Below are 56,526 nucleotides of genomic sequence, written 5' to 3' on the forward strand. Positions count from 1 at the left end.
ATGGAACGCTGCACCAAAGCTTCCGCTGTCGGGTTTTCGGTGTGTCCACGCCCGGTTCCGCAGCGTGATGGGTGCTCAACTCCGGTGGCTGCGAAGCTTCCTGCCGGCCGCGACTAATCTCGTCGCGAGAACATCGCCCCACCCCCGTGATCCGCTGCGCCACCCCTGCATGCCGGATACACGGAGTCGACAGCTCTGGAGAAACTCGAGCATGAACCGCAAGACATTGGTGCTGCCGGCCGTGATCGGCCTGCTCGCGCCGGTGCTCGCCGCCTGCGGCGGGTCCGACAGCGGGAGCGGCGGCGGCGCGATCGTCGTCGGCACCACGGACCGGTTCACCGCCTCGAAGGACGCCCCCGCGCCCCTCGACCCGGCGTACGCCTACGACGTCGGCACCTGGAACATCCTGCGCCAGACCGTGCAGACCCTGATGATCCAGCCGCGCGGCGAGGGCGAGCCGGTACCCGAGGCCGCCGAGCGCTGCGGCTTCACCGACACCGGCAACGAGCGCTACGCCTGCACCCTGCGCGACGGTCTGAAGTTCGCGAACGGTGACCCCGTCACCGCGGACGACGTCAAGTACTCCATCGACCGCGCCCGCGCCCTCAAGGCCGACAGCGGTGTGTTCGCCCTGCTGTCCACCATCGACACCGTCGAGACGCAGGGCGACAGCGAGGTCATCTTCCACCTCAAGACAGCCGACGCGACCTTCCCGTACAAGCTGTCGACGCCGGTCGCCGGCATCCTCGACCCCGACGACTACCCGAAGAACAAGCTCCGCGACGGCTTCGACCTCAAGGGCTCCGGCCCGTACACCCTCAAGGCCGACGTCGAGAACAACGAGCTCGTCAGGGCCGAGCTCACCCGGAACCCCGACTACAAGGGGAGTCTGAAGGTGAACAACGACAAGGTCGAGATGGTCTCCTTCAAGGACGCCGACACCATGGGCGAGGCCCTTGAGGAGGGCGACATCGACCTGATGACCCGCACCATGTCGCCGGACCAGATCCGCGAGCTCTCGGGCGACTCGGACACCGACGTCGACCTCGTCGAGATGCCCGGCCTGGAGATCCGCTACCTGGGCTTCAACACCGACGCCCCGACCGTGAAGTCCAAGGCCGTGCGCCAGGCCATGGCCCAGGTCGTCAACCGCAGCGAACTGGTCTCCAAGGTCTACGGCTCCCAGGCCGAGCCGCTGTACTCGCTGGTCCCGGCCACCGTCACGGGTCACTCCAACTCGTTCTTCAACAAGTACGGCGACCCGAGCGTCACCAAGGCCCGCGCGCTGCTCAACCAGGCCCACGTCACCACCCCGGTGAAGCTGACGCTGCACTACACGACCGACCACTACGGCCCGGCCACCAAGAAGGAGTTCGAGGTCCTGCGCGACCAGCTGAACTCCAGCGGCCTGTTCGAGGTCGGCATCAAGGGCACCCCGTGGGACACGTTCCGCCCAGCCGAGAAGAAGGGCGAGTACGACGTCTACGGCATGGGCTGGTTCCCGGACTTCCCGGACGCCGACAACTTCCTCGCACCGTTCCTCGACGCGGACAACACCCTCGGCTCGCCCTACGACAACAGCCGGATCCGCAAGACCCTGATCCCGGAATCCCGCCGGGAGGCGGACCGGTTGTCCGCCTCCACCAGTTTGACGGACATTCAGGACATCGTGGCCAGTGACGTACCGGTGCTGCCGCTGTGGCAGGGCAAGCAGTACGTCGCCGCGCGCGACGACATCACGGGTACCGCATACGCCCTCAACTCCTCCTCGACGCTCCAGCTGTGGGAGCTCGGGCGGGGCGCGAGTGGCTGACCAACCCGCTGGAACCCCGGGGGCCGGCGACCGCGGCCCCGGGGAACCGTGCCCCGGAGCCGGGGACATGCTCCGGGCGTTCTCGAGAACCGACGACAAGGCACACACGTGAACATACGCAACCAGTGGCCGGTCCTGCCCATCGTGGCGGGGCTCGCCTCCGGCCTGCTGACCGGCTGTGGTACGGAGACCGGAGACTCCTCGGGGGACGGCTCCAACGTGGTGGTGGGGATGTCCGACGACGTCCTGGCCACCGACCCGGCCTCCGGCTACGACCCCGGCTCCTGGCTGTTGTTCAACAACGTCTTCCAGTCGCTGCTCAGCTTCCCCAAGGGCGCCACCGAGCCGCAGCCCGAGGCCGCCGAAAGCTGCTCCTTCAGCGACACGCAGACCACGGTCTACAAGTGCACGCTGAAGGACGGCCTCAAGTTCAGCAACGGTGACGAGCTCACCTCCGAGGACGTCAAGTTCTCCTTCGACCGCATGCTGAAGATCAACGACCCCGAGGGGCCCGCGATCATGTTCCCCACGCTGGAGAAGGTGGAGACGCCGGACGAGAAGACGGTCGTCTTCCGGCTCAACACGGCCGACGCCACCTTCCCGAGCAAGATCGCCTCCGGCGCCGGTTCCATCGTGGACCACCGCCACTACGACGCGGACGGGCTGCGCAAGGACGGCAAGGCCGTCGGCTCCGGCCCCTACCAGCTCGACTCGATCGACGACGAGCAGGCCGTCTTCTCCGTCAACGAGAACTACAAGGGCACCGCCAAGGTGAAGAACTCCGGCGTGACGCTCAAGTTCTTCGACGGCGACCAGACCGCCCTGAAGCAGGCGATCCAGAAAGAGGAAGTCGACATCGCCTACCGAGGCCTCACCGCCGGCGACATCGCCGACACGGAGAAGGCCGACGACGGCACCGGCGTCGAGGTCGTCGAGGGCAGCAGCGCCGAGGTCCAGCACCTGGTGTTCAACATGGACGACCCGGTCGCCGGAAAGCTCGGCGTCCGCAAGGCCATCGCCTACCTGCTAGACCGCGACGCCCTCATCAGGGACGTCTACCAGGGCACCGCGACCCCGCTGTACTCGATCATCCCGGCCGGTATCGCCGGCCACAACACGGCCTTCTTCGACACCTACGGCGCCCGCCCCTCCGCCTCCAAGGCCCGGGCCGCGCTGCGTGAGGACGGCATCACCGGCAAGGTGAAGCTGACCCTCTGGTCGACCCCCTCCCGCTACGGCCCCGCCACCGACCAGGAGTTGACCGCCATCGCTGGCCAGCTCAACGCGAGCGGCCTGTTCGACGCCGACGTCAAGTCCGTCCCCTTCGGCCGGTACGAGAAGGACATCGCGGCCGGCAAGTACGGCGTCTACGTGAAGGGCTGGGTGCCGGACTACCCGGACGCCGACAACTTCACGGCCCCCTTCTTCGGCAAGGGCAACGTGCTGGGCAACAACTACGACAACAGCACCATCACCGGCTCGCTCATCCCGCGCACCGCCGCCCTGACCAACCGGGCCGCCACGGACAAGGAGTTCGGGGAGCTGCAGGACATCGTCGCCGACGAACTCCCCGTCCTGCCGGTGTGGCAGGCCAAGCAGTACGCGGTCGTCCGCGACGGCGTCTACGGCCTGGAGTACTGTCTCGACGCGTCGACCGTGTTCCGCTTCTGGGAGCTGAGCAAGAACGCCTGACGCACCAGGTGCGAAAGAGGGCGCCCCCTGGAAACCGCCGAGCAGGGGGCGCCCTCTTCGTTGTGGCGTGCGAGGTGCGGACTACTGCGCGCCCGGGCGCACCAGCCCGCTCTCGTAGGCGTACACCGCGGCCTGCACGCGGTCGCGCAGGCCCAGCTTGGTGAGCACGTGCCCGACGTGTGTCTTGACGGTGGTCTCGCTGACGAACAGGTCCGCGGCGATCTCGGCGTTGGACAGCCCGCGCGCCACCAGCTTCAGCACCTCGACCTCACGGTCGGTGAGCGTGTGCAGCGTGTCCGGCACCGGCTCGTCGCCCGACGGCAGGTGCGTGGCGTACTTGTCGAGCAGCCGGCGGGTGATGCTCGGCGCGAGCATCGCCTCGCCCCCGGCCACGACCCGGATCGCCTGCACCAGTTCGTTGGCCGGGGCGTCCTTCAGCAGGAAGCCGCTGGCACCCGCGCGCAGCGCCTCCACCACGTACTCGTCGAGGTCGAAGGTGGTCAGTACCAGCACCTTCGCCGGGCCGTCCCGCCCGGGGCCGGTGATCTGCCGGGTCGCCTCCACACCGTCCATCCGCGGCATGCGGATGTCCATCAGGACCACGTCGGGCTGCAGGGCCCGCACCTGGTCGAGCGCCTGGAGGCCGTCTCCGGCCTCGCCGACGACCGCGAGATCCTGCTCGGCCTCCAGGATCATCCGGAAGCCTGTGCGCAGCAGGGGCTGGTCGTCGACCAGTAGGACGCGGATGGCCACGTAAGTCTCCTTCGCTAGTCCGGCCCCATTCTGCCCTGCGCGGGCCCGCCGGACTCAGCCGCCCTCACCGGCAGCGGCGGCGTCCGCCGGTCCGGCACCAGCGCGGGCGGTGTCAGCCGGTCCGCCACCAGCGCGGGCGGTGTCAGCCGGTCCGCCACCAGCGCGGGCCGCGGCGTCCGCCGGCCCCGCACCCGCACGCGCGGCGGCTGCCGTCTCCTGGCCCGCGGTCCTGAGCGGCAGCGGATACGGCGGGGGAGTGCCGCCGAACTCCGGGCAGTGGGCCTGGTGGTCGCACCAGCCGCACAGCTTCGTGGGACGCGGCCGCCAGTCGCCCGTCTCGGTCGCCAGCCGGATCGCCTCCCACAGCGCCAGCAGCTTGCGCTCCACCCGCTCCAGGTCGGCGAGGACCGGGTCGTACGTCAGCACCTGGCCGCTGCCGAGGTAGACCAGCTGGAGCCGGCGCGGGACCACGTTCTTCAGCCGCCAGACGACCAGGGCGTAGAACTTCATCTGGAACAGGGCGCTCTCGGAGTACTCGGGCCTGGGCGCCTTGCCGGTCTTGTAGTCGACGATCCGGACCTCGCCCGTGGGAGCCACGTCCACCCGGTCGATGATCCCGCGCAGCCGCAGCCCGGACTCCAGCTCGGCCTCGACGAACAGCTCCCGCTCGGCCGGCTCCAGCCGACTGGGGTCCTCCAGGCTGAACCAGCGCTCGACGAGCTGCTCCGCCTCACCGAGCCAGCGCGCCAGTCGCTCGCCCTCCGGGTCGTCGGCGAACAGCTCCCCGACCTCCGGCCGCGTCTCCCGCAGCCGGTCCCACTGGCCCGGGATCAGCGACTTCGCCCGGGGCGGCGTGCGCTCGGCCGCCGGGGCGTCGAAGAGGCGCTCCAGGACCGCGTGCACCAGTGTGCCCCGGGTCGCGGCCTCGCTCGGCTTCTCCGGCAGCCGGTCGATGACCCGGAAGCGGTAGAGCAGCGGGCACTGCATGAAGTCACTGGCACGCGAGGGGGACAGCGAGGCGGGCGGTATGGCGGCGGGCCCGGTCACGGTGCCGCTCAGGGTGGCCGTCTCCGCTGCCGTCGCCGCAGGCCCTGCCGGGACCGGCGGATCCACCGCCGCGGCAGGGCTGCTCTCGGGCCGCACTTCGCCCTCGGTGCTCGTCTCCATGCCCCAGACCATACGGCCCGTCACTGACATTGATGCTGATACTCAGGTTCCGGTGATCGTGGCCCGGGCGCGTTCCGTGGGGGAAGCCGGGAGGGGACGTCGACGTACGGGAAACACAGGGGTGCCGGGGCGGAACGCGTCTCGAAGGACGCATACCATCGACTCGAGACCTCCCGCCCGGCAGGCGCGGGAGACGCATCGAACGAGGGGACACCGGTGGACGAGAGCGGCGGGCGCGGGCAGCCGCGGTCCGGCAACGGCGAGTCGGCCGAACGCCACGCGGGGTCGCCGCCCCGCGCCACCGACCCGACCCCCGCCGACGAACAACCCACGGACGGGCGGCGTTTCACCCCGGAGCCGGCCGACGGCACCCCGGCGTCAGTCACCCCGCGAACAGACCCGACGGCGCAGGACGGCCCCGAGGACGGCGCGGCCCCCGACCGGGACTCGGGCGCCGACCCCTCGGCGGACCGGCGGACTCCGGTCAGTGCCCGCGAGGAGCACCCCGCCCGCACCGAGGCCGACGGCCCGGATCCGGCGCCCACGGGCGACGAGCACGCCCGTCGTGCCCACACCGACGAGCCCCCCGCGGCATCCGCCCGCAGCGACGTCGGCGCATCCCCGGCGACCCCCGCCTTTGGCGAGCATGACGGGAGCGGTTCGCCCGAGGGCGACGCGCACCCGGACCGTGCCTACGCCGGCGGTCCGCACACCGCGCCTGCCGACGTCCGGCCCGAGGGGGACCGCCTGCACAAGGCCCCGGACGCCGGCCATCCGGACCGCCACCCCGAACCCACCGCCCCCGCGCTCGGCGAGCGCCCCCTCGCGCACTCCGCCGACGGCAAGGGCCCCGCTCCCCAGCGCCCGGAGCCCCGGGGCGGGCTGCTGATGGGGCGGCCCTTCGGGGTGCCCGTATACGTCGCGCCCAGCTGGTTCCTCGTCGCCGCGCTGATCACCTGGGTGTTCGGCGGGCAGCTGGAGCGCGTGCTGCCCGAACTCGGGGTCGCCCGGTACCTGGTCTCCCTGTTCTTCGCGGTGGCCTTCTACGCCTCCGTGCTCGTCCACGAACTGGCCCACACGGTCGCCGCCCTCCGCTTCAAGCTCCCGGTCCGCCGCATCCAGCTCCAGTTCTTCGGCGGCGTCTCCGAGATCGAGAAGGAGGCCGAGACCCCGGGCCGGGAGTTCGTGCTGGCCTTCGTCGGACCGCTGCTCTCCCTCGCCCTGGCCGGCATCTTCTACGCCGCCCTGCAGACGGTGGAACCCGGCACCGTGCCGGGCGTGCTGCTGGCCGGCCTGATGATCTCCAACCTCATCGTGGCCGCGTTCAACCTCCTGCCCGGCCTGCCCCTCGACGGCGGCCGTATGCTCCGGGCCGTCGTCTGGAAGCTCACCGGCAAGCCGATGGCCGGCACCGTCGCCGCCGCCTGGGTCGGCCGCGCCCTCGCCGTCTCCGTCCTGATCGGCCTGCCCCTGCTGACCCAGTCCGGAGCCCTCGGCGCCGAGGCCGTGGACAACGTCGGTATGGAAACCGTCCTGGACGCCCTGCTCGCCGCGATCCTCGCCGCGATCATCTGGACCGGCGCCGGCAACAGCCTGCGCATGGCCCGCCTGCGCGAGCACCTCCCCGAGCTGCGCGCCCGTACGCTCACCCGCCGTGCGGTCCCCGTCGAGACCGGCACCCCGCTCTCGGAGGCCCTGCGCCGCGCCAACGCCGCCGGAGCGCGCGCCCTGGTCGTCGTCGACAACGACGGCAAACCTCTCTCCCTCGTCCGCGAGGCCGCCATCGTCGGCGTACCCGAACACCGCCGCCCCTGGGTCGCCGTCAGCGGACTCGCCCAGGACCTCACCGACGGCATGCGGGTCTCGGCGGAGCTGTCGGGCGAGGAACTCCTGGACGCCCTGCGCGCCACCCCGGCGACCGAGTACCTGGTGGTGGAGGAGACCGGCGAGATCTACGGCGTGCTGTCGGCGGCCGACGTGGAACGCGCCTTCGTCAAGGCGATGGCACGGCCCTCCTAGCAGCGCGACGGGGCGTACGTTGCCCGCCGCCGCACCAGTGGTCGGAGGCCCTCTCCGGTGCCGGTAGGCTGGTCACATGTCCGAACCGACCGGTGCCGCCCGCAGGCGCGGGCCCTTCAAGGTCGGGGACCAGGTTCAGCTGACCGACCCCAAGGGCCGCCACTACACGTTCACGCTCGAGGCCGGGAAGAACTTCCACACCCACAAGGGTTCCTTCCCGCACGACGAACTGATCGGCGCTCCCGAGGGCAGCGTTGTCCGCACCACGGGGAACGTCGCCTATCTCGCGCTGCGCCCCCTGCTCCCCGACTACGTCCTGTCCATGCCCCGCGGCGCAGCCGTGGTCTACCCCAAGGACGCGGGGCAGATCCTCGCCTTCGCCGACATCTTCCCCGGCGCGCGCGTCGTGGAGGCCGGGGTCGGCTCCGGCTCGCTCAGCAGCTTCCTGCTGCGCGCCATCGGCGACCAGGGCATGCTGCACAGCTACGAGCGCCGCGAGGACTTCGCCGAGATCGCCCGGGCGAACGTGGAGCGCTACTTCGGCGGCCCGCACCCCGCCTGGCAGCTGACCGTCGGTGACCTCCAGGACAACCTGTCCGACGCCGACGTCGACCGCGTCATCCTCGACATGCTCGCCCCCTGGGAGTGCCTGGAGGCCGTCTCCAAGGCGCTGGTCCCGGGCGGCATCCTGTGCTGCTACGTCGCGACCACCACCCAGCTCGCCCGGACTGTCGAGTCCATCCGCGAGATCGGCTGCTTCAACGAGCCGACCTCCTGGGAGACGATGATCCGCAACTGGCACATCGAGGGCCTGGCCGTCCGCCCGGACCACCGGATGATCGGCCACACCGGCTTCCTGCTCACCGCCCGCCGCCTCGCCGACGGCGTCGAGCCGCCCATGCGCCGCCGCCGCCCCGCCAAGGGCGCCTACGGCGAGGACTACGCAGGGCCCAACGCCGACGGCGGCACCGCCCGCTGAGACGGCACGTCACGCACACAACGCCCAGGCGCCGTGGCGCAGTTCCCGAAAACCACACCGGAACTCCGCTGCGGCGCCTCTTGGTTGCCGCCCGAGGTGAACCCTCGCGCAGCGCCGTTGACCTCGCAGGAAGCCCTCAGCCGCCCGCACCGCCCGCCGCAGGCGGCCCGTGCCGGGCGGCGCGGGCCTGCTGACACAGCGGCAGGCACCGTAACCCTTCTGACTTCCCCCGCACAGGACGGGCACACCCCGCCGTTCCCTCGTGGTGTGACGTGTGGCACCATCTTGGCCACCCCACCGGCACAGCCCTCAGGAGACACTCCTAGTGCAGCCTTCCGCCGTCCCGGAGCTCGCTCACACCCACACCCGCCCGATTCACTGGCTCGCCACCGCCACGGCCGTCGCCGGCGTCGTGGCCCTCTCCTCGGTCCTCCAGCCCGGCGCGGCGACGGCCGCTCAGCCGTCCGCCCCCGAGACGGCGAGCGTGCCGGTGAACCTGGCCGCGCCCGACCCGGCCGCGGTGGAGTTCCCCGTCGAGTGCGGCCCGGTGAAGGCCGTGGTGCAGAAGAAGGCCTCCGGAGACCTGGACGGCGACGGCAGCCCGGAGACGGTGGCTGTGGTCCACTGCGACTCCCCGATGGGCACCCCGCCGGACGGCGTGTACGTCCTCACCCGGGGCGGGGACGACGGCAAGCCGCGTGTGGTGGCAACGCTGCTCGACCCCAAGGACGGCACCACCGTCAGTGACTTCGCCGTACGGGACGGCGCCGTCACGGCCACGCTCCTCGGCTACTCGTCGGCCGACGTGCCGCGTTGCTGCCCCGACGAGAAGAGCGACGTGAAATGGCGTTGGCAGAACGGCTCGTTCGTCCGCTCCACGCCGGCCGGGGCCCGCAGAGTGTGAGGCTCGTGCGGCAGCCGTGTGTGAGATATCAGACAGCAGTAACGGAACGTGCGGAACTGGTCACTCCGCGTCCGGTCCGTAGACTTCAGCCCTGTCCGAAACCCGACGTACGTGGATGCACTCGCCCGGACACTCCTTCACGGAGTCGATCACGTCCGTGAGAAGCGGCAGCGGAACGGGCGTTGTCGCGCCCTTGTCCTGGAGCAACTCGTCGTCGGCGCTCTTCACATAAGCCAGACCGTCGATGTCCAGCTCGAACACCTCGGGCGCGTACTGGGCGCAGATGCCGTCGCCGGTACACAGGTCCTGGTCGATCCAGACCTCCAGCGCCCCGCTGTCGACCCCGGCCTCCTGCTGCACGCTCATCTCTCCTGCCGTTTCTCCGCCGAGCCGTGTCGGGAATCCGGCCAGCTCCGGCGGGTGTTGAACACTTCGACCCTACCTCCGGCTGGGTTCCAATCATGTTCGGTGGGTATTCCCCTGGCGTGAGGGAGAGCGCAAGGGTGAAGATCGGACACACCCCGACCGTCTTTGTGATCTAGGGGTTTCAATCGACACCCGCCCAGGTAGGGTCTGGAAGCGTCCAGCTCCCCTTGGAGGAGGTGAGGACCGTGGCAGCCCACGACGACGACATGAACCGCGGCATCCGCCCGGGACGCGGGTCCGACGACCCGGCCGGGCAGATTGCTTACCTTGAGCAGGAGATCGCCGTCCTGCGACGCAAGCTCGCCGACTCTCCGCGGCACACGAGGATTCTCGAAGAGCGGATCGTCGAGCTGCAGACCAATCTGGCCGGCGTGTCCGCGCAGAACGAGCGACTCGCCAACACGCTCCGTGAGGCCCGTGACCAGATCGTGGCCCTCAAGGAGGAAGTCGACCGGCTCGCGCAGCCGCCGGCCGGCTTCGGTGTCTTCCTGACGGCGAACGAGGACGGCACCGCTGACATCTTCACCGGCGGCCGCAAGCTCAGGGTGAACGTCAGCCCCGGCGTCGAGCTCGAGGAGCTCCGGCGCGGCCAGGAAGTGATGCTCAACGAAGCGCTCAACGTGGTCGAGGCCATGGAGTTCGAGCGCGTCGGTGACATCGTCACTCTCAAGGAGATCCTCGAGGACGGTGAGCGGGCCCTCGTGCTCGGGCACACCGACGAGGAGCGGGTGGTGCGGCTCGCCGAGCCGCTGCTGGACGTCACCATCCGCCCCGGCGACGCCCTCCTGCTCGAACCCCGCTCCGGCTACGTCTACGAGGTCGTGCCGAAGAGCGAGGTCGAGGAGCTCGTCCTCGAAGAGGTGCCCGACATCGGCTACGAGCAGATCGGCGGTCTGGGCAACCAGATCGAGATGATCCGCGACGCCGTCGAGCTCCCGTACCTCTACCCCGACCTCTTCAAGGAGCACGAGCTGCGCCCGCCGAAGGGAGTGCTCCTCTACGGACCACCCGGATGCGGTAAGACACTGATCGCCAAGGCCGTGGCGAACTCACTCGCCAAGAAGGTCGCCGAGGTGACCGGCCAGGCCCAGGGCAAGAGCTTCTTCCTCAACATCAAGGGCCCCGAGCTCCTGAACAAGTACGTCGGTGAGACGGAGCGGCAGATCCGCCTCGTCTTCCAGCGGGCCCGTGAGAAGGCCAGCGAGGGCACGCCCGTCATCGTCTTCTTCGACGAGATGGAGTCCCTCTTCCGCACCCGTGGCTCCGGTGTCAGCTCGGACGTGGAGAACACCATCGTCCCGCAGCTGCTCGCCGAGATCGACGGTGTGGAGGGCCTGCAGAACGTGGTCGTGATCGGCGCCTCCAACCGCGAGGACATGATCGACCCCGCCATCCTGCGGCCCGGCCGACTCGACGTGAAGATCAAGATCGAGCGTCCGGACGCCGAAGCGGCCAAGGACATCTTCCAGAAGTACCTCACCGAGCGCCTCCCGCTGCACAGCGACGACCTCGCCGAGCACAGCGGCTCCAAGGCCTCCACGGTCCAGAGCATGATCCAGACGGCCGTGGAACAGATGTACGCCGAGTCCGAGGAGAACCGCTTCCTGGAGGTCACCTACGCCAACGGTGACAAGGAAGTCCTGTACTTCAAGGACTTCAACTCCGGCGCCATGATCGAGAACATCGTGGGCCGCGCCAAGAAGATGGCGATCAAGGACTTCCTCGAGAAGAACCAGAAGGGTCTCCGCGTCTCCCACCTCCTCCAGGCCTGCGTGGACGAGTTCAAGGAGAACGAGGACCTGCCGAACACCACCAACCCGGACGACTGGGCCCGTATCTCCGGAAAGAAGGGCGAGCGGATCGTGTACATCCGTACGCTCATCACCGGAAAGCAGGGCGCGGACACCGGACGCTCCATCGACACGGTGGCGAACACCGGTCAGTACCTGTAAAAGGCAGGGCGGCTGCGGGTGCCCTCGGCGGGGTACCCGCAGCCGACTGTTTTTCAGGCCACGGCTGGAGCAACGCAATGACGCAAATGATCTCCCCACCAGCGCAAAGGCGTTCTAGGCTCTTCCATACCGCCGAGTCGCGCAGTGCGGGGACGGGCACCGCACACGCAACCGAGCGCCAGCGGTATCTGAGTGGCGCCCACGACCGAGGGTGCCGCCGGGCAAGGAGGGCCGCATGACCGTACGGCGAGTAATGGGCATCGAGACGGAGTACGGGATCTCCGTCCCCGGCCACCCCAACGCCAATGCCATGCTCACCTCGTCCCAGATCGTGAACGCCTACGCGGCGGCGATGCACCGGGCCCGCCGGGCCCGCTGGGACTTCGAGGAGGAGAACCCGCTGCGGGACGCGCGAGGCTTCGACCTCGCCCGCGAGGTCGCCGACTCCAGCCAGCTCACGGACGAGGACATCGGTCTGGCCAACGTCATCCTCACCAACGGAGCGCGGCTCTACGTCGACCACGCACACCCCGAGTACAGCGCCCCCGAGGTGACCAACCCGCGGGACGCCGTCCTGTGGGACAAGGCCGGCGAGCGGATCATGGCGGAGGCCGCGGAACGGGCTGCCCAGCTGCCCGGTGCCCAGCCGATCCACCTGTACAAGAACAACACCGACAACAAGGGCGCGTCCTACGGCACGCACGAGAACTACCTGATGAAGCGGGAGACCCCCTTCTCGGACATCGTGCGCCACCTCACGCCGTTCTTCGTCTCCCGTCAGGTCTTCACCGGCGCGGGCCGCGTCGGCATCGGCCAGGACGGGCACGAACACGGCTTCCAGCTCAGCCAGCGGGCCGACTACTTCGAGGTCGAGGTCGGTCTGGAGACGACGCTGAAGCGCCCGATCATCAACACCCGCGACGAGCCGCACGCGGACGCGGAGAAGTACCGCCGGCTGCACGTGATCATCGGCGACGCGAACCTGTCGGAGATCTCGACGTACCTCAAGCTGGGCACGACCGCGCTGGTGCTGTCGATGATCGAGGACGGTTTCATCGCCGTCGACCTGGCCGTCGACCAGCCCGTCCGCACCCTCCACCAGGTCTCGCACGACCCGTCGCTCAAGCGCCTGGTCACGCTCCGCAGCGGCCGCACACTCACGGCGGTCCAACTGCAGATGGAGTACTACGAGCTGGCGCGCAAGTACGTGGAGGAGCGGTTCGGGGCCGACGCGGACGAGCAGACGAAGGACGTGCTGTCCCGCTGGGAGGACACCCTCACCCGCCTGGAGCACGACCCGATGAGCCTGGCCGGGGAGCTGGACTGGGTCGCCAAGCGGGAGCTCATGGAGGGCTACCGGCGCCGGGACAGTCTGGACTGGGACGCGGCGCGGCTGCACCTGGTCGACCTCCAGTACGCCGATGTGCGGCCCGACAAGGGTCTGTACAACCGTCTGGTGGCCCGTGGGCGCATGAAGCGGCTGCTGACCGAGGCGGACGTCGAGCGGGCCCGTACGGCACCTCCGGAGGACACACGCGCGTACTTCCGCGGCCGCTGTCTGGAGCAGTACGCGGACGACGTCGCGGCGGCCTCCTGGGACTCGGTGATCTTCGACCTGCCGGGCCGGGACTCGCTGCAGCGCGTTCCAACCCTGGAACCGCTTCGCGGAACGCGTAATCACGTCAAGGAGCTCCTGGACCGCTGCCGCACCGCGGAAGACCTGGTCAGGGTCCTTTCGGGCGGGTGAGCGCGTTCAGCGGGTACTCGGGTGGGGCCCGCCGGGCAGGGTGGAAAATCCCTGGTCCGGGAATCATCGAGGTGGTCCCCGTACGTTGGAGCAACTGCGGGGCCATTGTCAGACCCGGCGAGTAGGGTCTGATCTTGACCGAGCAACTGTGTCGGGCGAACCGAGCGGGGTGAGGGATATGGCGACCAAGGACACCGGCGGCGGACAGCAGAAGGCCACCCGGTCCACCGAGGAGGTCGAGGAGCAGGCGGCGGAGACGCAGGCTTCCGAGGACCTCAAGGAGCGTCAGGAGAAGCTGAGCGACGACGTGGACTCGGTTCTGGACGAGATCGACGACGTACTCGAGGAGAATGCCGAGGACTTCGTCCGGTCCTTCGTTCAAAAGGGTGGCCAGTAAGGCGCCTGAGCCTTCATACCGAAGGTGGGTGCGTAGGTGACGGACGAGCCGAGCGCGGAGCGCTGCGCGCGGGGCAGTGTATGACGTGATGCCCTCGCGTGCGGCGCTCCGGGCGTCGGTAGCCGCCCGGGCCCCACGGCCCGCCCCATGCGCGCGGCGGGCAAGGGCGGCGTCGCTCCGGCGGAGTTGGTCCCGCCGGGCATGTGGATCACCGCCGAAGGACGGGTAGGGTCCGAGGCATACCGTGCCCCCGGTCGCAACCGGACCGGGGTTGTTCCAAGGATCGGCCCGACGTCACAGGGCGGGCTGTCGCATACGTGGAAGGAATCGCGTGGAAGCCAACACTCGTAGCACCGGGCGTCTACCAGCTGCCTTCCTGACGCCAGGGTCCTCCTCCTTCATGGACTTCCTGTCCGATCACCAGCCCGAACTGCTGCCGGGCAACAAGAAGTTGCCGCCCGTCCAGGGCGCCATCGAGGCGCCGCACGGCACGACGATCGTCGCCGCGACGTTCGCCGGCGGTGTCGTCCTCGCGGGTGACCGGCGGGCCACCATGGGCAACGTCATCGCGCAGCGGGACATCGAGAAGGTCTTCCCCGCCGACGAGTACTCGGCGGTGGGCATCGCCGGCACGGCGGGCCTGGCCGTGGAGATGGTGAAGCTGTTCCAGCTGGAGCTGGAGCACTTCGAGAAGGTCGAGGGCGCGCAGCTGTCCCTGGAGGGCAAGGCGAACCGGCTGTCGACGATGATCCGCTCGAACCTGGCGATGGCCATGCAGGGGCTGGCCGTCGTCCCGCTCTTCGCCGGGTACGACATGGACCGGGACAAGGGACGGATCTTCTCCTACGACGTCACGGGCGGGCGCTCCGAGGAACAGGGCTACGCGGCCACCGGTTCCGGGTCGATCTTCGCGCGCGGCGCCATGAAGAAGCTCTTCCGGGACGACCTGAGCGAGGCCGAGGCCACGACACTCGTGGTCCAGGCCCTCTACGACGCGGCAGACGACGACTCGGCGACCGGCGGTCCCGATGTCGCCCGCCGGATCTATCCCATCGTCACCGTGATCACCGAGGACGGCTTCCGCCGGCTCTCCGAGACCGAGTCGTCCGAGATCGCGCGCTCGGTCCTGGAACGGCGTCTGGAGCAGCCCGACGGTCCGCGGGCCGCGCTGCTGTGAGCAGCGGGCTGTCTTCATGAGGGTGGTCCAGTGAACCGACGGAATCTTCAAGAGAGGGACGGATAACCGGTGTCGACGCCGTTCTATGTCTCACCCCAGCAGGCGATGGCCGACCGGGCGGAGTACGCCCGCAAGGGCATCGCGCGCGGTCGCAGCCTGGTCGTGCTGCAGTACGCCGACGGCATCGTGTTCGTCGGTGAGAACCCGTCCCGTGCGCTGCACAAGTTCAGCGAGATCTACGACCGGATCGGCTTCGCGGCCGCCGGCAAGTACAACGAGTACGAGAACCTGCGGATCGGCGGTGTGCGCTACGCCGACCTGCGCGGTTACACCTACGACCGGGCCGATGTGACAGCCCGGGGCCTGGCGAACGTGTACGCGCAGACGCTGGGCACGATCTTCTCCAGCGCGGCGGAGAAGCCGTACGAGGTGGAGCTGGTCGTCGCGGAGGTCGGGGAGACCCCCGAGGGCGACCAGATCTACCGGTTGCCGCACGACGGTTCCATCGTGGACGAGCACGGCTCGGTCGCGGTGGGGGGCAACGCGGAGCAGATCAGCAGCTATCTGGACCAGCGTCACCAGGACGGTATGACGCTGGCCGAGGCACTGAAGCTGGCGGTGCAGGCGCTGTCCCGCGACACCAACGGCAGCGAGCGGGAGATCCCCGGGGAGCGGCTGGAAGTGGCGGTGCTGGACCGGACGCGGCCGCAGAAGCGCAAGTTCAGGCGGATCAGCGGGCGGCAGCTGTCCCGGCTCATGGGCGCGGACGGGGCGGATGGTGCGGACGCGGCGTCGGAGGACGCCGAGTAGCCGAGTGTGGTGCGGCGCGCCCCGGCCGGGATGGCGGTCGGGGCGCGTTGTCGTGCGCGTGCGCGGGTGCCTCTGGCGGTTGGGCCGGTGCGCGATGCGGGTGGTGGGTCGGGGCCGTGCTGGGCGGTGTCCGTCCTCGGAACGGCGCGATGGGGTCGGTCGCCGCCTGATTGTTCGTTGACGCGCCAACCGCTGCGGGCGGCACCACCGGCACGGCCCCTTCTCGCCGTACCAGGGTGCGGGCGTCATGGCTCCGCCCGGCCGTGGGTGACGTCCCCCTGCGTCGTCCGCCGGGTGCGGCGCGTGTCCGCTCAGCTGCGGGCAATCGTGACGCCGAGAGTTCGGGGGAGGCTGGGCGTAGCGGCACCCCGCTGCGCCGGGCCGCGCCACGTCCAGGCTCCAGCGCCGACGCAAGGCACGATCAGCCAGGCGGTGCCGTGGAGCCCCGTACCACCAGCTGTACCGGGATGTCCCCGTCCTCGGGCGTACGGCCCTCCAGAACGGCGAGCAGGGCCCGCATGCCCCGCTCGCCGAACAGCTCCGCGTCCAGGCGGACCGTCGTGAGTTCCGGGTCGATGGCCGTGGCCAGGGCCAGGTCGTCCAGGCCGGTGACCGAAAGGTCGTCCGGGATGCGCAGGCCCAGGCGGCGCGCCGCCTTGTAGGCGCCGGCGGCCAGTTTGTCGTCGTCGCAGACGATGGCGGTGGGGCGGGGGCCCGGCTTCGAGAGGGCGGCCTCTGTCGCGGCCAGCGCGCCGTCGATGGAGATGGGGGCCCGGGCCGTGCGGGCCGACGTGCCGGGGACCCCGGCCAGCCGCGCCGCCAGCTCACGGGACCGTACCTCGAACGTCCAGGACGGTACGTCCGCCGCGAGGTGGAGGAACCGGCGATGGCCGAGGGACAGCAGGTGTTCCGCGACCTGGCGGACGCCGTCGGCGATGTCCAGGTTCACCGTCGCCGCACCCAGACTTCCTCCGGGGTCGCTGTCCAGCATCACCAGGGGCAGTGCCTCGCCGCGGATGGCGGTCAGCGCGTCCGCGGCCATGGAGGACGCGATGACGCCGTCGAGCGCGGCCTGGGCGGAGGCGAAGGGGTCCCGGGCGGGGCCGATGCCCTCGGGGGAGGGGTAGAGGACCACGCCGAAGCCGTGCTCTGCGGCCACGCGGGCGGCGCCGGTGTAGACGCCGGCGAAGAACTCCGTGGTCAGCGCGGGGACCACCAGGAGGACCGTGCGGGTGCGGCCCAGGCGCAGGTTGCGGGCGGCCAGGTTCGGGCGGTAGCCCAGGTCGCGCGCGGCCTCCCGGACCCGCTCCGCCGTCGCCGCCGAGACGCGTCCGCGCCACTTGTCCCCGAGGACCATGGAGACCGCCGCCTGGGAGACGCCCGCGGCCTGGGCGACGTCCCGGCTCGTGGGGCGGGTGCTGCCTCGTGCCACCGTCGGGCCGCTCCTTCGTCTGGACTCGTGAACAGCGGCCATGGTACGTATGGAAGCCGACGTTATACGTAAAACCTAAGGGGGGACATGGCCACGGGATATCTGGAGATCCTTCGGGCGCGACACGCCGCCCGGCTGCTCGTCGGCACACTCGTGGGCCGGCTGCCCAATGCCACGGGGGCCATCGCCATCCTGCTGTTCGTGCGGGCCGAAGGCGGCTCGTACAGCCTCGCGGGGGCGCTGGCGGGCGTGTACGGCGTCGCCAACGCCGTGGGTCAGCCCGTGCTGGGCAGGATCGTGGATCTGCGCGGACAGCCGCGTGTGCAACTGCCGGCGGCCGTTCTGTCAGCGCTGGCCATGGCTCTCTTCGCCTTCTCCGGTATCGGGACGCTGCCGATCGCCTATGCCGCCGTCGCGGCCGCCGGGCTCTTCACGCCACCGCTGGAGGGCGGGCTGCGGGCGCTGTGGCCCTCCGTGCTGCGGCGGGAGGACCAGGTGCACACGGCGTACGCCATGGACGCCGTGGCCCAGGAGGTGATGTTCACCGTCGGGCCGCTGCTGGTGACGCTGTGCGTGTCCCTGTGGTCGGCCCAGGCCGCGCTGCTCGTGCTGAACGTGATCGGGGTGCTGGGGGCCCTGTCCGTGGTCGTGTCGCCGCCCTCGCGCGCGTGGCGGTCGGCGCCGCGCGAGGCGCACTGGCTCGGCGCGCTGCGCTCGGCGGGGCTGCTGGCGCTGCTGGCGGCCTTCCTGTTCATCGGGATGGCGCTCGGCTCCATCACGGTCGCCTCGGTGCCCTACGCGGACGGCCACGGCGGCGACGCCGTGTACGGCTGGCTGATGGCGGCCCTGGGGTTCGGGGCACTGGTCGGCGGCGCCGTCTACGGGGCCCGGCAGTGGGCCGGTGAGCCCGCGCGGCGACTGCGCGTGCTGGTGGCGCTCCTGGTGGTGTGTTATCTGCCGCTCATGCTCATGCCGGACGCGGTGCCCATGGTGGCCCTGGCCGCGCTCGCCGGGGTCTTCCTCGCGCCCGCCATCGCCTGCGCCTTCGTCCTGGTCGACCGGCACGCCCCGCGCGGCACGGCCACCGAGGCGTTCTCCTGGCTGGTGACCACGTTCACCGTGGGCCACTCGGCCGGAACGGCCGTCGCGGGGCCCGTCGTAGAGACGGGCGGCGCCCAGTGGGGCTTCGCCGTGCCGGCTGTCGCAGGTGGCGTGTCCCTGCTGGTTTTGACCGCCACAGGACGGGTAGTCGCAGCTCCCGGCCAGGGAGCGGTTGTTGCGGCCGGTTCGGAAAATGATCCAAACCGTGCCGTCGAACCCCGTTTCAGTTCAGGGGATCGGGCGTAATGTTCCCTCATGGACCGCCGCATTTTCGGGCTGGAGAACGAGTACGGTGTCACGTGCACGTTCAGGGGACAGCGCCGCCTGTCTCCTGACGAGGTGGCGCGGTACCTCTTCCGCCGTGTCGTGTCATGGGGCCGCAGCAGCAATGTCTTTCTGCGAAACGGCGCCCGCCTCTATCTCGACGTGGGCTCACATCCGGAATACGCGACACCGGAATGTGACAACGTGACCGAACTGGTCACCCACGACAAAGCAGGCGAGCGCATTCTCGAAGGACTCCTGGTGGACGCCGAACGACGCCTGCACGAGGAGGGAATCGCGGGCGACGTCTACCTCTTCAAGAACAACACCGACTCGGCGGGCAACTCCTACGGGTGCCACGAGAACTATCTGGTCGCCCGGCACGGGGAGTTCTCCCGTCTCGCGGACATTCTCATCCCGTTCCTGGTCACCCGGCAGCTGCTGTGCGGCGCCGGCAAGGTGCTGCAGACACCACGCGGCGCCGTGTACTGCGTCAGCCAGCGCGCCGAGCACATCTGGGAGGGCGTCTCCTCGGCGACCACCCGTTCCCGGCCGATCATCAACACGCGCGACGAGCCGCACGCGGACGCCGAGCGCTATCGCCGCCTGCACGTCATCGTGGGCGACTCCAACATGTCCGAGACGACCATGCTGCTCAAGGTCGGCGCCACCGACCTGGTGCTGCGCATGATCGAGGCGGGCACGGTGATGCGTGACCTCACCCTGGAGAACCCGATCCGGGCGATCCGCGAGGTCAGCCACGACATCACCGGCCGCCGCAAGGTCCGCCTGGCCAGCGGGCGCGAGGCCTCCGCCCTGGAGGTGCAGCGCGAGTACTACGAGAAGGCCGTGGACTTCTGCGAGCGCCGCGGCATCCGCACCGGCACCGTGGAGCAGGTCCTGGAGCTGTGGGGCCGCACGCTGGACGCGATCGAGTCCGAGGACCTCGACCGCGTCGGCACCGAGATCGACTGGGTCATGAAGTACAAGCTCCTCGAGCGGTACCGGGCCAAGCACAACATGACCATGTCGCACCCGAGGGTCGCGCAGATAGACCTCGCCTACCACGACATCCACCGCCGTCGTGGCCTGTACTACCTGCTCGAGAAGAAGGGGCAGGCGGCGCGCATCTGCAACGACTTGAAGATCTTCGAGGGCAAGTCCGTTCCGCCGCAGACCACTCGGGCCCGCCTGCGCGGCGACTTCATCCGCCGGGCCCAGGAACAGCGCCGTGACTTCACGGTGGACTGGGTGCACCTCAAGCTGAACGACCAGGCTCAGCGCACCGTGTTGTGCAAGGACCCGTTCCGTTCGGTGGACGACCGGGTGGAGAAGCTGATCGCCGGAATGTGAGGAAATGCGCCGGCGGGGAAATCGCCGGAACGCCACACGGGCGCCGTACGTTACAAGTACGGCGCCCTGCTCACGCCGTAGAGTTGCGCGCACTCCATCAACGAGATCAACCGATTACGAGGCCCCCACAGTGCGCCGACGCTCACTTCTTATCTCCGTGCCCGCAGGACTGGCCACGCTCGCCGCGTGCGGTGACGACAAGTCCGACTCGAGCAAGGCCAGCGACAGCCCCTCGCCCTCGGCGTCGGCCCCGTCCGCGGCCCCGCCGCCGAAGATCGTCGACGGTCCGCTGCCGGCGGTCACCGCGGGCACGAAGTTCGACGAGAAGCCGACGATCGCCAAGGGCACCGGAGAGCCGTCGAAGCAGCTCGCGGTGAAGACCCTGGTCGCGGGCAGCGGCAAGGCCATCGCGGAGAACGACTTCGTCGTCGCGAACTACCTGGGCCAGGTCTGGAACACCGCCAAGGTCTTCGACAACTCCTACGACCGCAAGGCCCGCCTGGCCATCCAGCTCACCCAGGGCCAGATCATCGACGGCTGGCGGTACGCACTGGCCGGCAAGAAGGCCGGCAGCCGCATCGAGATGGCCGTCCCGCCCACCTGGGGATACGGCACGCAGGGCAACCCGCAGGCGGGCATCGAGGGCACCGACACCCTGGTCTTCGTCGTCGACGTGCAGGACACGTTCAACGCCAAGAGCTCCGCCAAGGGCAAGGAGGTCCCGCAGGACGACGCGGACCTGCCCAAGGTCGGCACCAACACCGACGGCAAGGCGCCCTCCATCGAGGTGCCCAAGGCGGCCGCCCCGAAGAAGCTCGTGGCCGAGTACGTCCTGGAGGGCGACGGCGAGGAGGTCGCCGCCGAGAACAGCGTCCTGGTGCAGTACAAGGGCGTGCTGTGGGACGGCGGCAAGGAGTTCGACTCGTCGTACGCCAACAAGCAGCTGGTGTCGTTCTCCCTCCAGCAGGTCGTCAAGGGCTGGGCGCAGGGCCTGACCGGGAAGAAGGTCGGCAGCCGGGTCCTCATCGTCGTCCCGCCGGAGCTGGGCTACGGGGACAACCCGCCGCAGGGCAGTGGCATCAAGAAGGACTCCACGCTGGTCTTTTCCGTGGACATCCTCGCGAAGCTGTGACGCGTGGGGGATGTAAGACTGTGTGTGTTCGCCTTTCCGCAGACAAGCAGGAGCTAGAGACGTGAGCATCGACAAGCCCGAGATCGACTTCCCGGGCGGCGAGCCCCCGGCGGACCTCGAGATCAAGGACATCTGGGAAGGCGACGGTCCGGTCGCGCAGGCGGGCCAGACCGTCACCGTGCACTACGTCGGTGTCTCCTTCAGCACCGGCGAGGAGTTCGACGCCAGCTGGAACCGCGGCACCCCCTTCCGCTTCCCGCTGGGCGGCGGCCGGGTCATCAAGGGCTGGGACCAGGGCGTGCAGGGCATGAAGGTCGGCGGCCGCCGCCAGCTGACCGTCCCCGCCCACCTCGCCTACGGCAACCAGAGCCCGACCCCGGCGATCAAGCCCGGCGAGACGCTGATCTTCGTGGTCGACCTGCTCGGGGTCTGAGCAGGGTCCGACCGGACTCGATCACGTGGGGCCCATGCCTGTCCGGGCATGGGCCCTCCGCTTTTGCCGTGCCACCGTGTGGCGGTACGGTCATCGCTCGTAAGCACCATAGGGAGGCGAAGCGCTTCGATGGCCATTGCCAAGGCCGAGCGGCTGATGAACCTGGCGCTGTGTCTGCTCGGGACACGGCGGCCGCTCAGCAAGCGCGAACTGCGCGACTCCATCGAGGCCTACGTCGAGGCCTTCGGGCCGGGCAACGGCGCCGCCGGCTCCGATGACTCCTTCAACCGCATGTTCGAGCGCGACAAGGACGACCTGCGCGAACTCGGACTTGTCATCGAGACCGTCGAGAGCCTCGAGGGCGAGATCGGCTACCTGGCGCGCCGCGACAGCAACCGCCTGCCGCCCATCACCCTGGACGCCGAGGAGGCCGCCGCGCTGGGACTGGCCGCCAAGGTCTGGCAGCAGGCCCGGCTCGCCGGCGCGGCCAGCGGCGCCCTGCAGAAGCTGCGCGCCGCGGGACTCCCCGAGGACGTCGACCCGTACGGGGCGCACAGCGCGCTGGAGCCGCGGATCCCCGTGCACGAGGCGGCGTTCGAGCCGCTGATGCTGGCCTGCCGGGACCGTCGGCCCGTCGTCTTCGACTACCGCAAGGCGACCGCCGCCCACCCCGAGCAGCGGCATGTGGAGCCGTGGGCGCTGGAGTGCTGGCGGGGGCACTGGTACCTGGCGGGATGGGACCGCGACCGGGGCGCCGAGCGGGTCTTCCGGCTCTCCCGGATCACCGGCAAGGTCCGCTCGCGCGGCGGCCGGTACACCGCTCCCGTGCCGGACGTCGTCACCGTCCGCGAGACCGTCGCGAGCTGGGCCGGAGAGGTCGCCGACCGCTCGGCGCGGATCCGGCTGCGCTCGGGCGCGGGGTACCCCCTTCGTGCGAAGGCCACCTCGGTTCGGGAACTCGGCGACGGCTGGGACGAGTTGGAGATTCCGTACGGCCACGGGCTGGACGCCTGGCTGGTGGAGTTCGGGCCGGACGTGGTCGTCCTGGAACCCGCCGAGCTGCGGGCCGACGTGGTGGACCGGCTGCGGGCCGTGGCCAAGGGCTGAGGGGGAGCGGAGCAACAGTGGCAGGCAAACCGGTCAGGCCCGTGAACGCCATCGACCAGACCCGGCGGATGCTCTCCCTCGTGACGTACTTGAGGGAGCGCCCCGGGGCCCGGGTCGAGGACGTCGCACGCGCCTTCGGCATCACCGAGGACGAGCTGGTCTCCGACCTCGACGTGCTGCCCATGTGCGGCACCAGCTTCCGTGGCGGCGACCTCCTCGACATCGACACCGACGGCGAGCGCATCTGGTGGCACAACCCGGCCGCCCTCGCGGCGGAAGCGGCGGAGCCGCTCAGACTCGCCGCCGACGAGGCCACCGCCCTGCTCGTCGCCGCCCGGGCCGTGGCCACGCTGCCCGGACTGCGCGAGAGCGACCGGCAGGCGCTGCTGCGGGCGACGGCCAAGGTGGAGACCGCGGCCGGAGAGGCCGCCGTCTCCAGCTCACGGCTGTCGGTGACCTTCGAGTCCGAGGGCGGCGTCTTCGCGGACGTCGACCGGGCGATCGCCGAGCGCCGCCGGCTGTGGATCCGCTACTACTCGCCCGCGCGCGACGAGGTCACCGAGCGGGAGATCGACCCCATCCGCCTGGTCAGTGTCGGGCACACGTACGTGGAGGCGTGGTGCCGCCGCTCCGAGGCGCGCCGCACCTTCCGCCTCGACCGGGTCGCCGAGATCAAGATCCTCGACGAGCCGTCGGCGCCGCCCGAGATCGAGCTGCGGGACCTGTCGGAGGCGCTGGTACAGCCCGCGGCCGAGGACCCGGAGGTCGTGGTCGAGGTCGGGCCCGGCGGCCGCTGGGTCGCCGAGTACTACCCGCACGACAGTGCGGATGAGCTGGTGGACGGCGGGCTGCGTATCACTCTGCGGACCCCCGACCCGGCGTCGCTCCGGCGCCTGGCGCTGCGGCTCGGCCGGGACGGCCGGATCGTCTCCCCGCCGGAGCTCGCCGACAGTGCCCGGCAGGCTGCCCGCGAGGCGCTGGCGGCGTACGACGGGATCGAGACGGTCGCGGCGGCCGGCGGGGCGGAGGCCGCCGAGGGAGGCGGGCCGCCCGCGGTGCACGTGGTCGCGGACGGGCCGGCCGGCAGTCGCGCGTGAGCCGCGGATGCCACCGGCGTCGACGGCCCGCTACGGCCGTTCCGCGACACCGGCCGAGGCGCCCCGGAGGCGAACGACCCGAGAATGAGGAGCCAGGGCAATGAGCGAGTCGGTGACGTCCGGCGCGGTGGGCGTGACGGTGGAGTCCGCGTTCGCCGGGATGAGAAGCGTGACTCCGGTGGTGTTCCGGGCGGGCTGCCCGGACTGCCGGGAGCGTTTCGAGCTCACCGCGGGCGCCCTGCGCCTCGCCATCGGCGCCACGAGCCGCACCACGTTCTACTCCTTCACCTGCCCGGAGTGCGGCGCCTCGGTCCGCAAGCCCGCGGGGAAGCGGATCGTGGAGCTGCTCACCGGCGGCGGTGTGCGCACCCTGCGGCTGCACTCCACCGTCTAGTGGGCCGGGGCATCCGGCCCGTCGGGAAGGTCTAGGCTCGCGTCATGTTCTGGCCGATGTTCGCTGTTGCTCTGGGGTTCGTGGGTCTTGCCGTGCTGGCGGTGCTCTCCGCGCGGGTTTTCGTGGAGGCACAGCGCCTGGGCAGGCAGGTCACGGACTCGGCGCGCCGGATCAACCGGGCCGCCGAGGACCTGGAGCGGGCGGCGGAGAGCGCGGCCCGGTCCGTGGACGCCCTGTGAGCTGCCCGGCGGGCGGCTGTGAGTCGCGCTTTGGGGCACTTCGCCCTGTCACCTCAAGGGTTCGGACAGGTACGCTGCTGGTCGCGGCCCGGTTAACGAGGCACTGGCCGCGGAGGGAGTACGCACAGGGGATGCAGAGGGATTGCCTCACGTTTACCCCTGAGCGTTACGATCGCTGTCAGGACGATCGTTCGGACAGGTGTCCGACCGGTCGGACAGCACCCCACCACAGCCGCCTCGGTGAGAAGGTAAAGACTTATGTTCGGAAGGCTCGGCGCCCCCGAGATCATTCTCATCCTCGTCGTCATCATCCTGCTGTTCGGCGCGAAGAAGCTTCCGGACATGGCTCGGTCGCTCGGCAAGTCGGCCCGCATCCTCAAGAGCGAGGCCAAGGCGATGAAGGACGAGAACAAGTCCTCCACGACCCCGGCCGGCCCGCCCAACGACGACGAGCAGCCCTCGCAGCGCACCATCCAGGCCGCCCCCGGCGACGTGACCAGCTCGCGCCCGGTCAACGAGCCGACGGACACGACCAAGCGCTGACGCAGGGCCGGTGACCTCCGGCCCGCCGCACGAGATGGGAACGTGGGTTGCTGAAGTCTGCCCGCAAGAAGGAGACGGATCCCGAGGGGCGGATGCCCCTCGCGGAGCACCTTCGCGAACTCCGCAACCGGCTCGTGAAGAGCCTGCTGGCGATCGTTGTCACCACGATCGTCGCTGCCTTCTTCTACAAGGACATCATCGAGTTCTTCACGAATCCCATCCTTGATGCGGTGGGATGCCAGTACAGCTTCGCCGAACTCGCGAAGGGCACTGAGGAAACCCAGTGCGCGCGGATCGTCCAGAACGGTCTGCTGAGCCCGTTCACCCTCGCTCTCACGGTCTCGCTGTCCTCCGGTGTGGCCCTCGCGGCCCCGGTGTGGCTGTACCAGTTGTGGGCCTTCGTGGCGCCGGGCCTGCACCGGCACGAGAAGAAGTACTCGCTGGCCTTCGTGGCCGCGGGATTCCCGCTGTTCCTTACGGGGGCGTACTTCGCCTACTGGTCGCTGCCCAAGATGGCCTCCGTGATGCTCGAGTTCGCGATCATCGGCAGCGACAACCAGCTTCCCCTTGATGATCTCCTCCAGCTCGTCATGCGGATGATCATCGTCTTCGGGCTCTCCTTCGAGCTGCCGTTGCTGCTGGTCATGCTGAACTTCGGCGGCGTCCTCTCCGGCAAGAAGATCGCCGGCTGGTGGCGGGGCATGATCATGGGCATCACCCTGTTCGCCGCGATCGCCACTCCCAGCACCGACCCGATCTCCATGCTTGCCCTGGCGGGCCCCATCTGGGTGCTGTACTTCGCAGCGAGCGCGATCGCCCTCGCGAACGACAGGCGACGGGCCCGTCGCGACGCGGCAGGACCGGCTGACGACGAGGCCTCCGAGCTTGATCTCGCCCCGGAGGACATCGGCGAGGTCGAAGCCGTGACGACTGCCCCTGCCCTGCCGAAGCAGGCGGACACGACCCGGGATCGTGTGAACGGCTACGACGACGTCACGTAGCCGCGGAAGCCCGGAACGTCCTGATCAACCCCGAACATTCTGATCAAGACGAAGCGACAACGACGAGGTGCCCCCACCCGGCAAGGGCGGGGGCACCTTCGGTTGCCGCGGTCGTCATGGTGATCACCGAGCGGGCCGCGTGTGATCCGGATAATGATCGTCCTGTTGTCAGTGCGGCCCGGTACGCTCGAAAGCACGATGACAGAGGATCTCTCACCGGCCGAGCGGTACGCGGCAGCCCGCAAGCGCGCTGCCGAGCAGGCCACCGCGCTCGCCTCCTTCCGCGAGATGTACGACTTCGGCCTCGACCCCTTCCAGATCGAGGCCTGCCAGGCGCTCGAGGCGGGGAAGGGCGTGCTGGTCGCCGCGCCCACCGGCTCCGGCAAGACGATCGTCGGCGAGTTCGCCGTCCACCTCGCCCTCCAGCAGGGCAAGAAGTGCTTCTACACGACGCCCATCAAGGCGCTGTCGAACCAGAAGTACGCCGACCTGTGCCGCCGCTACGGCACGGACAGGGTGGGCCTGCTCACCGGCGACAACAGCGTCAACTCCGACGCCCCGGTGGTCGTGATGACGACCGAGGTGCTGCGGAACATGCTGTACGCCGGTTCCCAGACCCTCCTCGGCCTCGGCCACGTGGTCATGGACGAGGTCCACTACCTCTCCGACCGGTTCCGGGGCGCCGTATGGGAAGAGGTGATCATCCACCTCCCCGAGTCGGTCACGCTCGTCTCGCTCTCGGCGACCGTGTCGAACGCCGAGGAGTTCGGCGACTGGCTCGACACGGTCCGCGGTGACACCGAGGTGATCGTCTCCGAGCACCGGCCCGTGCCGTTGTTCCAGCACGTGCTGGCCGGGCGGCGGATGTACGACCTGTTCGAGGAGGGCGAGGGCCAGAAGAAGGCCGTCAACCCCGACCTCACGCGCATGGCGCGCATGGAGGCGAGCCGGCCGTCGTACCAGGACCGCCGGCGCGGCCGGTCCCTGCGCGAGGCCGACCGGGAGCGCGAGCGCAGACAGCGGTCCCGGGTGTGGACGCCGAGCCGGCCCGAGGTCATCGAGAGGCTCGACGCCGAGGGCCTGCTGCCCGCCATCACCTTCATCTTCAGCCGCGCCGCCTGCGAGGCCGCCGTCCAGCAGTGCCTGTACGCGGGGCTCAGGCTCAACGACGAGGAGGCACGCGAGCGGGTCCGATCCCTCGTCGAGGAGCGCACGGCGTCCATCCCGCGCGAGGACCTGCACGTCCTCGGCTACTACGAGTGGGTGGAGGGCCTGGAGCGCGGTATCGCCGCCCACCACGCGGGCATGCTGCCGACCTTCAAGGAGGTCGTCGAGGAGCTGTTCGTGCGCGGGCTGGTCAAGGCCGTGTTCGCGACCGAGACCCTCGCGCTCGGCATCAACATGCCGGCCCGTTCGGTGGTGCTTGAGAAACTCGTCAAGTGGAACGGCGAGCAGCACGCGGACATCACCCCGGGCGAGTTCACCCAGCTGACGGGCCGGGCCGGGCGACGCGGCATCGACGTCGAGGGCCACGCCGTGGTGCTCTGGCAGCGCGGCATGAACCCCGAGCACCTGGCAGGCCTGGCCGGCACGCGCACGTACCCGCTGCGGTCCAGCTTCAAGCCCTCGTACAACATGGCGGTCAACCTGGTCGAGCAGTTCGGCCGGCACCGCTCGCGCGAGCTGCTGGAGACGTCCTTCGCGCAGTTCCAGGCGGACAAGTCGGTCGTCGGGATCTCCCGGCAGGTGCAGCGCAACGAGGAGGGCCTGGAGGGCTACAAGGCCTCCATGACCTGTCACCTCGGCGACTTCGAGGAGTACGCGCGCCTGCGCCGCGACCTGAAGGACCGGGAGAACGAGATCGCCCGGCAGGGCGCGGCACAGCGGCGCGCGGAGGCCGCCGTCGCGCTGGAGAAGCTCAAGCCCGGTGACGTCATCCACGTGCCCACCGGCAAGTACGCGGGTCTGGCCCTGGTGCTGGACCCGGGCCTGCCGGCGGGCCGTTCGAACGGCCATCGGGGCTTCGAGCACCACGACGGGCCGCGCCCGCTGGTGCTGACCGCCGAGCGGCAGGTGAAGCGGCTGGCGGCCATCGACTTCCCGGTGCCGGTCGAGCCGCTGGAGCGGATGCGGATCCCGAAGTCCTTCAACCCGCGCTCCCCGCAGTCCCGTCGGGATCTCGCGTCGGCGCTGCGCACCAAGGCCGGGCACATCCCGGCGGACCGGCACCGCAAGCGGCGCTCCCAGGCGGCCGACGACCGCGAGATCGCCCGGCTGCGGACCGCGCTGCGCGCCCACCCCTGCCACGGGTGCAGCGACCGCGAGGACCACGCCCGCTGGGCCGAGCGGTACCACCGGCTGCTGCGGGACACCTCGCAGCTGGAGCGGCGGATCGAGGGCCGCACCAACACGATCGCCCGCACGTTCGACCGCATCGTGGCGCTGCTGACCGAGCTGGACTACCTGCGCGCCGACGAGGTCACCGAGCACGGCAAGCGGCTCGCGCGGCTGTACGGCGAGCTGGACCTGCTCGCCAGCGAGTGCCTGCGCGAGGGCGTCTGGGAGGGGCTCGGACCGGCAGAACTGGCCGGGTGCGTCTCGGCGTTGGTGTACGAGGCGCGCGTCGGGGACGACGCGCTGGCGCCGAAGCTGCCGTCGGGGAAGGCCAAGGCCGCGCTGGGCGAGACGGTGCGGATCTGGGGGCGGCTGGACGCGCTGGAGGAGGAGTTCCGGATCAACCAGACCGAAGGCGTCGGGCAGCGTGAGCCCGATCTCGGCTTCGCCTGGCCCGCGTACATGTGGGCCTCCGGGAAGGGACTCGACGAGGTGCTGCGCGAGGCGGAGATGCCCGCGGGGGACTTCGTGCGGTGGTGCAAGCAGGTCATCGACGTGCTGGGGCAGATCGCGGCGGCGGCGCCCCAGGGGTCTTCCGTGGTGAAGAACGCACGCAAGGCCGTTGACCTGCTGCTGCGGGGAGTCGTCGCCTACTCGTCCGTGGGGTGAGCCCGCGGCGCGGGTGCCGGTCGCCCTCGGTTGCCCGCGCCCCCGCGGCGGAGCCGCAAACGACACGGGCCCGCGCCCCTTGAACGGCGTGGTACCGAAGCCCATTCACCCGTCACGGTGAGTGGGTTTTCGTATACCCGCACGGCCTTACGTACCGTATTCGAACGGTGTCTCAGCGTGTAAACGAGTGAGCCTACTATCCCTTCGCGACCGGTTTCCGGCAGTTGCTGAACATGACCCGGCGATGATCCGGTCGGACTAAGCTCGCCCGCAGCGCGCCGGCTTGAGATGAATTCGGTCGTTTGTTCCCCAATGTGCGGAAGACCTAGACAGTTTCATGACATACCCCCCGGCAAGTCCCCGCGAACCTCAGTCGACTCCTGTCAGAAGGCACACATGGTGAGTGTTCAATCCCCTCCAGGTCGCCGTGAACTCCCCTACACGCGCGTGCTGTTGATGCCGGCCATAGTGATGGCCGCCGCGACCGGAGCCGCCGTCGCCCTGGTGGCGGCGCCGGCCCGGCTCGCCGTCGGCTGGTGCGGTGGCATCGCCACAGCGCTGGTGATCGCGACGGCGGCCGAGGCGGTGCGCCGCGGCCGAGCCCTGCGGAACCAGCGTGCCGAGCACGCCCGTCAGACGGCGCGTCTGGAGCAGCGGATCGCCGCCCACGAGAACGAACTGGTCCGCTTCTCGCGGGAGATCGTCCCCGCCGCACTCGACCTGCTGCGCACCGGAGAATCCCCCCGGGAGGTGATTCGCAAGCTCGGCCTCGCCAACCCCGAGTACCGCGACCTCCCCGCGCCGCAGGCCGAGACGCTGCTGACGGTCCTCAGGATCGTCGACCGCGAAGTGACGATGCGTGACGCCTCCGCCCGCTCCTTCGTCAGTGTCGCCCGCCGCGTCCAGGCGATCATCCACCAGCAGGCCGAGGAACTTAGGGAGATGGAGGAGGACCACGGCCGCAACCCCGAGGTCTTCGACGACCTGCTGCGCATCGACCACGGCAACGCTCTGATCGGCCGCCTCGCCGACTCCGTCTCCGTCCTCGGCGGCGGCCGCCCCGGGCGGCAGTGGCCCGCACCGGTGTCCCTCTACAGCACGCTGCGCGGCGCCATGTCCCGCATCCTGGAGTACCGGCGTATCCAGCTGTCCTCCATCGCCAAGGTCAGCGTCAAGGGCATCTACGTCGAGCCGGTCATCCACGCCGCCGCCGAACTCCTCGACAACGCCACGCGCTACTCCCCGCCGCAGACGAAGGTGCACGTCACCGCCACCGAGGTGCAGACCGGTGTGTGCATCGAGATCGAGGACGGCGGTGTCAACCTCAACGAGGAGGCGCGGGCCCGGATCGAGGGCATGCTCGAGGCCGCCAAGGCGGGCCTCGACCTGCAGGACATCGGCGAGCACCCGCGCCTGGGCCTGGCCGTTGTGGGCCGCCTCTGCACGGCGTACAACATGCAGGTCTCGCTGCGCGCCTCCGCGTACGGCGGCGTCCGCGCCATCCTCATCGTGCCGAGCGAGATGATCACCCACGAGCCCGGGGTCGGACTCGCCCACGGCATCGGCGCCACCGGCATCCCCATGACGGTCGGCATCCCCGAGGGGCCGAAGCGCACACCCAAGAAGCGACGCCCCACCAGCCCGAAGATCCCCGCCACGGTCTCCCTGGAGGACGACGACGTCCCCGAGGTCACCGAGTGGACCGCGAACGGCCTGCCGCAGCGCCGCAGCAGGGTGAAGATGCCGCTCGCCGAGCGACTGGCCCAGCAGGCCGCCAACGAGAAGGCCGACCGGGAGGCCGCCGAACGGGGCGAGTACAACCCATGGGCGGCGACGCAGGAGCCCGAGACCAAGCCTCTGCGTGACATGTCGGCGCCCGACGCCCCCGGCAAGGGTCTCGAGGCCTTCTGGGAGGGGCTCAAGCAGGGCATCGAGCCCGGCACTCACCCGACCGACTTCATCAGGAACCCGACCAAGTACCTGCACCTGCTCAACGACCCGGCTCCCACAGAGGCCGATGACGAGGGGGACCTCAAGTGATCCAGCAGCGAGGCAACTTCGACTGGATGCTCAAGCAACTCGCCGACGGCGTGCCGGGCATCGAGATGATCGTGGTGCTCTCGGCCGACGGTCTGCGCATCGCCCGCTACGGCGGCGAGCCCGACGCGGCCGACCGGGTCGCCGCGGCCTGCGCAGGGCTGCAGTCCCTCGCGGGCAGCGTCTGCCAGGAACTCACCGTCGGTGACGGCGAGATGAAGCTCGTCATGATCGAAATCGACCGCGGCTACTTCTACCTGATGAGCGCCGGAGCCAACGCCTTCCTCGCCGTGCTCTCCGACGTGCGGTGCGAACCCGGCCGGATGAGCGCGATGATGCGCGACCTGGTCGTCCGGATCGGCGGCCACCTCACCAGTCCGCCCCGGCGGAACGGGCAGATCGTATGACGCCTCCCCAACGCCAGAGGCGCGACCTCGCCCCGGAACCGCCCACGCCCAAGGACGGCGAGGGCAAACCCGGTAACCCGGAGCGGATGTACGTGGTGGCCGGCCCGGACGGTGAACGGGCCGAGCTCGACCTGGTGACGTTAATCGTGGCGCGTGCCACGGACCCGCCGCCCTCTGCCTCTCCCGAGCAGGCGGCGCTGCTCCGACTCTGCGCCGCCCCCCTGTCCGTGGCCGAGCTGTCGGCCTACCTCCACCTGCCGTTCAGCGCGATGGGCGTGCTGCTCACCGAGTTGCTGACGGCGCAACTGGTGCAGGCGCGTGCCCCGATCGTCCGCAAGGCGCGCACCGACCGTTCCCTCCTCGAAGCGGTGATGAATGGACTTCAACGGCTCTGACACCATCCCGGGCCCCCGGGCCGAGGACCAGCTGCCCCACACGGCGCAGGCCGCGGCCAAGATCGTGATCGTGGGTGGCTTCGGCGTCGGCAAGACGACCATGGTCGGCTCGGTCAGCGAGATCACACCGCTGACCACCGAGGAGACCATGACGCAGGCCGGCATCGGTGTCGACGACAACTTCGGCTCCGCGTCCAAGACGGCCACCACGGTGGCGATGGACTTCGGCCGGATCAGCATCACCGAGCAGCTCGTGCTGTACCTCTTCGGGACACCCGGCCAGCAGCGCTTCTGGTTCCTGTGGAACGGCCTGTTCGAGGGCGCGCTCGGCGCGGTGGTGCTGGTCGACACCCGGCGGCTGGAGGTCAGCTTCGACGTCATGGGGCGCTTGGAGGAGCGCGGCGTGCCGTTCGTCGTCGCCATCAACTCCTTTCCCGACGCCCCGCGTTACGCCGTCGAGGAGCTGCGCACGGCCCTCGATCTCACGCCGGACATCCCGATCATCGAGTGCGACGCGCGGCGGCGGGCCTCCAGCCGCGACGTCCTGATGACCCTCATGCGCTTCCTGCACTCGCTGGCCATGACGGGCTCTCGCGGCTGAACCGATGCCCGCACTCGCCCCACCTGCCCCGCCAGCCCCACCTTCCCCTCATACGCATGGATTTACCTCATTTTCGGAGCGACCACTGTGACGCCTGAATCCCACGCCCCGGCCGGTACGGACGCCTTCCCCACCGGCCCGCCCCCCGGCTGCCCCGCGCACGGCCTCGGGCCCGGGAAACTGCACCGGCTGCACGAGTCGGAGGACCTTGGAGCGCTGTACGAGCAACTGCGGGAGGAACACGGCCCCGTGGCGCCGGTACTGCTCCACGACGACGTGCCGATGTGGATCGTGCTCGGCCACGGCGAGAACCTGCACATGGTGCGCTCGCCCTCGCAGTTCTGCCGGGACAGCCGTATCTGGACCCCGCTCAGGGAGGGCCTCGTCAAGCCCGACCACCCGCTCATGCCGCACATCGCCTGGCAGCCCATCGCCTCGCACGCCGAGGGCGACGAGCACAAGCGGTTGCGCGGTGCGGTCATGGGCGCCATCTCGACCATCGACTTCCGCAGTCTGCGCCGCTACATCAACCGCAGTACGCAGGCGATCGTCAACCGGTTCTGCGAGGTGGGCGAGGCCGACCTCGTCGGTCAGTTCACCGAGCACCTGCCGATGGCGGTGATGTGCGAGATCCTCGGCATGCCGGACGAGTACAACGAGCGGATCGTCGAAGCCGCCCGTGACGCGCTCAAGGGCACCGACACCGCGATCGACAGCCACGCCTACGTGATGGAGGCCCTGAGCCGGCTCACCGTCAGGCGCCGCGCCCAGCCGGAGGAGGATCTCGCCAGCTATCTGATCACACACCCGGCCCGGCTGAGTGACGACGAGGTCCGGGAGCACCTGCGCCTGGTACTCTTCGCGGCCTACGAGGCCACCACCAACCTGCTGTCGAACGTGCTGCTCACGGTGCTGATCGACCCGCGCTTCCGGGCTCAGCTCAACGGTGGCCAGATGACCGTGCCGGAGGCGGTGGAGCAGTCCCTGTGGAACGAGCCGCCGTTCAGCACGGTCTTCGCCTACTTCGCCAAGCAGGAGACCGAGCTGGGCGGGCAGCGCATCCGCCGGGGCGACGGGCTTCTGTTCGCCCCGCTTCCGGCCAACGTCGATCCGCGGGTGCGGCCGGACCTGAAGGCCAGCATGCAGGGCAACCGGTCTCACCTCGCGTTCGGCGGCGGCCCACACGAGTGCCCCGGGCAGGACATCGGCCGTTCCATCGCCGACGTCGGCGTCGACGCGCTGCTGATGCGGCTGCCGGACGTGGAACTCGACTGCGACGAGGAGGAACTGCGCTGGACGGCGTCCATCGCCTCCCGGCACCTGGTGGAACTGCCGGTGCAGTTCTCGCCCAAGCCGCCGCAGGACGTGTCGGAGCAGCCGAACCACAAGGCCGTCCCCGCCCAGCGCTCCGACTGGCAGATCGGCAGCGCGCAGACGCAGCCCGCGCCGCCCCCCGCGCAACCGCAGCCGCAGCCGCAGCCGCAACCCCGACCGCCGGCGCAACCTCAGCCTCAGCCGGTCCCCCCGCAGCCGGCGGCGCAGGAGCCGGTCCGCCGCAACGGCGTCTGGCGGCGCTTCCTGAGCTGGTGGCGCGGCTACTGACCGTCCGACGGGCCGTCGGACGTCCCGGCGGCCCACCCGTCGTGGGACTCCCAGGCCGCGAGCGCGCGGCGGCTGCGGAACCGGTGCTCCGCGCCCGTGACCGGGTCGGTGAACTCCAGGGCGCGTGCCAGCAGTTGGAGCGGACGCCGGAAGTCACCGGCCGGTACGGGGCCGGTCACGTCGGGGTAGAGCGGGTCGCCGAGGATCGGTACGCCCAGTGCGGTCAGGTGCACCCGCAGCTGGTGCGTCTGCCCGGTGCTCGGGACCAGCCGGTACCGGGCGAGTCCGCCGGGCCCGTCCGGGCGGTGCTCGATCAGCTCCACGCGGCTGACGGCGTTGGGCTCGCCCGGTACCTCCCGGGCGGTGAGCACCCCGCGCTCCTTCACGATGCGGCTGCGTACGGTCCGCGGGAGGACGAGGGCGGGGTCGTACGGAGCCACGGCCTCGTACTCCTTGTGCACGCGCCGGTCCCGGAACAGTGTCTGGTACGCGCCGCGTTCCTCGGGACGCACGGTGAACAGCACGAGCCCGGCGGTGAGCCGGTCCAGGCGGTGCGCGGCACTGAGCGCGGGGATGCCGAGATCCCGGCGCAGCCGGGCCAGCGCGGTCTCGGCGACATGGCCGCCGCGCGGGGTGGTGGCGAGGAAGTGCGGCTTGTCGGCGACGACGAGGTGCTCGTCCCGGTGCACGACCTCCAGCGGGAAGGGCACCGGCACCTCGTCGGGCAGTTCGCGGTGGAACCACACGAACATCCCGGGCACATAGGGCGCGTCCGCCGCGACGGGCCGTCCGTCCGCCCCGACGATCAGCCCCCCGTCGAACATGCCGTCGACGACTCCGTCTCCCGCCCCGGTGAGCCGCTCGATAAGGTGCTCACGCACGGTGGCCCAGGCCCCCGCGGCGGGCAGCCGTACCCGCACCGGGTCGACGCCATGGCGCTGGGGCAGGGGAGAGGGCGGCGTGCGGGTCTTGCGTCTCATCGCGGTTCAGCCTACGAGGCCGGTGGACGGTGGTGGAAAACCGCTGGGCCCGGCCGGCGCCTCCTTGCCAGGATGCGGGCATGCCGTTCCTCATCAGCCCGGTACTGACCGCCGGGGCCCTCGCCCACCGTCCGCAGCCCATCGTCCCGGCCGGCGACGGACTTCTCCTGCGCCCTTGGCGGGCCGGGGACGCGCCCGCGGTGTACGAGGTCTTCCAGGACCCCCTGATGCACCAGTGGCACGCCAGGGCCGCCGACTCCGAGGAGGAGGTCACCGGCTGGATCGGCGAGTGGTGCCAAGCGTGGAAGGAGGAGCGGGAGGCGCAGTGGGCCGTCGTCGACGCGGACTCGGACGCGTTGTTGGGGCGGGTGGCGCTGCGCGAGATACGGCTCGACGACGCGACGGCGGAGGTGGCGTACTGGACCGCCCCTGCGGCACGGGGCCGGGGCGTCGCCGCCCGGGCCGCGACCGCGCTGGCCCGCTGGGCCTTCGACGAGGTCGGCCTCCACCGGCTGGAGCTCCTGCACGCCGTCCGCAACGAGGCGTCCTGCCGCGTCGCCACGAGGACGGGCTTCGCCCTGGAAGGCACCAAGCGCAGCGCGATCCTGCAGCCGGACGGCTGGCACGACATGCATCTGCACGCGTGGGTGCGGGGCGACTGAGGAGGGCCCACACCCTTCAGGCCGCCGACGCGCCCTCCTGCTCCGTCTCGATGCGGGCGTTCCACTCCCGCTTCGACGCCTGCCAGCCGTCCTCGTCGTGGCCGCGGCGCCAGTAGCCGGAGATCGAGAGGTCCTCGCGTGCGACGTTGCGCTCGACCCGGAGCAGATGGCGCAGCTCCTTCACGAAGTGCGCCTCGCCGTGCACGAAGGCGTGGACGTGGCCCTCGGGGAAGTCCAGGTTCCGCACGGCCTCCACCAAGGCCTCGCCCGGGCGCCGGGCGCCGCGGTGCAGCCAGACGACCTCGACCTCCGAGTCGATCTTCTGCTCCTCATCGGGCCCGGAGACCTCTACGAAGGCGTACGCCCGGGCCCCGCGCGGCAGGGACTCCAGGGCGCAGGCGATCGCGGGCAGCGCGCTCTCGTCGCCGGCGAGCAGGTGCCAGTCGGCGCCGTGGTCGGGCGCGTACGCCCCGCCGGGGCCCATGAACCGCACGGCCTCGCCCGGCTGAACCTGCGAGGCCCAGGGCCCGGCCAGGCCCTCGTCGCCGTGGATCACGAAGTCCAGCGTCAGCTCGCGGTGTTCGGCGTCCCAGTGGCGCACCGTGTACGTCCTGGTCACCGGCCACTGTTCGCGCGGCAGCTCATCGCGGACGCGCTGCAGGTCGAAGGGTTCCGGATAGGTCACGCCCCGGGGCGGGAACAGCAGCTTCACATAGTGATCGGTGCACGTGCCCGCCGCGAAGTCGGCGAGGCCCTCGCCGCCGAGCACCACACGCTGCATGTGCGGGGTCAGTCGCTCGGTTCGGACGACCTGCGCGGAGTGGAGCCTGCGCGGCTGGCGTCCCGGTCGCTCTGCCATGAGGACCTCCCTGTCTCACATAGTTAGGGTTACCTAAGTTAGCACCTCGCCCCCGCTTCACACCTCTCGGACGAGAGGTACTTGACGGCCGGCCGTCCCAGGAGGGTCGCCGGCCCGCGTTCCGTCACGCCGAGAGCGTCGCCAGCAGGCGCTCCAGTGACCCGCCCAGCCCCCAGCGGGACGCCAGTTCCTTCAGTGCCGCCGGGTCGCGCGGGCTCCGTGGCAGCGCTGTGGTGACGTCGGGCAGCGGCACGTCGTCCGCGACCCGGACCACCTTCGGCGCGACCGCCAGGTACGGGCGCGCCTCGTCCAGCCGCCTGCGCTGCGTCGGCGTCAGCTTCGACCGCCGGTCCTCGACCGCCGCCAGGATCCCGGCCAGGTCCCCGAACTCGGCCAGCAGCTTGGCGGCCGTCTTCTCGCCGATACCCGGCACGCCCGGCAGGCCGTCGCTGGGGTCGCCGCGCAGTAGAGCCAGATCCGCGTACCCGCTCCCGTCGACCCCATACTTCGCACGCAGCACCGCCTCATCGGTGTGCTGCAGCGTGCCCACGCCCTTCAGCGGGTACAGCACGCGCACCCCGCGCGCGTCGTCCACCAGCTGGTACAGGTCGCGGTCGCCCGTGACGATGTCGACCGGGCCCGTCGCCCGTGCCGTGAACGTGCCGATCACGTCGTCCGCCTCGTACCCCGCGACGCCCACGCGGGCGATGCCCACCGCGTCCAGCACCGCCTCGATGACCGGCACCTGCGGCGACAGCGTGTCGGGCACCTCCTCCTCGTCCGGCCCGGCCGCGTGCTCCTCGGCGACGCGGTGCGCCTTGTACGAGGGGATCAGCTCCACCCGCCAGTGCGGCCGCCAGTCGGCGTCCATGCAGGCCACGAGCTGGTCGGGCCGGTGGTCCTTGACCAGGCGGTCGATGAAGTCGAGCAACCCGCGCACGGCGTTCACCGGCGTGCCGTCCGGGGCCCTGACCGAGTCCGGGACGCCGAAATAGGCGCGGAAGTACAGGGAGGCGGTGTCGAGGAGCATCAGTCGTCCGGTCACGCCACGCATCATGCCGTACGCCACCGACAGCACTCGCGGCTGCACGACGCGTCGCACTGTGCGCGTCCCGCGACGAAGAAGTACGGCGAGCAGCTGGACGACCTCGGCACCTGGTACACCGTCAAGGGCAGGATCATCGGCATCGAGCCGGGCACCGGTGAGGTGGACCTGCTGAAGAGGACGAGCTCGGCAGCCTGGAGAGCGAGATCAAGGACCGTGGACAGGACCACGAGGAAGAGGCCGTCGCCGCGTGGCTGAAGCGGCACTCGGACATGGTGGACCGGATGACCCCGCAGTAGGGTTCGGGGGTGGGACGCGCGACACGCCGCGTCCCGCCCCGCACCCGGTCCCACGAACGGGATCCGGACAACCACAGAGCGCTACGCCACCCCCCGAACCCCCTCTCCCTCCCTGTTCCTGCCCCGGGAGGAATCCCCGCCCCGGCCCCTTGGACGGCGGATCCCCTGGCGCGAACTGTGAGGTCGCGCGTCACCCCGTATGACGTCGATGTGACGGCCGCATGAAACGGTTTGCCGAACATGCGTAGGGTGCAGACAACTCAACACAAGCGGTGCGCCGGTACACCGGCACACGAGGAGCGGATCGACGGGCGAAGGAGGGAGCCGGAGCGATGGGCGACCACAAAGAGCAGCCCCTGCGGGTGGGCGCGGCCGTGCGCCGGCGGCGCCGCGCCCTGGAGCTCACCCTCGCCGTCGTGGCCGAGCGCAGCGGCCTGTCGGTCCCGTTCCTGAGCCAGGTCGAGAACGACCGGGCGCGGCCCAGCACCAGCTCCCTGGAGAAGGTCGCCGACGCCCTGCGCACCACCGCCGTGGAGCTCCTCGCCGCGGCCGACCCGGCATGCAGCGTGGACGTCGTTCGCGACGACGGCATCGAGCCGCTGCCCCGGCCCCGGGCCCGCTCCCTGGTGCGCGGCCACCACCAGATGCACGCCTCCGAGTTCACCGGCGACCATGACGCGGGCCGTGAACTGCAGTACCGCAACGACCAGTTGATGTACGTCGCCGACGGCGCGGCGGAGGTCGAGGCGGAGGGCCGTGCCTACCGCCTGGGCCGCGGCGACACCCTGTACCTCACCGGCGGTGTGCGGCACCGCTGGCGGGCGACGGAGTCGGACACCCGGGTGATCGTCGTCGCCGTGGCGGAGCACATCGAGGCGGTCCGGGACCGGCCGCGCCGGTGAGGGTCGTCTCGCTGGTCCCCTCGCTGACGGAGGCCGTGGCCCTGTCCGCGCCGCCCGGAACGGTCGTCGGCGCCACCGACTGGTGCACGCGTCCGCCGCTGCCGGACGTCGTACGCGTCGGCGGCACCAAGAACCCGAAGACCGACCGGATCCTCTCCCTCGCCCCCGACCTGGTGATCGCCAACGAGGAGGAGAACCGCGGGCCCGATCTCGCGGCCCTCCGGGAGGCGGGCACCGAGGTCCTGGTGACGGAGATCCGCGAGGTGCCGCAGGCCTTCCGGGAACTGGCCCGGGTACTGGACGCCTGCGGGGTGACGGCCCGCCCGCGCTGGCTGGACGAGGCGGAGCGGACCTGGTCGTCCCTGCCGCCGCCGTCCCCCCGGCTGAGGGCGGTCGTGCCGATCTGGCGCCGTCCCTGGATGGTCCTGGGCCGCGACACCTTCGCGGGCGCCGTCCTGGCCCGCCTCGGCGTCGACCTCGTGCACGCGGCGCACCCCGACCGCTACCCTCGCGTCCCGCTGGAGGAACTCCGCGCGTGCGCACCGGATCTGGTGGTCCTCCCGGACGAGCCGTACCGGTTCACCGCCGACGACGGTCCCGAAGCCTTCCCCGGCCTCCCCTGCGCGCTCGTCAGCGGACGGCACCTGACCTGGTACGGACCGTCGCTGACCGAGGCGCCGCGGGTGCTGGGCCTGGCCCTGCGAGCGGCTCGCCCCTGACCAGCCCGCGCACGGTGCCCGCGACCGCGGTGCCCCGAGCGAGGACCAGCACCCCGAGGAGCAGGACGAGGGACGCAGCCCAGACACGCGAGAGGCTGGGCTGAGATGACCATGACTCAGCGGTGAGGCAGGGGAAGGCGCACCACCAGGGACTTTGCCCCGATGGCGGCATAAGCTGGGTTTATGAGCAACGCGGAGGAGCAGGGCGGTCCGACGGTCGCCGGGTCCCTGGCGCACCGGGTCCCGGACCTCGGTGCCCTGGAGTTGCTGCTGGCGGTGGCGCGGCTCGGCAGCCTGGGCGGGGCGGCGCGCGAGCTGGGCATCACCCAGCCCGCGGCCAGCAGCCGGATCCGGTCGATGGAGCGGCAGCTGGGTGTGGCGCTGGTCGACCGTTCGCCCCGCGGATCCCGGCTCACCGACGCCGGGGCACTGGTGACGGACTGGGCGCGGCGCATCGTGGAGGCGGCGGAGGCGTTCGACGTGGGGGCGCAGGCGCTGCGCGACCGGCGTGACTCGCGGTTGCGGGTGGCGGCGAGCATGACGATCGCCGAGTATCTGCTGCCGGGGTGGCTGCTGGCGCTGCGCGCCCAGCGACCCGACACGGCGGTGTCGCTGCACGCCGGGAACTCGACGGTGGTGGCGGAGCGGCTGCTGTCGGACGAGGCGGACCTGGGCTTCGTGGAGGGGCTGTCGGTGCCGCCCGGGCTCGACTCGACGGTGATCGCCCACGACCGGCTGATCGTGGTGACCGCGCCGGGGCACGCGTGGGCCCGGCGGCGGAGGTCGCTGGCCGCTCGGGAACTGGCGTCGACGCCGTTGATCCTGCGCGAGAAGGGTTCGGGTACGCGTCAGGTCCTGGACGCGGCGCTCGGCGGACTGGCCCGGCCGCTGATCGAGTTGTCCTCGACTACGGCGGTGAAGGCTGCGGCGGTGAGCGGGGCCGGTCCGGCGGTGCTGAGTGAACTGGCAGTGGGGGAGGAGCTTGCGATGCGGCGGCTGGTACGGGTGCCGGTGGAGGGGGTGGCCCTGGCACGGGATCTGCGGGCGGTGTGGCCCACGGGACACCGCCCCACCGGACCGGCGCGGGACCTGCTGTCGCTGACACGGGGGTAGCCTTTCGCGGCCCGGAGGCGGCCCGGAGGCGGCCCGGAGGCGGCCCGGAGGCGGCCCGGAGGCGGCCCGGAGGCGGCCCGGAGGCGGCCCGGAAGCAGGTCAGGCCTGGGCCGATGCCTCCACCAGCGCCCGCATCACCCGTACGTCCTCCCCCATCTCCGGATGCCACTGGACCCCCAGCACCCACGCGGCGGACGGCAGTTCCACCGCCTCCACAGTCCCGTCCCCCGCATACGCCGAGGGGACGAGGCCCTCGCCCAGACGATCGACGGCCTGGTGGTGGTACGTGGGTACGAACGTCTCCTCCGGCACGACCCCGGCATACAGACTGCCCGGCACCGGCTTGACGGCATGCCCTCCGAACACGCCCACGGCCTCCGCATGCCCGTCGATGTGCTGCACGAGCGTGCCGCCCAGCGCGACGTTCAGCAGCTGCATGCCCCGGCAGATCCCCAGCAACGGCAGACCCGCCCCGAGCGCCGCGTCGATCAGAGCCAGCTCCCACGCGTCCCGCTCCGGCGCGGGCGGCCCCGTCCGGGGCTCGCGCTCCGCACCGTAGCGGACCGGTTCCACGTCCGGCCCGCCCGCGATGACCAGCCCGTCCAGCCGGGCCACGGCCGCGGCCGCGTGCTCCGGGCCGTCCGGCGGCAGCATCGCGACCAGGCCGCCCGCCCGCTGCACCAGCCGGGGGTAGCCGACCGGCAGCAGCGCGGCCTCCAGCTCCCACACGCCCCAGCGTGCCCCGGACTCCAGATAGGTGCTGACCCCGATCAACGGCCTGGCCACGACAACTCCCTCACAGTCGAACCTCAGTCCCGTGCCAACTCTGCCTCGGCCGCCGCCAGTGCCGCGAACTCCTCCTCCGGCGCCTTGGCCACCAGCCGCTTGCGGCTGTACAGGCCGAAGTACGCGACGGCCACGGCGTAGACCACGAGCGCGATGAACGCCGCCGTCACGTCCACCAGGAACGTGGCCACCAGCGCCGCACAGGCCAGCACCAGGGCGACCGAGGAGGTCACCACCCCGCCCGGCGTACGGTACGGCCGCGCCAGCTCCGGCTCGCGGCGGCGCAGCACGATGTGCGACAGGGACATCAGCGCGTAGGAGATGGTCGCGCCGAAGACGGCGATGTTCAGCATCCGGGCGCCGTTGCCCGACACCGCAGCCAGCAGGAAGCCGATCGTGCCCGGCACCAGCAGGCCCAGGTAGGGCGCCTTGCGGCGGCTGGTGAGGGACAGAAAGCGCGGCAGGTAGCCCGCCCGGGACAGGGCGAACAGCTGGCGCGAGCCCGCGTAGATCAGGGAGAAGAAGGACGCCACCAGGCCGGCCAGGCCCGCGTAGTTCACGATCCGGCTCAGCGTCGTGGCCTCGCCGCCCGGCTGGAGCGCCTCCACGAGCGGGTTGCCCGCCTCCTGGATCGCGGCGGAGCCGCGCGCGCCGGCCGCCGCGAAGAACGTGACCACCGCCAGCACCACCAGGATGCCCATCGACCAGCGGATCGCCTTCGGCAGCGTACGGGCGGGGTCCCGGGTCTCCTCGGCGGCCAGCGGGACGCCCTCCACGCCCAGGAAGAACCACATGCCGAAGGGGAACGCCGCCCAGATGCCGAGCAGGCCGAACGGCAGCCAGGAGTTCGCCCCCGCGGCCGAGGTGTCGACCGGGATGTCGTCCAGCGAGGCGAATGAGAAGTCGGGCAGTGCCGCCACCGCGAATACGACCAGGGCGACCACCGCGATGCCGGTGACGACGAAGCTGAAGCGCAGTGCCTCGCCCACGCCCCAGAGGTGGATGCCGAGGAAGATCGCGAAGCAGACCAGGTACATCGGCCAGCCCGACTCCAGGCCGAACAGGCCCAGCGACTCGACGTAGTCGCCGATGAAGATGACGATGGCGGCCGGGGCGAGGACGTACTCGATGAGGATCGCCGTGCCGGTCAGGAAGCCGCCCCAGGGGCCGAGGGCCCGCCGGGCGAAACCGTAGCCGCCGCCCGCGGTCGGGAGGATCGAGGACAGCTCGGCGAGGGCGAAGACCATGCACGCGTACATCGCGCCCATGAGGACCATGGCGATCGCGAGGCCCCCGAAGCCGCCTTCGGCCAGGCCGAAGTTCCAGCCCGAGTAGTCGCCGGAGACGACGTAGGCGACGCCGAGACCGGTCAGCAGCACCCAGCCGGCGCTGCCGCGGCGGAGCGCTCTGCGCTCCAGATAGTCGTCCCCCGCCGGAGCGGGGGTGAGGGTGGGTTCCTGGGACATGGGCAGACTCCCGACGGGGCGGCGGCGGTCACGAGGGGGCGAGCGGGCTTCGATCCAATGGAATGGAGCCATACCTTTGCGGTGCCGACCGGGGGAAGGCAAGCCCCGTGCCGTTAATCGCCCGTAAATCCTCACCGCGCCACGACAGCGCCCGGCTCAGCCGAGGAAGCCCCGCAGCAGTGCCGCCGTGCCCCCGCAGTGCTCGCGCATGATCTCCCGCGCCTGGTCGGCGTCGCCCTCGATCACGGCCTCCACCAGGGCGGTGTGCTGCCGCTGGGAGTGCTCCAGGTTGCGCACCAGCAGCGGGATGCAGTCGAGCAGGTCGTTGACGGTCGCGCGGACGGCCGCGTACTGGGCGGTGAGCGTGGGGGAGCCGGACAGTTCGGCGAGCGTGAGGTGCAGCAGCGTGTCCAGGCGGCGGTAGTCGGTCAGCGGGGCGTCGTGCGTGCGCGCCAGGGCCTCACGCAGCCGCCGTGCCTGCTCGTCGTCCAGTCCGTGCGCCGCGCACAGCCCGGCCGCGCCGACCTCCAGTACCTCCCGGAAGCGCAGCATGTCCTCGATGTCGACCTCGGCGATCCGGCGCCGCAGTTCGTCCTCGCCGCCGGCGTCCGTGCGCGGCAGCACGAACGTGCCGCCGTACCGGCCGCGCCGCGACTCGACCAGCCCCTGGTCCTGGAGCACCTTCAGCACCTCGCGCAGCGTCACCCGGCTGATGCCCAGCCGCTCCGCGAGCTCCCGCTCGGCCGGCAGCCGCTCGCCCCCCGGCACCAGGCCCAGCCGGACGACCTGGAGGATCTGCTCCAGTGCCTCCTCGAAGCCGTTGCCCGCGCGCACCGGCCGCAGCACCCGCGTCAGCCCGTCCCGCACCTCGCCCCCGCCGTCTTCCTCCGGCATGTGGCCGTACCCCCTTCCCAAGCAATGGTTCTCCGCAATACCTTATGGCTCCCGGCGGACCCAAGGAGCCTAGGAGGCCTTCCCGTGGCAGACCGCACACCCCCGCTGAGCGTCGAGGAACTGCACACCCTCGTCGCGGGCGGTGAGATCGACACTGTCGTCCTGGCCTTCCCCGACATGCAAGGGCGACTCCAGGGCAAGCGGTTCGCCGCACGCTTCTTCCTCGACGAGGTCCTGAGGCACGGCACCGAGGGCTGCAACTACCTGCTCGCCGTCGACACCGAGATGAACACCGTCGACGGCTACGCGATGTCCTCCTGGGACCGCGGCTACGGCGACTTCGCCATGCACCCCGACCTGACCACCCTGCGCCGCGTCCCCTGGAACGCGGGCACGGCCATGCTCCACGCCGACCTCGCCTGGAACGACGGCTCCCCGGTCGTCGCCGCCCCCCGGCAGATCCTGCGCCGCCAGCTGGAGCGCCTCGCCGAACTCGGCTACACCGCCCAGGTCGGCACCGAGCTGGAGTTCATCGTCTTCAAGGACACCTACGAACAGGCCTGGGACGCCGGCTACAAGGGCCTGACCCCGGCCAACCAGTACAACATCGACTACTCGGTCCTCGGTACCGGCCGCGTCGAGCCCCTGCTGCGCCGCATCCGCAACGAGATGTCCGGCGCCGGCCTCACCGTCGAGTCCGCCAAGGGCGAGTGCAACCCCGGCCAGCACGAGATCGTCTTCCGCTACGACGAGGCCCTGGTCACCTGCGACCAGCACTCCGTCTACAAGACCGGCGCCAAGGAGATCGCCGCCCAGGAGGGCATGTCGATCACCTTCATGGCCAAGTTCAACGAGCGCGAGGGCAACTCCTGCCACATCCACCTCTCGCTCGCCGACGCCGACGGCACCAACGCCATGGCCGGCGACCTCGAAGGCGGCATGTCCGAGGTCATGCGCCACTTCCTCGCCGGCCAGCTCGCCGCCCTGCGTGACTTCTCCCTCCTCTACGCCCCCAACATCAACTCCTACAAGCGGTTCCAGCCCGGCTCCTTCGCGCCGACCGCCGTCGCCTGGGGCCAGGACAACCGCACCTGCGCGCTGCGCGTGGTCGGCCACGGCCGCTCCCTGCGCTTCGAGAACCGCCTGCCCGGCGGCGACGTCAACCCCTACCTCGCCGTCGCCGGACTGGTCGCGGCCGGACTGCACGGCATCGAACAGAAACTGGAGCTGCCCGAACCCTGCCCCGGCAACGCCTACGCCGCCGACCTCGACCACGTCCCCACCACCCTGCGCGAGGCCGGCGAACTCTGGGAGAACAGCCCCGTCGCCCGGGCCGCCTTCGGCGACGAGGTCGTCGCGCACTACCGCAACATGGCGCGCGTCGAACTGGACGCCTTCGACGCCGCGGTGACCGACTGGGAGCTGCGCCGCTCCTTCGAACGCATGTGAGGTCCTTCGTGTCTTCCGAGCACCTTCTGGACGTGCTGAACCCCGCGACCGAGGAGGTCGTCGCCGCCGTCGCCGGGGCGAGTCCGGCCGACGTCGACGCGGCCGTCACCCAGGCCGCCAGAGCACAGCGGATCTGGGCCGCCCTCGCCCCCGGCGACCGCGCCCGGCTCCTGCGCCGCTTCGCCGCCACCGTCGACCAGCACCTGGAGGAACTGGCCCGGCTGGAGGTCCGCGAGGCCGGGCACCTCATCGGCAACGCCCGCTGGGAGGCCGGCAACGTCCGCGACCTGCTCGACTACGCGGCCGGGGGAGTGGAGCGGCTCACCGGCAGGCAGATCCCGGTACCGGGCGGCCTGAACGTCACGATCCTCGAACCGCTCGGCGTCGTCGGCGTGATCGCACCCTGGAACTTCCCCCTGCCGATCGCCGCCTGGGGCACCGCCCCCGCCCTCGCGGCCGGCAACGCCGTCCTCCTCAAGCCCGCCGAGACCACCCCGCTCACCGCTCTGCGCCTGGCCGAAATCGCCCTGGAGGCCGGGCTCCCCGAGCACCTCTTCCAGGTCCTGCCGGGACGCGGCGACATCACGGGCGACGCCCTGGTACGGCACCCCGGTGTCGCCAAGATCGTCTTCACCGGTTCGACCCGGACCGGCACGCGCGTCGCGGCCCTCGGCGCCGAGCAGGTCAAGCCCGTCACCCTCGAACTGGGCGGGAAGAGCCCCAACATCGTCTTCGCCGACGCCGACCTGAAGACCGCCGTCGACCCCTTCTCCTTCCTCGACAACTCCGGCCAGGACTGCTGCGCCCGCACCCGTGTGCTCGTCCAGGAGACGGTCTACGAGGAGGTCCGAGAGCTGCTCGCGGAAGCCCTGGCCGCCGTGGTGGTGGGCGACCCGGCCGACGAGAAGACCCAGATGGGCCCGCTGATCTCCCGGCAGCAACTCGACCGTGTCAAGGGCTTCGTGCCGGACGACGCCCCGGCCCTGCGCGGCAGCGCGCCCGAGGGGCCCGGCTTCTGGTTCCCGCCGACCGTGCTCACCGGGGAGCGGCCCGATTCGCCGGCCGCCTGCGAGGAGATCTTCGGCCCGGTCGCCGTCCTCCTGCCCTTCACCGACGAGCAGGACGCGATCCGCCTGGCCAACGACACCCCCTACGGCCTCTCCGGCTCCATCTGGACCCGCGACGTCGGCCGCGCCCTGCGCGTCTCCCGGGCCGTCCGCGCCGGCAACCTGTCCGTCAACTCCCACGCCAGCGTCCGCTACTGGACCCCGTTCGGCGGCTACAAGCAGTCCGGCGTCGGCCGCGAGCTCGGCCCCGACGCCCTGGCCGCCTTCACCGAAACCAAGAACGTCTTCATCAGCACGGAGGGCCCCGCACAGTGACTGCCCAGGAAAGCATCTGCCGCCGTCTCGTCGGCCGCACCGCCGTCGTCACCGGAGCCGGCAGCGGCATCGGCCTCGCCGCCGTCCGCCGCCTCGCCTCCGAGGGCGCGCACGTCGTCTGCGGAGACGTCGACGAGGCCCGCGGCAAGGCGGCCGCCAAGGAGGCCGGCGGCACCTACGTGAACGTCGACGTGACCGACCCCGAGCAGGTCGAGGCCCTCTTCAGGACGGCCTACGACACCTACGGCAGCGTCGACATCGCCTTCAACAACGCCGGCATCTCCCCGCCCGACGACGACTCCATCCTGGAGACCGGCCTGGAGGCCTGGAAGCGCGTCCAGGAGGTCAACCTCACCTCCGTCTACCTGTGCTGCAAGGCCGCCATCCCCTACATGCGGCGCCAGGGCCGGGGCTCGATCATCAACACGGCCTCCTTCGTCGCCAGGATGGGCGCGGCCACCTCGCAGATCTCGTACACGGCCTCCAAGGGCGGCGTCCTCGCCATGTCCCGGGAACTGGGCGTGCAGTTCGCCCGCGAGGGCATCCGCGTGAACGCCCTGTGCCCCGGGCCGGTCAACACCCCCTTGCTGCAGGAGCTGTTCGCCAAGGACCCGGAACGCGCCGCGCGCCGCCTGGTGCACATCCCGCTGGGCCGGTTCGCCGAAGCCGAGGAGATCGCCGCCGCCGTGGCCTTCCTCGCCAGCGACGACTCCTCCTTCGTGAACGCCACCGACTTCCTCGTCGACGGCGGGATCTCGGGGGCGTACGTCACACCCCTGTGAGGCCGTGACCGCGCGGCCCGGGTCTCGCCCTACAGTGCCGGGATGAGCATGACGCCCCCACCCGGCTGGTATCCCGACCCGCATCCCCCGCACCTGGAGCGCTGGTGGGACGGCACGGCCTGGACCGAGCACCGCCGCGCGCCCGAGGCCCCCGCCCCGGTGCCGCCCCCGCGCGGCGGCACCGGGCGGGCGAAGACCGTCGCTCTCCTCGCCGCCGGGGGCGTCCTGGTCGCCGCGATCGTCACCGGAGCCGTGGTCCTCGGCACCGGCGACGACAGCGGCGCGGAGACCACGACCGCCCCGACGTCCTCCGCCCCCGCCCCGTCCGACCCGGCGGAGCCGGCTCCCGAGGCGTCCGCGTCGCAGCCGTCCGCCGACGACCCCGCGGTCGTCGAGGACCAGCTCAACGGCGTCACGTTCCCGCTGCTCGACGGCTGGGTCCGTCCGCAGCACGTCGCCCAGGACGACGTCGTCATGACGACGGACGGCACGTACGACTGCCCCGGCGAGGGCGCCGTCTGCCGTCACGGCCTGGTCATCTCCCGCACCGTGACCGCGAACGACGAGAAGTCCCCCGAGGCCCTCGCCCAGGCGGACATCTCCGAGGCGGCCGAGGACGCCTTCGACCGCGACGCGATCGGCCGCAAGCCCTACGGGGGTATGGAGTCCCACGAGGTCGTCGGGTCCGGGCCGGTCGCGGTGGCGGGCCGCGCCGGGTACTTCGTGCGCTGGCGCGTGCACACCGTCAAGGGCCCGGGCGGCTACGTCCAGTCGCTCGTCTTCCCCTCCAGCGTCGGCACCGAGTCACCGGTCCTCGTCCGGTACGTCTTCGACGCCGGCGGGGACGGGCCGCCGCTCGCCGACATGGACCGCATCACCAAGGGCATCCGCCCGGTCGGCGACGCGGACACCGGCGGCGGCGTGGGCAGCAGCATCGGCCCGTCGGACTGACCCGCGGGCCGGCTACAGGAACGTGTGGCCCTCGCCGCGGTAGGTCGGCACGGTCGCCGTCACCGCGTCGCCCTCGACCAGGTGCAGCGCGTCGAACCGCTCACACAGCTCACCGGCCTTCGCGTGCCGGAACCACACCTTGTCACCGATCAGCAGATCGTCGGCGGGCGAGCCGAGCAGTGGCGTCTGCACCTCACCGGCCTGCTCCTGAGGGTCGTAGCGCAGCCCCTCGGGCAGGTACGGCACAGGAAGCCGGTCGGCCCCGGCCGCGCCCGAGGCGGGATACCCGCCGCCGAGCACCGTCACCACGCCCACTCCGGGCCGCCGTACGACGGGCTGGGCGAAGAGCGCCGCCGGAGGGCCGCTGAAGGAGGTGTAGTTGTCGAACAGCCGCGGCAGGTACAGCCCCGACCCGGCGGCGATCTCGGTGACGGCGTCCTCGGCGGCCGTGTGCTGCACCGAGCCGGTGCCCCCGCCGTTGACGAACTCCAGACCCGGCACCACGGCGCGCACTGCACGCACCACCTCCGCGCGCCGCACGGCGAGTTCACGCTTGGCGGCGGCCTGCATCAGCCGTACGGCACGGGACCGCAGGGGCCGTCCCGCTACCGCGTCCCCGACACCGGCGACATGCCCCTCGTACGCCATGATCCCGACCACCTCGAAGCCCGGCCGCCGGGCCACGGCCCGGGCCACGTCGGCGACCTGGGCGGGGGAGTGCAGCGGCGAACGCAGGGCCCCGACCCGTACGCGTCCGCCGAGGAGCTTGAGCGAGGTGTCCAACTCCAGGCACACCCGCACGACTTCACGTCCTCCGCCCCGGGAGGCGTCGATCAGATCCAGCTGGGCGACGTCGTCGACCATGACGGTCACGGCGGCGGCGAGCTTGGGATCACCGGCGAGCTCGGCGAACGCGGCACGGTCGGCGGAGGGGTAGGCGAGCAGCACGTCGTCGAACCCCGAGCGGGCGAGCCACAGCGACTCGGCGAGCGTGAACGACATGATCCCCGCGAAGCCGTCCCGGGCCAGGACGCGTTCGAGCAGCGCCCGGCACCGCACGGACTTGCTGGCGACCCGGACGGGCTTGCCCCCGGCACGGCGGACCAGGTCGGCGGCGTTGGCGTCGAAAGCCTCCAGATCCACGATCGCGCAAGGAGCGTCGAGATGGGCGGTGGCCCGGTCGTAACGGGCCCGGTCGGCGGCGCGCGCAGTCATGAACGCAGCCTGCCAGACCCGATTACCGCAGGGTAGGGGGACGTTCCGGGCAGATGCCCCGGGCTCGTGGACTGGTTCCCGTTCGCCCAGGAACAAGCCGTAGAGTGACGCGCACGTACGGCGGAACCGCGCCGGCCGGAGATCCGCGCCGGGATGACGACCCGTCCGTACGGGTATGTGTGCCCGGGACGAACCGTGCCGGGCCTCGGGCAGGACGACACCGGCCCGCGCGGAACGCAGCGGCCCGGGCATGAGGAAACGGGGGGTGCATGAGCACGGAAGCGCGACGTGCCTCCTTCCCCCCGCGCCCCCCACGTCCCCCCCGGCCCACCGCCCCACCGCGCCCTCCCCACCCCCCGGCCCCGTCCCAGGCCCCGCAGACGGACGAGGCGGAGACCCCGGCGAAACCATCCGCCCCGGCGGCTGCGGACGCCCTCCGGCGTCTCGCCGCCGACGGGGCGAGCGCGGACCGGGCCGGGCGCCCCACGCCGGACGCCGGCTCGGGGACCTCGGCTCCCGCGGGGACCCGTGCCGCCGACGGCCGGGCCCCCGCGGCCGCGGAGGGCACGGACGGGCGCCGACGTTCCGGCGTGAGCGGCTCGCCGGGAACACAAGGCGCCGGTTCCGCGACGGACGGTGCGGTGTCCTCCGGATCGGGCGGCGGCTCGAACGGACGGCCCCGTTTCCCGAGCTTCGGGGCGGACGCGCCGCAGCGCGGCGAACCGACGTCACCGCCCCCGCCCCGCGCCTCCACCCGTTTCCCGGACCCGCCCCCCGGCGGCGGCCGTGAGACCCGGCCCGAGGCGAACCGGCAGACGGCCACCTCACCAGCACCGCCGCGGCCGCGTCACCTCCCCACGTCCCGGGACCGCTCCGGCGGCACCCCGGCCTCGTCGGGACCGTCCGGCGGGACCCGGCGCCCGGACGCTCCGCGTTCGCCGGAGACGACCACCCGTCCCTTCCGCCTCTCCACGCCCGGCCGTTCGGAGACTCCGGCCGGGGCCCCGTCCGAGACGGGCAGCCGCCCGTTCCGCCTGCCCGCTCCCGAGAACACCTCCGAGACGACCGCTCGCCTGCGCCCGGTCCCGGCGGAACCGTCACCGGCGGAGTCCGCCGAGTCCTTCGGCCACCCCGGTGTGCCGGGGACGTCGGCAGACCGTCCCGGTTCCGCGCGGGCCGACGCCCCGCCGCGTCCCACGCGCGAGCCGCAACGGGGTGTCGGCACCCCGCCGCGTCCCACGCGCGAGCCGCAACCGGGCGCCGGCCCCCGCCCCACGCACGAGCCGCGCGCCGGTGCCCACACCGCTCCCACCGCGGGGCACGGCATGCGCATCCCCTCCCCGCCCACCGAGCAGCCCCGCACCGCCACACCCACGCAGGGGTCCCACCCCGCCCCTCCCGCCCGGCACCCCGCGGACCCCGCCTATGTCTCCCCCGACCCGGCCCTCTCCTGGAGCGCCCCCCTCACTCCCGGCGGCACCCCCGGAGCCACGCGCCCCCTCGTGTCGTTCGGGGAGCCCGAGGGATATGGCGCCGACGCACGGCCCCGGCCGCTCGGGCGGCGCAGGGCCTCGCAGGCCGCCGCGTCCGCCGTCTGTCTCGTCCTGGGCCTGGGGCTCATCTCCGGCGCGGTCACCGGGAGCTGGCTCGTCGGGGGCTCGGGCGAGGAGGCCTCACGCAGTACGTTCAGCGCGGCCGGGAGCCTCTGGCACAGCCTCCCCGTCGACCAGCTGTTCCCGCGCACCGTGCAGGGCCAGGGCGCCGGCCCCGGCGGCGCCGACCGCACCTGGACCCGGATCGCCGTCGCCCCGGACAGCGGCTGCAAGGACGCCTTCGACCCCCTGCTCCGCAAGGCCCTCGCCCCGGCCGGCTGCGAACGCCTGCTGCGCGCCACCTACACCGACGCCACCGAGAGCTACGTGACCACCGTCGGCCTGCTCTTCACCACGGCCGACGCCCCCGGCATGACCTCCCTCGCGAACCGTTTCCGCAAGGAGCGGCTGGACCGCCGCAGCGACCTGATGCCCCTGCCGTACGCCGCGAAGGACACCGCCGCCGCCCGCTTCGGCGCCGGGCAGCGTGCCTCCTGGACCGTCTCCGTGCTCACCGAGGCCCCGGTCGTCGTCTACGCCGTCTCCGGCTGGGCCGACGGCCGCACCGTCGACGACCCGCAGCCCGCCGAGGACGCCGTGGAGCCGAACGCCGCCACCGCCCCGGCCCAGGCCGGTCTCGGCCACGAGGCGCAGGGCCTTGCCGACCGCGTCGAACGCGATCTGCGCAAGAACGTCCGCTCGGCCACGGAGCAGCCGTCGTGAGAGCCATCAGGAAGCCGCGCGGCACCGCCCCGGCCCGCCGTACCGCGGTGCTGGGCGCCCTCCTCACCGCCGGTCTCGTCCTCCTGCCCGCCGCCACCGCCCACGCCGACGGCATCCGTGCCCAGCAGTGGGCCCTGGAGGCCATGCACACCGAAGAGGCCTGGCAGACCACGAAGGGCGGGGGCGTCACCGTCGCCGTCCTGGACACCGGCGTAGAGGAAGACCACCCCGACCTGGCCGGCAACGTCCTCCCCGGCGAGGACCTGGTCGGCTTCGGAGCCGAACCCGGTGACCGCGCCTGGGCCCGGCACGGCACGGCCATGGCCGGCATCATCGCCGGCCACGGACACGGCCCGGGCAACGCCGACGGTGTCCTCGGCATCGCCCCCGAGGCGAAGATCCTCCCCGTCCGCGTGATCCTGGAGGACGGTGACCCCTCCCGCGCCAGGGCCCGCAGCACCCGCGGCAACGCCCTCGCCGAGGGCATCCGCTGGGCCGCCGACCACGGTGCCGACGTCATCAACCTCTCCCTCGGCGACGACTCCGCCTCCGCGCATCCCGAACCCACCGAGGACCAGGCGATCCAGTACGCCCTGAAGAAGGGCGTGGTCGTCGTCGCCTCCGCCGGCAACGGCGGTGAGAAGGGCGACCGCATCTCCTACCCGGCCGCCTACCCGGGCGTCATCGCCGCCACGGCCGTCGACCGCGCAGGAACCCGCGCCCCCTTCTCCACCCGCCGCTGGTACGCCACCGTCAGCGCCCCCGGCGTCGACGTCGTCATAGCCGACCCCGACCGCAAGTACTACGAGGGCTGGGGCACCAGCGCCGCCGCCGCCTTCGTCTCCGGCGCCGCCGCCCTGGTCAGGGCCGCCCACCCCGGTCTGTCCCCGGCCCAGATCAAGTCGCTCCTGGAGGACACCGCCCGGGGCGCCCCCGTCGGGGGCCGCGACGACTCCCGCGGCTTCGGCTTCGTCGACCCGGCCGCCGCCATCAAGGCCGCGGCCCGGCTCGAACCCGAGGGCCTGCAGTCGGCGTCCTACGGTGACAAGTACTTCGGCAGCGGCCCGGACACCGCCTCCTCCGACGACGGCACCGCCGACTGGGCGGCCCCCCTCGCGGGCAGCGCCGGCGGCGTCCTGCTGGTCGCGGCGGTCGTCCTGTGGCGCGGCCGCCGTACCGGTCACGAGGACTTCTGAGCCGCTGCCGGCGGTCCGGCGTCCGGCCGATAGGGTCGACGACCGTGGCGAACAAGAACATCCCCGACCCCGGCTTCTCCGACGACGACGGCTCGGCCGACCCCCGGCTCAGTGCGGCCCTCGCCGCCTGGTCCGGGGACCGCGGCGCCGTGGGCCCGGTCCTCGACGCCCTCAAGGGCGCCCGCCTGCTGGTCCCCGTCGTGGCCGTGCTGGGCGAGGTCGAGGAGGACGAGCGGGGACTGCGCCGCGAGAAGACCAGCGACATGGCCGTACCGACCCTGAAGGCCGGGAACCGCACCGCCCTCCCCGCCTTCACCTCCACGGACTCCCTCGCCCGCTGGGACCCGGAGGCACGCCCCGTCGCCGTACCGCTGCACCAGGCGCTCCAGGCCGCCGCGCACGAGAAGGCGGACACGATCGTGCTGGACATGGCCGGACCCGTGCCGTTCGAGCTGACCGGTCCCGCGCTGCTCGCCCTCGCGGAGGGCCGCGCCACCGCCGACCCGCTCGCCGACCCGGCCGTCGTCACGGCCGTACGCGACGCCGTGGCCGCCGAGCCCGCCGTCCTGCGCGCCCACCTCGGGCCAGGCCGGGCCGACGGCACCCTCGCCCTGGTCCTGGACCCCTCGGCGGCTCCCGCCGAGGCCGCCCGGGCGGTCGCCCAGCGGCTCGCCGCCGACGAAACACTGAGGGCCCGCCTGGTCCGCGGCCTCGACCTGGCACTGCTGCCGGCCGAGGCGGCGCCACCGGGCGAGCCCCTGTACGTGCGCTGAGATCCGGGCTAGCCGTAGACCGGGCCCGTGTACTTCTCACCCGGGCCCTGCCCCGGCTCGTCCGGGACGAGCGAGGCCTCGCGGAACGCCAGCTGGAGCGACTTCAGGCCGTCGCGCAGGGGCGCCGCGTGGAACGAGCTGATCTCGGTGGCGGTCGCGTCCAGCAGGCCGGCCAGGGCGTGCACCAGCTTGCGGGCCTCGTCCAGGTCCTTGTGCTTCTCGCCCTCCTCGGTCAGACCGAGCTTCACGGCGGCGGCGCTCATCAGGTTGACGGCGACCGTCACGATCACCTCGACCGCCGGGACCTCGGCGATGTCGCGGGCCATGGCGTCGAAGTCGGGGGACTCAGGAGGGGTCTCACTCATGCCCCACACGATAGGCGCAGGACCGACCCGTGCCGCACCAGGGCCCGGGGCGTCCCCATTAGCCCTTGACGGCCATTGCTGGTAACCTCGTGTAACGACCGGTCGGACCCGTATGCCTCACGGCCCGCGAGCCCGGCCCACAAGTGGAGGCTTTCGAACTCCCACCCAGCTGCCCCCAGGGCGGCGGGTCACCGGTCAGACGGTCCCGTCCCACCGGCGGCGATCCGTCCGAAATCGCGCCCCGCGGCTCTCGCGGCGGTGCTCCGGTAGTTCGAGGAGCCCCGCCTGGGAATCGTCCGGGGCATTTTTTCTGCTTCGGCGCGGTTAGGTCTATCGAACACAGACGTTACGCGGCCGTCCGCCAGACCGTCGCGTGGTGCTACCGAGGAGGATCCATCAGCGCCGAGCCCCGCATCAACGACCGGATTCGCGTTCCCGAGGTGCGACTTGTCGGTCCCAGTGGCGAGCAGGTGGGCATCGTCCCCCTGGCCAAGGCACTGGAGCTTGCGCAGGAGTACGACCTGGACCTGGTCGAGGTCGCGGCGAACGCCCGTCCGCCCGTGTGCAAGCTCATGGACTACGGGAAGTTCAAGTACGAGTCGGCCATGAAGGCCCGTGAGGCGCGCAAGAACCAGGCGCACACGGTCATCAAGGAGATGAAGCTCCGGCCGAAGATCGACCCGCACGACTATGACACCAAGAAGGGTCACGTCGTTCGGTTCCTCAAGCAGGGCGACAAGGTCAAGATCACGATCATGTTCCGTGGTCGCGAGCAGTCCCGGCCCGAGCTGGGCTACCGGCTGCTCCAGCGGCTCGCGGAGGACGTCGCAGACCTCGGGTTCGTCGAGTCGAACCCGAAGCAGGACGGCCGCAACATGATCATGGTTCTCGGTCCGCACAAGAAGAAGACCGAGGCGATGGCCGAGGCTCGTCAGGCGCAGGAGGCCCGCAAGGCGGAAGCGAAGGCCAACCCCGGCCGCTCGCAGAACGCCGCGGACGCCGACGCGGACGTCGAGGCACCGGCCGAGGAGCCCGCCGAGGCGTGACCCCCGGGACGCCAGTCCCAGGAAGCAACCGAAACAAGACGACGCTCCAACCGTGCCCGGTTTCGCGACCGGGCACCGGAGCGCCACCGACGAGGAGAGTACGGCGCTATGCCGAAGAACAAGTCGCACAGCGGTGCCAGCAAGCGCTTCAAGATCACCGGCTCCGGCAAGGTGCTGCGCGAGCGCGCCGGCAAGCGCCACCTGCTCGAGCACAAGTCGTCCCGTGTGACGCGTCGCCTCACCGGCAACGCCGAGATGGCCCCGGGCGACGCCGCGAAGATCAAGAAGCTTCTCGGCAAGTGACGTCCCGGCGCGTGAGCGCCGCACGCACGTCAGACCGGGAACCCCATCGATTTCGGGTCGTGTGAGTACCACCCACGGCCCCGCTACAAGGAGTTAACAAGTGGCACGCGTCAAGCGGGCAGTCAACGCCCACAAGAAGCGCCGGGCGATCCTCGAGCAGGCCTCCGGCTACCGCGGTCAGCGCTCGCGCCTGTACCGCAAGGCCAAGGAGCAGGTCACCCACTCGCTGGTCTACAACTACAACGACCGCAAGAAGCGCAAGGGTGACTTCCGCCAGCTGTGGATCCAGCGCATCAACGCCGCTGCCCGCGCCAACGGCATGACCTACAACCGCTTCATCCAGGGTCTGAAGGCCGCGAACGTCGAGGTCGACCGCAAGATCCTGGCCGAGCTGGCCGTCAACGACGCCGGCGCGTTCGCCGCGCTCGTCGAGGTCGCCCAGAAGGCGCTGCCGAGCGACGTCAACGCCCCCAAGGCGGCCTGACGCCGGCTCCGAGCCGATGTGACGGAAGGACCCGCAGGCCGGACGGTCTGCGGGTCCTGCTGTGCAGCCAGCCACTGAGAAAGCGAACGCGATGCCCCCCGCCACCCCCGAGCTCGTCTCCCCCCGCTCCCCGCGCGTCACCGCCGCCCGGCGGCTGGCCAAGCGGAACTTCCGGGGAAAGGAGCGGCTGTTCCTCGCGGAAGGGCCGCAGGCCGTGCGGGAGGCGGCCGGGCACCGGGCCGGCGGCGCGGCCACGCTCGTGGAGCTCTTCGCGACGCCGGAGGCCGCCGAGCGGTACGCCGGCATCGTGGGGGCGGCCCGGGACGCCGGTGCCCGGGTGCACCTCGCCGCCGAGCAGGTCATCGCCGACATCTCCACCACGGTCACCCCGCAGGGCCTCGTCGGCGTCTGCCGCTTCCTGGACACGCCCTTCGCGGAGGTCCTCGCGGCGCGCCCCCGGCTCGTCGCCCTCCTCGCCAACGTCCGCGACCCCGGCAACGCCGGGACCGTGCTGCGCTGCGCCGACGCCGCAGGCGCCGAGGCCGTCGTGCTGACCGACGCCT

General features: G+C 71.4%; 54 protein-coding genes (1 of these 54 running past the window's edge). 41 read left to right on the forward strand and 13 right to left on the reverse strand.

Annotated elements, in window-relative coordinates:
• Nucleotides 1–211 precede the first annotated feature (211 nt).
• Together ACZ5TL_RS13570 and ACZ5TL_RS13575 are read left to right on the forward strand one after the other, a co-directional pair.
• Nucleotides 212–1,813, forward strand: coding sequence for an ABC transporter substrate-binding protein (locus ACZ5TL_RS13570; protein ID WP_468589724.1), 1,602 nt, complete (start codon nt 212–214; stop codon nt 1,811–1,813).
• A 108-nt stretch (nt 1,814–1,921) separates the two neighbouring features.
• The gene (locus ACZ5TL_RS13575; RefSeq protein ID WP_468589725.1) at nt 1,922–3,505 is read left to right on the forward strand and encodes an ABC transporter substrate-binding protein; all 1,584 of its coding nucleotides are present in this window, start codon (nt 1,922–1,924) and stop codon (nt 3,503–3,505) included.
• An 81-nt stretch (nt 3,506–3,586) separates the two neighbouring features.
• On the opposite strand, the gene ACZ5TL_RS13580 is transcribed toward ACZ5TL_RS13575, so the two are convergent.
• Together ACZ5TL_RS13580 and ACZ5TL_RS13585 are read right to left on the reverse strand one after the other, a co-directional pair.
• Complete coding sequence (locus tag ACZ5TL_RS13580) at nt 3,587–4,258, reverse strand: response regulator (RefSeq protein ID WP_030946009.1); 672 nt, start codon at nt 4,256–4,258, stop codon at nt 3,587–3,589.
• A 54-nt stretch (nt 4,259–4,312) separates the two neighbouring features.
• Entirely contained in the window at nt 4,313–5,425 is a 1,113-nt protein-coding gene (locus ACZ5TL_RS13585; protein ID WP_468589726.1) for a RecB family exonuclease, read from the reverse strand.
• A 216-nt stretch (nt 5,426–5,641) separates the two neighbouring features.
• Between ACZ5TL_RS13585 and ACZ5TL_RS13590 the strand changes: the two genes are divergently transcribed.
• From ACZ5TL_RS13590 to ACZ5TL_RS13600, 3 genes are all read left to right on the forward strand, one after another.
• Nucleotides 5,642–7,444: a site-2 protease family protein gene (locus ACZ5TL_RS13590; RefSeq protein WP_468589727.1), complete on the forward strand. Its 1,803-nt coding sequence runs from the start codon at nt 5,642–5,644 to the stop codon at nt 7,442–7,444.
• 76 nt (nt 7,445–7,520) lie between these two features.
• A complete protein-coding gene (locus ACZ5TL_RS13595; RefSeq protein ID WP_468589728.1) occupies nt 7,521–8,423 on the forward strand; it encodes a tRNA (adenine-N1)-methyltransferase in 903 nt (300 codons plus the stop codon).
• A gap of 325 nt (nt 8,424–8,748) precedes the next feature.
• Nucleotides 8,749–9,327 carry a hypothetical protein gene (locus tag ACZ5TL_RS13600; RefSeq protein WP_468589730.1) on the forward strand — a complete coding sequence of 193 codons (579 nt, stop codon included), beginning with the start codon at nt 8,749–8,751 and terminating at the stop codon, nt 9,325–9,327.
• Nucleotides 9,328–9,387: 60 nt separating this feature from the next.
• Here the strand turns inward: ACZ5TL_RS13600 and ACZ5TL_RS13605 are convergent, their stop codons facing one another.
• Nucleotides 9,388–9,693, reverse strand: a complete 306-nt coding sequence (locus ACZ5TL_RS13605) for a ferredoxin (protein ID WP_468589731.1) — start codon at nt 9,691–9,693, stop codon at nt 9,388–9,390.
• A gap of 245 nt (nt 9,694–9,938) precedes the next feature.
• Here ACZ5TL_RS13605 and arc point away from each other — a divergent pair, with 245 nt between their 5' ends.
• The 5 genes from arc (at nt 9,939) to prcA (ending at nt 15,836) form a co-directional block, all read left to right on the forward strand.
• The gene (arc, locus tag ACZ5TL_RS13610; protein WP_468589732.1) at nt 9,939–11,705 is read left to right on the forward strand and encodes a proteasome ATPase; all 1,767 of its coding nucleotides are present in this window, start codon (nt 9,939–9,941) and stop codon (nt 11,703–11,705) included.
• Nucleotides 11,706–11,940: 235 nt separating this feature from the next.
• Nucleotides 11,941–13,452: a depupylase/deamidase Dop gene (gene dop, locus ACZ5TL_RS13615; RefSeq protein ID WP_468589733.1), complete on the forward strand. Its 1,512-nt coding sequence runs from the start codon at nt 11,941–11,943 to the stop codon at nt 13,450–13,452.
• Between the two features lie 178 nt (nt 13,453–13,630).
• Nucleotides 13,631–13,849: a ubiquitin-like protein Pup gene (locus ACZ5TL_RS13620; protein ID WP_019757212.1), complete on the forward strand. Its 219-nt coding sequence runs from the start codon at nt 13,631–13,633 to the stop codon at nt 13,847–13,849.
• 331 nt (nt 13,850–14,180) lie between these two features.
• Nucleotides 14,181–15,026, forward strand: coding sequence for a proteasome subunit beta (gene prcB / locus ACZ5TL_RS13625; RefSeq protein ID WP_468589735.1), 846 nt, complete (start codon nt 14,181–14,183; stop codon nt 15,024–15,026).
• Nucleotides 15,027–15,095: 69 nt separating this feature from the next.
• Nucleotides 15,096–15,836, forward strand: coding sequence for a proteasome subunit alpha (gene prcA, locus ACZ5TL_RS13630; RefSeq protein WP_468589736.1), 741 nt, complete (start codon nt 15,096–15,098; stop codon nt 15,834–15,836).
• 421 nt (nt 15,837–16,257) lie between these two features.
• On the opposite strand, the gene ACZ5TL_RS13635 is transcribed toward prcA, so the two are convergent.
• Nucleotides 16,258–17,268 carry a LacI family DNA-binding transcriptional regulator gene (locus ACZ5TL_RS13635; protein WP_468589737.1) on the reverse strand — a complete coding sequence of 337 codons (1,011 nt, stop codon included), beginning with the start codon at nt 17,266–17,268 and terminating at the stop codon, nt 16,258–16,260.
• 87 nt (nt 17,269–17,355) lie between these two features.
• Here ACZ5TL_RS13635 and ACZ5TL_RS13640 point away from each other — a divergent pair, with 87 nt between their 5' ends.
• From ACZ5TL_RS13640 to ACZ5TL_RS13715, 16 genes are all read left to right on the forward strand, one after another.
• Nucleotides 17,356–18,615, forward strand: coding sequence for an MFS transporter (locus tag ACZ5TL_RS13640; protein WP_468589739.1), 1,260 nt, complete (start codon nt 17,356–17,358; stop codon nt 18,613–18,615).
• 9 nt (nt 18,616–18,624) lie between these two features.
• Nucleotides 18,625–19,986 carry a Pup--protein ligase gene (gene pafA / locus ACZ5TL_RS13645; protein ID WP_468589740.1) on the forward strand — a complete coding sequence of 454 codons (1,362 nt, stop codon included), beginning with the start codon at nt 18,625–18,627 and terminating at the stop codon, nt 19,984–19,986.
• 130 nt (nt 19,987–20,116) lie between these two features.
• On the forward strand, nt 20,117–21,118 hold the full coding sequence (locus tag ACZ5TL_RS13650; RefSeq protein ID WP_468589741.1) for an FKBP-type peptidyl-prolyl cis-trans isomerase: 1,002 nt from the start codon (nt 20,117–20,119) through the stop codon (nt 21,116–21,118).
• Between the two features lie 61 nt (nt 21,119–21,179).
• The gene (locus tag ACZ5TL_RS13655; protein WP_467435485.1) at nt 21,180–21,551 is read left to right on the forward strand and encodes an FKBP-type peptidyl-prolyl cis-trans isomerase; all 372 of its coding nucleotides are present in this window, start codon (nt 21,180–21,182) and stop codon (nt 21,549–21,551) included.
• A gap of 129 nt (nt 21,552–21,680) precedes the next feature.
• Complete coding sequence (locus ACZ5TL_RS13660) at nt 21,681–22,658, forward strand: helix-turn-helix transcriptional regulator (RefSeq protein ID WP_468589743.1); 978 nt, start codon at nt 21,681–21,683, stop codon at nt 22,656–22,658.
• A gap of 17 nt (nt 22,659–22,675) precedes the next feature.
• A complete protein-coding gene (locus ACZ5TL_RS13665; RefSeq protein ID WP_468589744.1) occupies nt 22,676–23,755 on the forward strand; it encodes a helix-turn-helix transcriptional regulator in 1,080 nt (359 codons plus the stop codon).
• A 100-nt stretch (nt 23,756–23,855) separates the two neighbouring features.
• Nucleotides 23,856–24,149: a hypothetical protein gene (locus ACZ5TL_RS13670; RefSeq protein WP_468589746.1), complete on the forward strand. Its 294-nt coding sequence runs from the start codon at nt 23,856–23,858 to the stop codon at nt 24,147–24,149.
• A 44-nt stretch (nt 24,150–24,193) separates the two neighbouring features.
• On the forward strand, nt 24,194–24,388 hold the full coding sequence (locus ACZ5TL_RS13675) for a hypothetical protein (RefSeq protein WP_468589747.1): 195 nt from the start codon (nt 24,194–24,196) through the stop codon (nt 24,386–24,388).
• Between the two features lie 258 nt (nt 24,389–24,646).
• Nucleotides 24,647–24,931, forward strand: a complete 285-nt coding sequence (gene tatA, locus ACZ5TL_RS13680; protein WP_184981949.1) for a Sec-independent protein translocase subunit TatA — start codon at nt 24,647–24,649, stop codon at nt 24,929–24,931.
• Nucleotides 24,932–24,978: 47 nt separating this feature from the next.
• Nucleotides 24,979–25,932, forward strand: a complete 954-nt coding sequence (tatC, locus tag ACZ5TL_RS13685; protein WP_468589748.1) for a twin-arginine translocase subunit TatC — start codon at nt 24,979–24,981, stop codon at nt 25,930–25,932.
• A gap of 153 nt (nt 25,933–26,085) precedes the next feature.
• Complete coding sequence (locus ACZ5TL_RS13690) at nt 26,086–28,935, forward strand: DEAD/DEAH box helicase (RefSeq protein ID WP_468589749.1); 2,850 nt, start codon at nt 26,086–26,088, stop codon at nt 28,933–28,935.
• Nucleotides 28,936–29,331: 396 nt separating this feature from the next.
• The gene (locus tag ACZ5TL_RS13695; RefSeq protein ID WP_468589750.1) at nt 29,332–30,975 is read left to right on the forward strand and encodes a sensor histidine kinase; all 1,644 of its coding nucleotides are present in this window, start codon (nt 29,332–29,334) and stop codon (nt 30,973–30,975) included.
• Complete coding sequence (locus tag ACZ5TL_RS13700) at nt 30,972–31,379, forward strand: roadblock/LC7 domain-containing protein (protein WP_031141974.1); 408 nt, start codon at nt 30,972–30,974, stop codon at nt 31,377–31,379. Before ACZ5TL_RS13695 ends, ACZ5TL_RS13700 begins: the two co-directional genes overlap by 4 nt.
• Nucleotides 31,376–31,774: a DUF742 domain-containing protein gene (locus ACZ5TL_RS13705; protein ID WP_468589752.1), complete on the forward strand. Its 399-nt coding sequence runs from the start codon at nt 31,376–31,378 to the stop codon at nt 31,772–31,774. The genes ACZ5TL_RS13700 and ACZ5TL_RS13705 overlap by 4 nt, the downstream gene beginning before the upstream one ends.
• Nucleotides 31,755–32,375: a GTP-binding protein gene (locus ACZ5TL_RS13710; protein ID WP_468589754.1), complete on the forward strand. Its 621-nt coding sequence runs from the start codon at nt 31,755–31,757 to the stop codon at nt 32,373–32,375. Before ACZ5TL_RS13705 ends, ACZ5TL_RS13710 begins: the two co-directional genes overlap by 20 nt.
• 87 nt (nt 32,376–32,462) lie before the next feature.
• A complete protein-coding gene (locus ACZ5TL_RS13715) occupies nt 32,463–33,977 on the forward strand; it encodes a cytochrome P450 (RefSeq protein ID WP_468589755.1) in 1,515 nt (504 codons plus the stop codon).
• Here the strand turns inward: ACZ5TL_RS13715 and ACZ5TL_RS13720 are convergent.
• Complete coding sequence (locus tag ACZ5TL_RS13720) at nt 33,971–34,957, reverse strand: RluA family pseudouridine synthase (RefSeq protein WP_468589757.1); 987 nt, start codon at nt 34,955–34,957, stop codon at nt 33,971–33,973. The genes ACZ5TL_RS13715 and ACZ5TL_RS13720 overlap by 7 nt on opposite strands.
• A gap of 80 nt (nt 34,958–35,037) precedes the next feature.
• On the opposite strand from ACZ5TL_RS13720, the gene ACZ5TL_RS13725 reads away from it, so the two are divergent.
• Nucleotides 35,038–35,619 carry a GNAT family N-acetyltransferase gene (locus ACZ5TL_RS13725; protein WP_468589759.1) on the forward strand — a complete coding sequence of 194 codons (582 nt, stop codon included), beginning with the start codon at nt 35,038–35,040 and terminating at the stop codon, nt 35,617–35,619.
• A gap of 16 nt (nt 35,620–35,635) precedes the next feature.
• Here ACZ5TL_RS13725 and ACZ5TL_RS13730 read toward each other — a convergent pair whose 3' ends face one another.
• From ACZ5TL_RS13730 to ACZ5TL_RS13740, 3 genes are all read right to left on the reverse strand, one after another.
• Nucleotides 35,636–36,478, reverse strand: a complete 843-nt coding sequence (locus ACZ5TL_RS13730) for a siderophore-interacting protein (protein ID WP_468589760.1) — start codon at nt 36,476–36,478, stop codon at nt 35,636–35,638.
• 124 nt (nt 36,479–36,602) lie between these two features.
• The gene (locus tag ACZ5TL_RS13735; RefSeq protein ID WP_468590031.1) at nt 36,603–37,532 is read right to left on the reverse strand and encodes a 5'-3' exonuclease; all 930 of its coding nucleotides are present in this window, start codon (nt 37,530–37,532) and stop codon (nt 36,603–36,605) included.
• Nucleotides 37,532–37,789: a hypothetical protein gene (locus ACZ5TL_RS13740; protein ID WP_468589762.1), complete on the reverse strand. Its 258-nt coding sequence runs from the start codon at nt 37,787–37,789 to the stop codon at nt 37,532–37,534. Before ACZ5TL_RS13740 ends, ACZ5TL_RS13735 begins: the two co-directional genes overlap by 1 nt.
• A gap of 365 nt (nt 37,790–38,154) precedes the next feature.
• On the opposite strand from ACZ5TL_RS13740, the gene ACZ5TL_RS13745 reads away from it, so the two are divergent.
• From ACZ5TL_RS13745 to ACZ5TL_RS13755, 3 genes are all read left to right on the forward strand, one after another.
• Nucleotides 38,155–38,724, forward strand: coding sequence for a helix-turn-helix domain-containing protein (locus tag ACZ5TL_RS13745; RefSeq protein ID WP_468589763.1), 570 nt, complete (start codon nt 38,155–38,157; stop codon nt 38,722–38,724).
• On the forward strand, nt 38,721–39,443 hold the full coding sequence (locus ACZ5TL_RS13750; protein WP_468589765.1) for a helical backbone metal receptor: 723 nt from the start codon (nt 38,721–38,723) through the stop codon (nt 39,441–39,443). The genes ACZ5TL_RS13745 and ACZ5TL_RS13750 overlap by 4 nt, the downstream gene beginning before the upstream one ends.
• A gap of 183 nt (nt 39,444–39,626) precedes the next feature.
• Nucleotides 39,627–40,556 (forward strand): LysR family transcriptional regulator, encoded by a 930-nt coding sequence (locus ACZ5TL_RS13755; RefSeq protein WP_468589766.1) that lies wholly within the window; start codon nt 39,627–39,629, stop codon nt 40,554–40,556.
• A gap of 99 nt (nt 40,557–40,655) precedes the next feature.
• On the opposite strand, the gene ACZ5TL_RS13760 is transcribed toward ACZ5TL_RS13755, so the two are convergent.
• The 3 genes from ACZ5TL_RS13760 to ACZ5TL_RS13770 all read right to left on the reverse strand — a co-directional run bounded on the left by ACZ5TL_RS13760 (nt 40,656) and on the right by ACZ5TL_RS13770 (nt 43,702).
• Complete coding sequence (locus ACZ5TL_RS13760) at nt 40,656–41,330, reverse strand: gamma-glutamyl-gamma-aminobutyrate hydrolase family protein (protein WP_468590032.1); 675 nt, start codon at nt 41,328–41,330, stop codon at nt 40,656–40,658.
• Nucleotides 41,331–41,365: 35 nt separating this feature from the next.
• Nucleotides 41,366–42,808, reverse strand: a complete 1,443-nt coding sequence (eat, locus tag ACZ5TL_RS13765; protein WP_468589767.1) for an ethanolamine permease — start codon at nt 42,806–42,808, stop codon at nt 41,366–41,368.
• A 156-nt stretch (nt 42,809–42,964) separates the two neighbouring features.
• Nucleotides 42,965–43,702 carry a FadR/GntR family transcriptional regulator gene (locus tag ACZ5TL_RS13770; RefSeq protein WP_468589768.1) on the reverse strand — a complete coding sequence of 246 codons (738 nt, stop codon included), beginning with the start codon at nt 43,700–43,702 and terminating at the stop codon, nt 42,965–42,967.
• An 84-nt stretch (nt 43,703–43,786) separates the two neighbouring features.
• On the opposite strand from ACZ5TL_RS13770, the gene ACZ5TL_RS13775 reads away from it, so the two are divergent.
• Genes ACZ5TL_RS13775 through ACZ5TL_RS13790 form a run of 4 tightly spaced genes read left to right on the forward strand, consistent with a single transcriptional unit; the run spans nt 43,787 to nt 48,266 of the window.
• Nucleotides 43,787–45,151, forward strand: a complete 1,365-nt coding sequence (locus ACZ5TL_RS13775; protein WP_468589769.1) for a glutamine synthetase family protein — start codon at nt 43,787–43,789, stop codon at nt 45,149–45,151.
• Between the two features lie 8 nt (nt 45,152–45,159).
• Nucleotides 45,160–46,533 (forward strand): aldehyde dehydrogenase family protein, encoded by a 1,374-nt coding sequence (locus ACZ5TL_RS13780; RefSeq protein WP_468589770.1) that lies wholly within the window; start codon nt 45,160–45,162, stop codon nt 46,531–46,533.
• Nucleotides 46,530–47,315 (forward strand): 3-oxoacyl-ACP reductase, encoded by a 786-nt coding sequence (locus ACZ5TL_RS13785; RefSeq protein ID WP_468589771.1) that lies wholly within the window; start codon nt 46,530–46,532, stop codon nt 47,313–47,315. Before ACZ5TL_RS13780 ends, ACZ5TL_RS13785 begins: the two co-directional genes overlap by 4 nt.
• A gap of 48 nt (nt 47,316–47,363) precedes the next feature.
• Nucleotides 47,364–48,266, forward strand: coding sequence for a DUF2510 domain-containing protein (locus ACZ5TL_RS13790; RefSeq protein WP_468590033.1), 903 nt, complete (start codon nt 47,364–47,366; stop codon nt 48,264–48,266).
• A 12-nt stretch (nt 48,267–48,278) separates the two neighbouring features.
• Here the strand turns inward: ACZ5TL_RS13790 and ACZ5TL_RS13795 are convergent, their stop codons facing one another.
• Nucleotides 48,279–49,481, reverse strand: coding sequence for an amino acid deaminase/aldolase (locus tag ACZ5TL_RS13795; RefSeq protein WP_468589772.1), 1,203 nt, complete (start codon nt 49,479–49,481; stop codon nt 48,279–48,281).
• Between the two features lie 641 nt (nt 49,482–50,122).
• Here ACZ5TL_RS13795 and ACZ5TL_RS13800 point away from each other — a divergent pair.
• Genes ACZ5TL_RS13800 through ACZ5TL_RS13810 form a run of 3 tightly spaced genes read left to right on the forward strand, consistent with a single transcriptional unit; the run spans nt 50,123 to nt 53,765 of the window.
• The gene (locus ACZ5TL_RS13800) at nt 50,123–51,796 is read left to right on the forward strand and encodes a hypothetical protein (RefSeq protein WP_468589774.1); all 1,674 of its coding nucleotides are present in this window, start codon (nt 50,123–50,125) and stop codon (nt 51,794–51,796) included.
• A complete protein-coding gene (gene mycP / locus ACZ5TL_RS13805) occupies nt 51,793–52,992 on the forward strand; it encodes a type VII secretion-associated serine protease mycosin (protein ID WP_468589776.1) in 1,200 nt (399 codons plus the stop codon). The genes ACZ5TL_RS13800 and mycP overlap by 4 nt, the downstream gene beginning before the upstream one ends.
• Before the next feature lie 44 nt (nt 52,993–53,036).
• A complete protein-coding gene (locus ACZ5TL_RS13810) occupies nt 53,037–53,765 on the forward strand; it encodes an SseB family protein (RefSeq protein ID WP_468589777.1) in 729 nt (242 codons plus the stop codon).
• Nucleotides 53,766–53,773: 8 nt separating this feature from the next.
• On the opposite strand, the gene ACZ5TL_RS13815 is transcribed toward ACZ5TL_RS13810, so the two are convergent.
• Entirely contained in the window at nt 53,774–54,130 is a 357-nt protein-coding gene (locus tag ACZ5TL_RS13815) for a DUF1844 domain-containing protein (RefSeq protein WP_062925865.1), read from the reverse strand.
• 395 nt (nt 54,131–54,525) lie between these two features.
• Here ACZ5TL_RS13815 and infC point away from each other — a divergent pair, with 395 nt between their 5' ends.
• The 4 genes from infC to ACZ5TL_RS13835 all read left to right on the forward strand — a co-directional run.
• Complete coding sequence (infC, locus tag ACZ5TL_RS13820) at nt 54,526–55,176, forward strand: translation initiation factor IF-3 (protein WP_468590035.1); 651 nt, start codon at nt 54,526–54,528, stop codon at nt 55,174–55,176.
• Between the two features lie 108 nt (nt 55,177–55,284).
• The gene (gene rpmI, locus ACZ5TL_RS13825; protein WP_003977225.1) at nt 55,285–55,479 is read left to right on the forward strand and encodes a 50S ribosomal protein L35; all 195 of its coding nucleotides are present in this window, start codon (nt 55,285–55,287) and stop codon (nt 55,477–55,479) included.
• A 100-nt stretch (nt 55,480–55,579) separates the two neighbouring features.
• The gene (gene rplT, locus ACZ5TL_RS13830; protein WP_003989074.1) at nt 55,580–55,963 is read left to right on the forward strand and encodes a 50S ribosomal protein L20; all 384 of its coding nucleotides are present in this window, start codon (nt 55,580–55,582) and stop codon (nt 55,961–55,963) included.
• 91 nt (nt 55,964–56,054) lie between these two features.
• Nucleotides 56,055–56,526, forward strand: the 5' portion of a protein-coding gene (locus ACZ5TL_RS13835; protein WP_468589779.1) for a TrmH family RNA methyltransferase. The gene runs 389 nt beyond the window's last position; only the first 472 of its 861 coding nucleotides appear in the window; it begins with the start codon at nt 56,055–56,057; its stop codon lies beyond the right edge, outside the window.

Source organism: Streptomyces sp. NPDC033136 (genome assembly GCF_055578235.1).

Excerpts from the sequence above, each read along its gene's own strand:
- ACZ5TL_RS13570 (WP_468589724.1), top strand. The coding sequence starts at position 212 with ATGAACCGCAAGACATTGGTGCTGCCGGCCGTGATCGGCCTGCTCGCG.
- ACZ5TL_RS13585 (WP_468589726.1), bottom strand. The coding sequence starts at position 5,425 with ATGGAGACGAGCACCGAGGGCGAAGTGCGGCCCGAGAGCAGCCCTGCC.
- ACZ5TL_RS13595 (WP_468589728.1), top strand. The coding sequence starts at position 7,521 with ATGTCCGAACCGACCGGTGCCGCCCGCAGGCGCGGGCCCTTCAAGGTC.
- ACZ5TL_RS13605 (WP_468589731.1), bottom strand. The coding sequence starts at position 9,693 with ATGAGCGTGCAGCAGGAGGCCGGGGTCGACAGCGGGGCGCTGGAGGTC.
- dop (WP_468589733.1), top strand. The coding sequence starts at position 11,941 with ATGACCGTACGGCGAGTAATGGGCATCGAGACGGAGTACGGGATCTCC.
- ACZ5TL_RS13620 (WP_019757212.1), top strand. The coding sequence starts at position 13,631 with ATGGCGACCAAGGACACCGGCGGCGGACAGCAGAAGGCCACCCGGTCC.
- ACZ5TL_RS13640 (WP_468589739.1), top strand. The coding sequence starts at position 17,356 with ATGGCCACGGGATATCTGGAGATCCTTCGGGCGCGACACGCCGCCCGG.
- pafA (WP_468589740.1), top strand. The coding sequence starts at position 18,625 with ATGGACCGCCGCATTTTCGGGCTGGAGAACGAGTACGGTGTCACGTGC.
- ACZ5TL_RS13660 (WP_468589743.1), top strand. The coding sequence starts at position 21,681 with ATGGCCATTGCCAAGGCCGAGCGGCTGATGAACCTGGCGCTGTGTCTG.
- ACZ5TL_RS13670 (WP_468589746.1), top strand. The coding sequence starts at position 23,856 with ATGAGCGAGTCGGTGACGTCCGGCGCGGTGGGCGTGACGGTGGAGTCC.
- ACZ5TL_RS13675 (WP_468589747.1), top strand. The coding sequence starts at position 24,194 with ATGTTCTGGCCGATGTTCGCTGTTGCTCTGGGGTTCGTGGGTCTTGCC.
- tatA (WP_184981949.1), top strand. The coding sequence starts at position 24,647 with ATGTTCGGAAGGCTCGGCGCCCCCGAGATCATTCTCATCCTCGTCGTC.
- ACZ5TL_RS13690 (WP_468589749.1), top strand. The coding sequence starts at position 26,086 with ATGATCGTCCTGTTGTCAGTGCGGCCCGGTACGCTCGAAAGCACGATG.
- ACZ5TL_RS13695 (WP_468589750.1), top strand. The coding sequence starts at position 29,332 with ATGGTGAGTGTTCAATCCCCTCCAGGTCGCCGTGAACTCCCCTACACG.
- ACZ5TL_RS13705 (WP_468589752.1), top strand. The coding sequence starts at position 31,376 with ATGACGCCTCCCCAACGCCAGAGGCGCGACCTCGCCCCGGAACCGCCC.
- ACZ5TL_RS13710 (WP_468589754.1), top strand. The coding sequence starts at position 31,755 with ATGGACTTCAACGGCTCTGACACCATCCCGGGCCCCCGGGCCGAGGAC.
- ACZ5TL_RS13720 (WP_468589757.1), bottom strand. The coding sequence starts at position 34,957 with ATGAGACGCAAGACCCGCACGCCGCCCTCTCCCCTGCCCCAGCGCCAT.
- ACZ5TL_RS13725 (WP_468589759.1), top strand. The coding sequence starts at position 35,038 with ATGCCGTTCCTCATCAGCCCGGTACTGACCGCCGGGGCCCTCGCCCAC.
- ACZ5TL_RS13730 (WP_468589760.1), bottom strand. The coding sequence starts at position 36,478 with ATGGCAGAGCGACCGGGACGCCAGCCGCGCAGGCTCCACTCCGCGCAG.
- ACZ5TL_RS13735 (WP_468590031.1), bottom strand. The coding sequence starts at position 37,532 with ATGCGTGGCGTGACCGGACGACTGATGCTCCTCGACACCGCCTCCCTG.
- ACZ5TL_RS13745 (WP_468589763.1), top strand. The coding sequence starts at position 38,155 with ATGGGCGACCACAAAGAGCAGCCCCTGCGGGTGGGCGCGGCCGTGCGC.
- ACZ5TL_RS13755 (WP_468589766.1), top strand. The coding sequence starts at position 39,627 with ATGAGCAACGCGGAGGAGCAGGGCGGTCCGACGGTCGCCGGGTCCCTG.
- eat (WP_468589767.1), bottom strand. The coding sequence starts at position 42,808 with ATGTCCCAGGAACCCACCCTCACCCCCGCTCCGGCGGGGGACGACTAT.
- ACZ5TL_RS13770 (WP_468589768.1), bottom strand. The coding sequence starts at position 43,702 with ATGCCGGAGGAAGACGGCGGGGGCGAGGTGCGGGACGGGCTGACGCGG.
- ACZ5TL_RS13790 (WP_468590033.1), top strand. The coding sequence starts at position 47,364 with ATGACGCCCCCACCCGGCTGGTATCCCGACCCGCATCCCCCGCACCTG.
- ACZ5TL_RS13795 (WP_468589772.1), bottom strand. The coding sequence starts at position 49,481 with ATGACTGCGCGCGCCGCCGACCGGGCCCGTTACGACCGGGCCACCGCC.
- ACZ5TL_RS13815 (WP_062925865.1), bottom strand. The coding sequence starts at position 54,130 with ATGAGTGAGACCCCTCCTGAGTCCCCCGACTTCGACGCCATGGCCCGC.
- rpmI (WP_003977225.1), top strand. The coding sequence starts at position 55,285 with ATGCCGAAGAACAAGTCGCACAGCGGTGCCAGCAAGCGCTTCAAGATC.